Source organism: Bacillus sp. SN1, from assembly GCF_002796895.1.
Classification (GTDB): domain Bacteria; phylum Bacillota; class Bacilli; order Bacillales; family Bacillaceae; genus Bacillus; species Bacillus inaquosorum.
The window spans coordinates 173,015-230,685 of record NZ_PHIE01000004.1 but is presented as its reverse complement, the minus strand read 5'-3'; the positions used below and the strand labels follow the sequence as shown (position 1 = coordinate 230,685).

Genomic DNA, 57,671 nt, shown 5'->3' with positions numbered 1-57,671 from the left:
TTAAAAGGATCTTTGCTGATCCTGCTGTCCGCCTTGTCCTCCGCGATGTACAATACCGCTGCCAGAAAAATGACGCAGCGGTTCAAGCTGACCGAGCTCACCTACATCATGTCAGCGATCGGCTTTGTCGCCTTCAACGCCATCGCCCTTGTGCGCCACGGAGCGGCTGGAACTGCCGGCACTTATTTTCAGCCATTCCGGGAACCCGGCTTTGTTCTCGCCATTGTGTATTTGGGTGTGCTGTCTTCACTCGTCACTTCATTTCTGTCCAACTATACGCTGTCTCGGATTGAGGCGTTTAAAATGAGCGCTTTTAATCATATCTCCACCATCGTGACAATGATTGCAGGAGTCGTGATTCTAAACGAAAGCCTGGCCTGGTATCATCTTGCCGGTGCCCTTTGTATTATTATTGGCGTGCTGGGGAGCAATATGAATCTGCAGAAAAAGAAGAAACATCAAAAAGGAACCATTTCTATGAACAAATGAGAATTTATGTTAGGGTTGAAGGAAAATATATTTGAGGTGCATTGTAAGAATGATTCAACATAGCGTCTTCCTAGAGGGAGCCATTTCATTACGAGATATGAGATATTACTTTATATACCGGCAAAGAAAAGCGGCGGTGATTTGTTATATTTATATTTTTCTCCTATCTGCATTGGTGTATTCCGTATATGGATTTCCGTTTACCGTTTATAACAACGAAACATTAGAATTGATTTATAATGGTATTTTCATAGCAGTTGTATCTCTGATCTTCACACTGCTCTTCACTGCCTTTTTATATCTGCGGCTGCGTACCGGCTATAAGAACAGTGAGCGGTTAAAACGCAAAAGGACATATACCATTAATCAGCAAGGCATTCAAATTCAATCCAAAAACTATGATACCTTGTTTGAATGGAATGAAATAAAGGGAGCGGCAGAATATAGACACTTATTCTCCATAAAAACCTCCAGTCTCCAGCTGATTTTGATACCTCAACGTTTTTTCAAATTCGAAAATGAGCGGAACTCGTTCAGACAGCTTGTGAAAGAACATGTGCCCGCCAAAAAAGTAAAGTTGCAATCTTAAAAAGAGGGGTGTCCCCTCTTTTTTTTATTAAATGTCAATTCTCTCTTTGTGTTGAAAATGAATGTTTTTGAATGGCACCAGCTCCAATAAAGCTGATAAACCGACAAGCACCGCACAAACCACAACAATCAGCAGATAATCATGGGTCATGTCATAAAACAAACCGCCCGCATACACACTGAGAGCACCGGCGATCTGATGGATAAAGAAATTGATGCCTAACAGCGAGCCGATTAATCCTGTTTGATAGCTTTCTGAAATAGACGCCGCGGTCAGCGGGATCACGCCTGTGTAACTGAGTCCGAATAACAGGATAAAACCGAAGTACCAAAGTTCGCTGTGATGGATTCCGAGAATGGGAATGAGCAGGCAAATCAGGCTGAGCAGCCGAATGAAAAATAAGATGGATAGCATCACGCTTCTGCTGCCGAGGAGATCTGACAGCCAGCCCGCCAATAATCCGCCAATGATGATAAACGCCCCGAACGCGGCCATCATTCCGTTGACATGAGAGACATGCGCATCCTTCAGCATCGGAACGAGATGAGCATCAATGATCCCCATTGTAAATCCGCATGTAAACACGCCAAAGTACAGGATATGAATGAGGCGGGACTGCTTTATCACGTTCCAAAATCCCCGCCAGTCATAAGATTTTTTTACAGACTGCGCTTGCGCTTGCGGCGGGTGCTTCATCCCGAAGGCGAGGAGCGGCAGCAGAACAGCCGCCATGACGATGCCCAATATCGTATAGGTGTTTTGCCAGCCGGCATGATACGGAGCTGCTGCCCAAATGGGCGAGAGCAGCAGCAGGCCCGCTGAGTTGGCATTGGTCAAAATAGCGAGCGCCAGGCCTTTGTGCGTGTCGAACCAGCGGCTAATGAAATACTGGGTCGTCACGCCGACCGCACAGGAATAGCCGATTCCGCCGAGCACGCCGTAAATGGCAGAAAACACATGAACATTTGGTGAATACGGAAGCACCAAATAGCTTGCGCTGATACAAACAGCTCCAAGCGCCATAATCTTTCTGACGCTGAACCGGTCAATAAAAAAACCGACAAAAAACTGAACGATGCCCGTTGTAATCATAAAAATGCTGACAGAAACCGAGATCAGCGACCTGTCGGCATGGAAGGTATCCGCCATTGGCAGCATAAAAAATTGAAAGGAATTTCTGAATGAGTTCATTCCGATGGCGAAAACAAACGTAAACAGCAATACAAACCATTTCATCATAGAAGACGCGCGCATGTTTCGACCTGCCTTTGTTTGAGTATTGCGACTATTATATCATGTAAAAATTGCCACTCAACAAAAAAGCGGAACAGCCAGCGCTGTCCGCTTTTGATCACGATTGAATAATCGGATGCTGATTCAATATCGCAAAAATCCGTTCTGCCACTTCTTCCGTATGTGACAGCAAAAACATGTGTCCGCCGGCAAATTCATGGAATGTGATGTCTTTCGCCCACTTCTTCCAGCCTTCCGCATCCCGTATACATTTCTCATCATCAAGCCCGTTAAAGACATGAACAGGCGATTGGATCGGGGTCACATCGTGAAGCTCAAATTGTTCAAGAGCCCGGTAATCTGATCGGAAGGAAGGCAGGAAAAAGGACATGACCTCCTTATTTTCAACGAGCTCCGCGGGCATTCCGCCTAATTGAATAATATGATCGAGAAACTGATCATCAGGCAGATGAGACACTTTCTTCCGCTGAATATGCGGCGGCTGTATCGCAGAAATGATAACTGCCTGCGGAATGATACCTTCACGCTCCAGCTTTTGCGCCAGCCTGAAGGTGATCATTCCGCCCATACTGTGTCCGAACAGCACAAACGGCCGATCAGGACGAAGGTTCAATTCTTGCTTGTACAAATCGGTCAGCTCTTCGAGATCCTCAATGGCTGACGTTTGATTCGTGCCGTGTCCCGGCGGCTCGGCAGCGAGCATCTCACACTCCCCCTGCAAAAAAGCATGGAGAGGGCGAAATGATGCCGAGTAGCCGCCGGCAAATGGAAAACAGATGAGCTGCGTTTTTTCCGACGCATCAAAGGATTTGAAGAGTTGGCTCATGGCCGTCTCCTCCTTTCATTACCTCATTTAAGAAACCGTTACGGTTTGTGTATTAAGAAATTCGAGCAAAATCCCGGCATTCCTATCTAGCGTTTCGCCCTGGAGCATTTCAGCGTGTGTTCCGAAGCCTCTTTTCACACGGTAAGCACCTGTTGTTGCCTCTTCCCACGATGCAAGCCATTCCGGCATGTCAAAATCAACGCCAGAAGTCAGCAAATCAATATCCGCTTTCACCTGGCCTGTGCTGATCAGGTTGACGTAGTATGAATAGAAAGCGTGTGTTTTTTGCTTGAGGCCTTGTTTGACGGCTTCGCTGTTGAGCGCTTCATTGTCCCGGTTGACATTCATCAACGCTTCGACATCGGCCTCAACCGTGCGTCCGTCCAGATCGCTGACACCTTGTTTTTTATAGGAATCCACCATGATGATCCGCTGAACAATGCGTCCCTGTTCCTCAAGCTTTTTGGCAGCTTCAAACGCCAGGCTGCAACCCGCCGAATACCCGAACAGTGTCAGCGGCCCTTCCGGCTGAAGCTTCTGAATCAAATCCGCATAGCGGTCAAGCCGGTTTTCCTCCTCAATGAAATCAAAGGCGCACAGCTTGTATGTCGGCAGGCGGCTGGCCAGGTTTTGGTACATGAGGCCATAGCCCAAGACCGGCGGGAATGCGAAAATGATCTGATCCTGATCGGGATTCATCATCGTTACATCCTGCAATCCATCTGAGCCCCCGTTTTTCAGATACGCTGAAATGCCCGCGATCGTCGGCGCTTCAAACAAAAGCTTCACCGGGAGGTCAATCCCGAGCTCTTTCTTGATGCGGGAAGCGGCGGTCATTGCCTTTAAGGAGTGCCCGCCAAGCGCAAAGAAATCGTCATGAATGCCGACCTGCTGTCTGCCGAGAATCTCGGACCAGATTTGTGCGATTGTTTCTTCTGTCTCGTCGCGGGGTCCGATCCATTCTTCCGTTAGCTGATCCTGATCCGGTTTTGGCAGCAGCCGTTTATTGACCTTCCCGTTTGTCGTTAAAGGAAGCTCGTCCATGAAAGTAAAGGTTTGCGGCACCATGTAAGCAGGAAGCTGTTTTTTCAGGTGTGTCTTTATGTCTGCAGCTGAAAGCTGCGTCCGGTTCACGAGGTAGGCGTTGATTGTCGCATCGCCAGACTCATGGCGGTCTGCAACAACGACCGCATCTTTCACACCCGGATATTCCTGCAGCTGCTTTTCGATTTCTTCAAGCTCAATCCGGTGTCCGCGTATTTTGACCTGGTCGTCAATACGGCCGGCGTATTCAATTGTTCCATCCGGCAGCCAGCGTGCTAAATCCCCTGTGCGGTAAAGCGTTTCTCCCGGCTTGAACGGGTTCGTCATAAACTTTTGCTTCGTCAGGTCATGACGGTTTACATACCCTTTTGACACGCCCATTCCGCTGATGCACAGTTCACCGACCGCTCCGAATGGCTGGAGCTGGTTTTTCTCGTTGAGAATATAAACACTGGCATTGCTGATCGGCTTTCCGATCGGCAATGAGGAGATGGAATCGGGTATATCATGCACGACGTGAGCTGTCGCAAACACCGTGCCCTCAGTAGGCCCATAGCAGTTAATCAGCTTGCCCGGCCCCATGACCCGCAGCGCTTTTCTGACGTGAGGCACAGACGCGCGCTCTCCGCCGAATAACACGCAGCGAAGCCCCTTCATCCAATCCTCTCCCGCATCTGTGAGAAGATTAAATAATGCAGTTGTCGCAAACATGACATTGACATTCTCTTGATGAATCAGATCGGTTAGACGTTCTGTATCAAGCAGCGTATGTTCATCTGCGATAATGAGCCGTGCCGCATTCAGTATTGAAGCGTAGAAATCAAAGGTAAATGCGTCAAAGGCGTAATTCGAAACAGATAAGAACGTATCTTTTTCGGAAAATGCCATGTAGTCTACATGCTTGACCAATCCTTGAATATTGGCATGAGTGGTGATATTGCCTTTCGGCTTTCCGGTTGTACCGGACGTGTACATGATATATGCCGGATCGTCGGGTTCAATCGCGACTGCAGGATCGCTTGCCTGTTCTGCAAACCGTGTTTGATCATCGATGAAGAGCGTTGTTCCTGTATACGGCAACTGAGCCGCTTTTTCTTTCATCTCCTGATGTGTCAGCAGACAGGCTGCGGCGCTGTCAGTCAGCATATACGAGATTCGTTCCTCCGGCAGCTTCGGATCAATCGGCAGATAGGCCGCTCCCGCTTTTAATACACCGAGAATGCCGATCACCAGTTCAAGCGAACGCTTCGTGTACAAAGCTACAACGGAGCCTTTGCCTGCGCCCTGCTTTTGCAAACGGTGTGCAAGGCGGTTCGCTTCCTCATCTAATTCGCGATAGGAAAGAGTCTGTCCGGAATACTTGAGCGCCGGTGCATCAGGATTAACGTTCACCGCTTCCTTGAACCATTCCGTCAGAGGCTTTGCCTCATGAGCTTGAGCCGGCGGGTTTAAGCCGGTTAGCAAAAATTCTCTCTCCCTGTCGTCAACGAGGTTGATCGTGCTGACAGGCTGATCCGGATTCTGGATGAGCTGCTGAATCGCTGTGAGAAGCTGAGATTTCAAGCGCAGGATAAACGCCTCATCAAACACATTCTCATTATAGGCAAGCTTAATCAGCATCTCATCCCCTGGGGAAGCCATTAGATTGAGATCATAATTCGACTTCTCAAAAACATGTACATCCTCCATATCAAAGCCGTTTTCACTGTTTTCTTCATTTTTTGCATCCTGAAGCGGATAATTCTCAAAGACAATGATGTGGTCAATCAGTTTCGGCTGATCGGCTTGGCTTTGGATGTCATAGAGCGGCACATATTGATGCGGCTCAGACTGAAGCGATTGCTCCTGCAGCTGCTTGAGCAAACCGTTAAATGTGATATCCTCAGACAGTTTCACCCGTCTTGGGACAACGTTGATAAACAGCCCGACCATATGTTCAACGCCTTTGATTTCCGCGGGACGCCCGGAAACGACTGTCCCGAAGGTCAAATCGCCAGACTGCTGATAGCGGCTGATCAATACGCTCCAGACTGCCTGGAGCGCCGTACTCAAAGTGGTATGCTGCGATTTTGCAAGCTCGGTAAAGGCCTTTGTTTCCGCCTCCGGCAGTGAGAAGAGCAGCTCTTTCGGCTCGTATTCGCCCTTCTGTTTCTTTCTTTGCTCCGCAAACGTTGTCTGTCCTTCAAAATCCTCTAAGTACTCGCGCCAGTAACGCAGTGATGCTTGTTTATCCTGCTTTTCAAGCCACTTGATGTAGTCTTTATACGGTTTGACAAGGGGCAGACTGTACGGCTTTTGTTCGCGCAGGGCATTGTATACTTTAAACAGATCCTGCACGACGATGCCAAAGCACCAACCGTCCAAGATAATGTGGTGGTAGCTCCACACCCATTCAAAGCTTTCTTCAGCTTTTTTGAAAATGGCTGCCCGCATTGGAATATCCCGCGTCAAATCAAAGCCCTTGATCTTATCTTGTTCTTTGTATTCATTGATTTTGGCTGTTTGCTCGCTGCCCGTTAAGTGTGTCAGATCGATTTCTTCTATATGAAACTGCCTTTTTTTCAATACGACTTGGACAGGTCTTTTTACTTTTTCGTGAATGAACACGGTACGAAATACATCGTACCGGTCCATGATCACATTCATGCTTTCTTCAAGGCATTTGATATTCAAGCTGCCTTTTACTTTCATCGTGATTTGTTCAAGGTAAAAGCTCTGGCCGGGATTCAGGATGGTATGAAACATCATCCCTTCCTGCATCGGCGATAGGTAATACATATCTTGAACCTGATCCTTGCTAAATTGACTCATATGCTTCGCTCCCGCCTTCTGTAATTCCCTTGCGTTTTATTTTAAATTCTCCTCAAGCATGTCAAAGATATCGTCCATCTCGTCCATTTCAAGGTCTTCGGCGCTGAAGTCGCTCGGCGTGAATTCCTTGTCCTCTTTTTCCGTACAATGGCGGATCAGCATCAGGAGGTTTTCTTTAAACCGTTCCATTTGCTCCTCGACCGTAGCTCTTTCAAACTCCTTCTCATTGTAGGAGCAGGAAAGCACAAACCGGCCGTTTCTGATCATGCCGCTGAAGCTTAAAGCGTACAGCGCTTCTGATTCCTCGCTTACTTGGCGCCCCATATCGAAAGCGGACGGCTCAAAGAAGTCGGTTTTTACTTCACTGTCGAATTGGCCCAAATAGTTAAAGCTGATTTCTGGCGTGAAGCCCTTTGTATCCGCTGTTTCTGTGACATAACGGAGAATGCCGTAGCCAACACCTTTATCCGGAATGCGGCGCAGGTTTTCTTTGACTGATTTGATCACGGCTGAGGCATCTGCTTCAGACATGTCGAGCACAACAGGATATTGTGCCGTAAACCAGCCGACCGTTCTGGAGATATTCACATTCGGAATGATGCCCTCCCGTCCGTGTCCCTCCAGATTAATGCCGATTTTGGTACCGTCTGTCCATTCTTTCATTGTTAGACCGAGCGCGCTGAGAAGAATATCATTGATTTCAGTTCCATATGGCTGATGAACATCCGTTAAGAGATGTTTGGTGTCTTCTTCCGTTAATTCACAGAGGACAGATGATGTATGTTTGACCATCCGCTGCACTGTTTCATAATCCTTCGGCACAGGAGAAACCTGTTCAGCGTCAATTTGCGCCCAGTATTCAGCCTGCTGTAAAAGATGCGCTGATTGGCTGAATGCCGCCAGTTCTTCCGCCCAATCCTTGAAGGAATTTGTTTTTTGCGGGAAGACAATGTTCCCTTCTTTCTCAGCCTGCATGTAGCCTGAAGCAAAATCTTCAAGCAAAATCCGCCATGACACGCCGTCGACCACGAGATGGTGTACAGCGATGAGCAGGTGGTCGCCAGCTTCCGTACGGTATTGCTCCGCCTTGAGAAGCGGTCCGTTTTGTAGATCGAGACTGCTTTGCAGCCTGTTCGCGAGAATCTTGATCTGGCTTTTCAGCATGTTTTCATCGGAGCCGTACAGATCCACAATTTCGAAGCTGACTTTGCTTTCGCTGATAGGTTTATACGCTTGAAGGATATTTCCGTTTTCCTCGCGATAGACCATACGGAGTGCGTCATGATGCTCGATCAGCGCCTGCAACCCTTTCTCCACACGTTCAGGATCAAAGCCCTTCTTGGCATGAAGCATCACCGATTGGTTCCAGTGGTGCTTGTTTGTGAAGTTCTTTTCAAAGAACCAGCGCTGAATCGGCGTCAGGATGACTTCGCCCTCCACTGGGCCTTGGTCTGCCTGTTTGCCTTCGGCACGCTCCACGTATTGGGTCAGCTCTTCGATCGTCGGGTGCTGGAAGAGGTCTTTCATTTCCAGCTTCCAGCCGTGCTGGTTCAAGCGGCTCGCCATTTGGATTCCTTTGATAGAATCTCCGCCAAGCGAGAAGAAATTGTCGCTGACACCGATCTCCGGAATGCCTAGCACATCCTGCCAGATGCCGGCAAGCAGCTCTTCCATGTCCGTTGCCGGCGCTTTGTATTCTCCGCTTCCCGCTTCGATGTCCGGCTCAGGCAAGGCTTTGCGGTCTACTTTGCCGTTTGCGGTAACCGGAAGCTCGTTCAGCGTCACCCAGAACGCCGGGATCATGTAGTCCGGCAGGGTTTCTTTAAGCGAAGACTTTAATGCTTCTATGTCAGCTGTTTCCGGTGTGACATACGCCGCGATCGCTGTATGGCCGCCTTTATCTTTGACAGCTGTCACCGCCGCATCCTGTACCTCAGAAAGCTGGGCGAGCTGGACTTCGATTTCTGAGAGCTCGATCCGATAGCCGCGGACCTTGACCTGCTGGTCGATCCGGCCGATGTACTCGATGCCGCCGTTCACCCATTTCACCAAGTCGCCGGTGCGGTACATGCGTTCTCCCGGGACAAACGGATCAGCGACAAACCGCTTCGCGGTTTCGTCTTCTCGATTCAGATAGCCGCGCGCCAGGCCGCGTCCCGCCACACAAAGCTCTCCGGCTACGCCTTCCGGCTGCACCTGATTGCCATCGCCGAGAATGTACACTCTCGTATTGGCGATCGCCTGCCCGATGGAAAGCGAGCCTTCCTCCGGATTGATTTCTGTGCTCGTGGCAACGACTGTATTTTCTGTTGGCCCGTAGTTGTTGACGAGCGTGTACGGCTGTTTGACCGCACGCTTCAGCTTGTCTCCTCCAGTCAAGAGGACACGGAGTGATGTGTTCTCAAGCTCCATGAACTGTTCCGCCAGCTGCGTCGGCAGGAAGGTGATCGTCACGCCGTGCGTTTCAAAATAGTCGTTCAGGCGGACGATATCGAGGCGGATCGCTTCATCAATGACGTGAAGCTCGGCGCCGATTGTCCAAGTCGGGAACATCTCCCAAATGGAGGCATCGAATCCAAAGCCCGCGTATTTCGCACTGCGGTCCTCCTCTGTCATGCTGAACGCGTCGTGGTGCCAGAAGCACAGGTTCACAAGCGCATGGTGCTCGACCATGACCCCCTTCGGCTGTCCGGTCGTTCCAGACGTGTAAATCATATACGCGAGGTTCTCCGCGTTTGCATCCGCCTCTGGATTTTCTTCATCGTTTTCATCTAGCGGCAAGCTTAGAATCGTGCGATTCCCGTCGAGAAGAATGACGTCTCCTGAGAAGCTAGCCGGAACTGAAATGCCTTCCTGTTTCAAGAGAAGCTTCGCGCCGCTGTCTTGTAAAATATAGTCAATCCGCTGATCCGGATAATCAGGATCAATCGGCACAAACGCCGCCCCCGCCTTTAAGACGCCGAGCACCGCAGCGGACATTTCAAGCGACGGCTTCGTGAGAACGCCGACGCGCTCATCCGCGCTGATGCCGCAGTCGATCAGAATCCGTGCAAGACGGTTTGCCTTCGCATTCAGCTCGCCGTACGTCCATGACTGTCCGTTAAATGTGACAGCCGGGCGGTCTTTGTGGCGCTGAGCGGTCTCTTCGAATAACTGATGAACGGTTTTGTCTGTCGGCACAGGCAGCGTTTTGCCCTTCCATGCATCTAGAAGCGTTTGTTTTTCTGTTTCGGTGACAAGTGACAAGCTGGAAAGCGGCTGGTTTGGATTTTCCGCAACAGCCTTTAGTAAACGGAGAACGTATTCGCTCCATTTCTCAGCCGTCTCTCTTGAGAACAGATCAGTCGCATATTCGAGCTGCAGGCCGATGCCGTTTTCATCAGTGAATCCGCCTAATGTCAGATCAAACTTAGACGTTCCCTGATGGGCCTCATAAGGTGAAATACTTAGGTTCTGCAATGTAAGCTGTTCTTTATCAGGATTTTCTGTCGTCACCATTACGTTAAACAATGGATTTCGGCTCATATCCCGAGGAAGATCAAGCTGATTGACCAAGTCCTCAAACGGATATTCCTGATGTTCAAGCGCTGACAGGTTCGTCTGCTTCGCTTTCTCCAGAAGCTCTGCAAAGGTTTGCTGTTCCTCTGCTTCCATTCTTAAGGCAAGCGTATTGACAAACATCCCCGGCATGTCTTGGACATCTGCATTCATCCGGCCGGCAGTGACAGAGCCGATGATGATATCCCGTTGTCCGGAAATTTTGCTTAAAAAGATGTGAAAAACAGCGTGAAGCACCATGTGCAAGGTCGTTCCGGTTTCTCCGAGCAGTTTTTCTACCGCCTTTGCCGTCTCGCTTCCCGTACGGATACGGACCGTGTCCCCTCTAAAGCTTTGCACAGGCGGACGGGCATAATCGAGCGGAAGATCAAGCTCCGGCAGCTCGCCTGAAAGAACCGAGAGCCAGTACGCCTCATGCTCCTTCATCCGTTCCTTTTGCGCAGCTTCATTTTGCCAAACGGCGAAATCCTTATAATGAAGCGCCGGCTCCGAAAGCTGTTCTCCTTTGTAAAGCAGCGCCAATTCTTTTACAAAAATACCTCTTGATACGCCGTCAGCGATGATGTGATGCATATCCAAAAGCAGCAAGTGTTTCTTCGCTTCTATTCGAAGCAAAGCCGCACGAATGAGCGGCGCATTGTTTAGGTCGAATGGCCGGATAAATTCCTTGATCTTTTGTTCCGCTTCATCTTCTTCCGCTTCAAACACATGAAGATCAATCACCGCCTCCTCAATAATGCGCTGAACAGGCTCGCCATTGGCTTCTATAAATGATGTGCGCAATGACTCGTGTCGATTCACAAGCTGATTCAGTGAGTCGCGCAGACGCGAAATATCAAGCTCACCTTCCATCAGAAGGACAGATGGCATGTTGTAGCTGATCGTCTGCCGGTCAAGCTGATTCAGTACATACATCCGTTTCTGCGCGGATGACAATGGGTACATATCCTGTTTGTCAGCCGGTTTGAGCACATGATGGCCGCCTGAAACTGCCGATGCCTCCATATAAGCCGCAAGCTGGCGAACAGTCGGCTTCTCGAACAGCGCTTTAAGCGGTACGGTTTTCTCCAATTCGGCCTGAATGTTGGCGATGAGCATCATTCCTTTTAATGAATGGCCGCCTAAATCGAAGAAATTGTCGTCGATGCCGATCGCTTCTATGCCAAGCGTTTTCTGCCAAATGCGGCATAGGCTCTCTTCAAGCGCTGTTTCCGGTGCGGCTGAGGCCTTGCGTCCGGATTGTGCCTCGTTCGGCTTCGGCAATGCGTTTCTGTCGGTTTTCCCATTTGCCGTCAGCGGAATCGCGTCCACCTGCACAAAGAAAGCAGGAATCATATGAGACGGCAGTGTTTGTGAAAGCTGGTTCCGGAGCGCTGCTTTTTCAATGTCTTGATCCGCCGTATAATACGCGCAAAGCTCTTGAAGTCCGCCCTCGGAAACCGCTAGCACAACCGCTTCATGAATTTCGCTGAGGCTGAGCATAACCGTTTCAATTTCTTTCGGCTCAATGCGGTAGCCGCGGATTTTCACCTGATCATCAGCCCGGCCGATAAATTCAAGCGTACCGTCAGAAAGTCTTCGTACGACATCTCCGGTTTTATACATGAGGCTGCCCGGTGAATATGGATTTTCTACAAATCTCTCGGCTGTCAGCTGAGGCCTGTTGAGATATCCTCTCGCAAGCCCCTGTCCCGTGATATAGAGCTGGCCGCTCGCTCCTTGAGGCACAAGCTGTAACGCCTCATTTAAGACAAGCGCGCCGGCATTCGCAATCGGCTGTCCGATTGTCGGGCGTTTCGCGAATGCGCCCGGTTCAGACAGATCAACCCGTCCGGCGATGGCGCCGATCGTTGCTTCAGTCGGGCCGTAGTGATTGATAAATTCGGTATGCCCATACACCTTGCGGAAGGCGAGAACATCCGCCGGGATGATTTTTTCTCCTCCCAAGACAATCAAGCGCAAAAATTCAAAGTTTGGCTCTTTTGTAAAGCTGGCCGTGTTCACCATCGTATGGAACAGAGACGGTGTCAGTTTGATATATGTGATCCCGTGTTCCTTGATATAACGCCCAATTTCATCCGGTGCCGTATAGGTTTCCTTCGGCACGATGTGGAGCTCGCCCCCTGCCAGAAGAACAGGGAACATGCTCGTATAGCCCAGGTCGAATGCGTAAGACGAAAGCAAAACAGACTTATCGGTTTCCGTCAGGCCCGCCTCATGATTAAACCAAGAAACATAGTTTGTCAGATTGCGATGCTCGATCTGCACCCCCTTCGGCTTCCCGGTCGTACCCGACGTATAAATGACGTATGCAAGATTACGAGATCCGGAAATCGGTGATGGGCGCTCCTTGCTTTCATTTCTCCACGCTGCGTCATCAAGGTTGACGATTGTTCCTTCATATTGCCCAATGGCCGTCATATTTCTTTCGTTCACGACCGCAATTCTCGCTCCGCTGTCCTCTAATGAATAGCGGATTCGTTCTTCAGGCGTATCAGGATCAATCGGAAGGAAAGCCGCACCGGCCTTCATGACACCGAGAATCGATACCATAACCTCAGCTGACCGATCCATGACAATCGCGACGATGTCTTCACTTCCTGCCCCTTGCGCACGAAGATGATGCGCCAGCTGGTTCGCCTGTTCATCAAGCTCGCGATAGGTCAGCAGATTTCCGCCAGATATCACCGCAGGATGATCAGGTGTTTGCTGGGCCTGTTTTTCGAAAAGAGCTGCAAAGGTTGCTTCAGTAATTTGAGTCATATGTCTTTCTTCAAGCAAAGCAGCCGTTTCTGCTGGTGAAAGCAAGTCTACATCAGACAGCCGAACGTTCGGATTAGCCGCGGCCGCTTTGATGATATTGATAAAGTGGCTGCTCCAGCGGCGGATGGTTTCGTCCTTAAACAGAGCGGTCGCATAGTCAAAGCTTAAGCCGATATCCTCTTCACGCTCGACCGCTTCCAAGGAGAGATCGAATTTCGCCACGTGATGAAGCATGGAATACGAAGAAATCTTCAAATCTCCTAATCTCAATGAAGGAATCTCCATGTTCTGCATGTTGAACATCACGCTGAACAGCGGACTTCGGCTTGTGTCCCTTGTAAGCGGAAGTTTTTCAATCAGCTCCTCAAGCGGATAGCTCTGGTGCTCGAATGCTTGAAGGCTGGCTGTTTTGACCTCTTCCAGGAATTGCGCAAAGGTTTTATCTCCCGCAGGAGCCGTTCTTAGTGCCACCGTGTTGACAAACATGCCCGGCACACCTTGCAGATCAGGGTGTGTTCTTCCCGCTGTCGGCGAGCCGACAATGATATCATCCTGTGACGCGTACTTAGAAAGGAGTACATTGAACGCTGCCAGCAAAAACATGTACATTGTCGTATCCGTTTCTGCCAAGAGTGATTTGATTTGAGCCGTGCTTTGCTTATCGAGCCCGAACATTACGCGCTCTCCCGCAAAGCTCCGTTCAGCAGGCCGTTCGAAATCCGCCGGAAGATCAAGAATCGGCAGCTCGCCTTTAAAGGTTTCGAGCCAGTATGCTTCATCTTTTTGATGATCAGCATGTTCTTTGTGCCAAACAGCGTAATCTTTATAGTGAATCTGCGTCAGCTCAAGATCAGCGCCTTGATATATTTTGGCGAGATCACCGATCAGAATGCCTGTTGAACTGCCGTCAGTGATGATATGGTGCATATCAATGAGCAGCAAGTGGCGTTCTTCTTCAAGCTGGACAAGCTTCGAACGGACGAGCGGCGCGCGGTTTAATTCAAACGGCTGAATGAACGCTTTGATCATTTCCTCCGCGTCTTCTTCCCGTCCCTTGGCAGCCTCCAGCTGGAACGATATGTTTTTATGAACGGTTTGTACAACTTCTCCATCGATCATGTCAAACGATGTCCGGAGGATTTCGTGCCGGTTGATTAATTGCTGAATCGCGTTTTCAAGCCGGTCTTTATCTACTTCTCCCTCCAGCAAAAGTACAGCGGGGACGTTGTAGCTTGTGTTTGCTTGTCCAAGCTGATTGAGGATATACATTCTCCGCTGGGCCGGGGATACAGGATAATGCTGCTGATAAGGTGCTTGCTTGATCGGTTCAAACGTCTGCTCCTCCTTGCTTTCGTTCTCTTCCAAATACAGCGCCAGTTCTTGAATGGTCGGCTTTTCAAAAAGCACTTTAATCGGTACTTCCTTATGAAAATGCTCCTGGATTTTCGCCGTCATCATCATCGCTTTCAAAGAATGACCGCCGATCATAAAGAAGTTATCGGTAACGCCTGCTTTGACGCCGAGTATCCCTTCCCAGATCTCCGCTAATTTCTTTTCACTCTCTGTTTCTGGCGCTGCGTACTCCGGCTGCGCGGTTTCTGATTGAGGCGCAGGCAGTTCTTTTTTGTTGATTTTTCCGTTTGGCGTGAGCGGCAGGCTGTCCATCTGAATCAAATGGGCAGGAACCATATAGTCAGGCAAAGATTGAGACAGCGTTTTTCTCAGCCCGCTCACAGACACTTCACGGTCCGCCGTAAAGTATGCGCAAATTTCATTTTCGTCTGCTTTGTTCTTGCGGATGATCACGGCTGCCTCTGTCACATGCTCTGCCATGTTCAGTTTTGTTTCAATTTCGCCAAGCTCAATTCGGAAGCCGCGCACCTTCACTTGATTGTCGATTCTTCCTAAAAACTCGATATTGCCATCCGGCAGCCATCTCGCCAAGTCGCCAGTGCGATAAATCCTTTCACCCGGTCTGAACGGATCTTCGAGAAATTGCTTCTCCGTCAGCTCAGGGAGATTCACATATCCTCGCGCTACACCGATTCCGCCGACGCACAGCTCGCCGGGCGCGCCAATTGGCTGCAGTCGCTGCTGCTCATCCATGATGTAGGCAGTCGAATTTCCGATAGGTTTCCCGATTGGAATAGAGCCGCTATACTCACGGTCGATCAGAAAACTTGTTGAAAACGTCGTGTTTTCAGTCGGGCCGTATCCGTTCCACAATGAAAGCGACGGCGATGCCTGTTTCACTTTGCTGACAATATGCGGCACGAGGGCGTCTCCCCCGATAATTAAATGGCGCAGTGTGCCGAACATGCCGGCATCCTTTGCGGCAAGCTGGTTGAATAAAGGTGATGTCAGCCACATGGCCGTGATTCTCTGTTCGCGCAGGAATGCTGCAAATTGTTTCGCATCAAGCAGTGTCTCTTTTTTGACAGGGTAAAGCGCTGCGCCATTCAGCAGTGCGCCGAATACTTCAAAGGTTCCGGCATCAAAGCTGACAGCTCCCGTTTGCGCCATGCGGTCCTCCTCATGGACAGGAACATACCCGCCATTTTTGACGAGACGAAGAATGCTTTTATGTTCAATCATGACGCCTTTCGGTTTGCCCGTCGAACCAGATGTGTACATAATGTACGCCAAATCAGACGGTGCGGATGGCAGATTGAGATTGTCAGCCGTTTCGCTCTCTTCAAAACCGCTGTCCAGTGTAAGAACCGGCACTTGCAGCTGATGTGCCTGCTCTGTATAAGACTTTCCGGCCAATACCATCCGAATAGAACTGTCCTCCGCCATGAAACGAAGACGATCCTCAGGAAGCGCTGGATCAAGCGGCACATAGGCGGCGCCTGCTTTTAACACAGCCAGCATGCCGACAACGGTTTCTGCCGAGCGGTCGTTCATTATCGCGGCTGTTTCTCCTTTTTGAAGACCTTGTTCGACAAGCTTTCTCGCCAGACGGTTAGCCGCTCTATTCAGCTCACGATACGTCAGCTCGACTCCTTCATATACGACGGCAGTGCTCGCCGGCGTCCGTTGCGCTTGCTCTTCAAACACTTGATGAACAGCCATTCCTTCAGGGAGTTCGGCTATCGTGCGGTTAAAGACCTCGACAATTTGCTGCTGCTCTTCGTCTCCCACAAGCCCGTACTCACGCACAAAAGCGTCCGGCTGATCGACAGCTGCTTCCATCATGCGGGTAAGGTGCTCCGCTGTCCGTTCGATAAAAGCGGAATCAAAGGCAGCTCCGTTATATTTGATTTTGACGGTCCACGTTTTGCCAGGATACACAATCAGGTTGAAATCGAAGCTCGTTTGCTCAAACGCACTTTCTACCTTGATAGAAAATCCGAGGCGGTCTTCCATGCTGCCGTTTTCAAGCTCTTGGTCCAGCGGATAATTTTCAAACGCGACCAGATGGTTCAAGAGATTGCTGTCGAGCGCTGAGCGTTTTTGAATCTCATAGAGCGGCACGTAATCGTAACGCTCCGCCTCTACTGCATGCTGCTGAACAGCTGAGAAAATATCAGCGAAAGCAGCATCTTGATCTACTTTTACCCGCACTGGAATGGTGTTGATAAACAGCCCCGCCATCGTTTCAATCCCGTTGATTTCAGACGGCCGTCCCGATACGACCGTGCCGAAGACAACGTCCTTCGTAAAGTTGTATTTACTGAGAACAATGCCCCAAACAGCCTGAAACAGGTTAGGCCCCGTCACTTGATGGCGGTTTGCGGTTTGCTGAATGCGGGTAACCAGTGTTTCATCCCATGTAAATGAATATTCTTTATTGACGTATTCATCTTTGTTCTCAGGCAGACGGCCCGGGAGCACGCTCGGCTGTTCAAAACCCGCCAAGCGTTCTCTCCAGTAGCTCTCCGCTTCTTCATTGTCCTGTTTTCCAAGCCACTTGATGTAGTCGGAATAAGGCTTGCCCTGACCGTTTGCCGGTGTCCGGCCTGCTCTGAGCGCTTCATAGTTTTGGAACAGGCTTTTCATGAGTACGCCCATGCTCCAGCCGTCCATCATAATATGATGATTGCTCCAGACAAGATACAGCTGTTCTGCATCAAGGCGGAAAACCGCCACCTTGAACAAAATGTCTTTTGCCAGGTTAAAACCTTGGCGCTGCACGTCTTGTTTATAACGCTCGATGTGCTCTTTTTGGCGGTCTCGGTCCGCATGACTGATATCTTCATAGTGCACCTTTGTTTTGCGTTCCGCTAATACAACCTGACGCGGTTTTTGCAGCTGCTGGTGCACAAATACCGTACGGAGAATATCGTATGACCGAATCAGTTCATTGACGCTTTTCTCAAAGATTTCAAGATCAAAAGCACCGTGAATCCCAAGCTCTAATTGTGTGAAGTACGAGGAAGAATGCGGATCAAGCATCGCATGATACAGCATTCCCTCCTGCATCGGTGTCAGTGCGTACACCTTTTGAATCGATTTTTTGCTCATATGCCACCTCTATTAGAAAATTTCCATTAATTTATCCAGCTCATCCAGCGTCAAATCATCATCGCCAAGGTCACTCGGCGTCAGTTCCGTTCCATCTTGAGATAGGCAATGTTCAATGACTCTGACAAGATGGGCTTTAAAGCTGTCGCTGAATGTCTTTATCGTTTTTTCATGAAATTCAAGAGAATGATAGGCCAGTGTCATCGTCAGTTTTCCGTTTTCGATGTATCCGACAACATCGAGCGCGTTCGGTTTTTCTGTTTCCGGGCTTAACGACTGTCCTGACGGCAGCTCTGATCTCGTGAACAAGCCTGCATCCGACATTTCATCGAACTGTCCTAAATAGTTGAAGCTGACATCCGGCTGAATCGAGAACGCCACATCTTCTTTATGTTCCGGCGCCGTCAGATAGCGCAGAATGCCGTATCCGACTCCCTTATTCGGCACATGTCTGATATCTTCTTTCATTTGCTTCAGCTGGTAGCCCAGATCATCCGCATGCTTCATATCGAGCACCATCGGGTACATACTAGTAAACCAGCCGACTGTGCGGGAAATGGTCAGGTCTTCTATGATTTCTTCACGTCCATGCCCCTCTAAATGAACACTTACTTGATCCTGACCTGTCCACTCCTTCATCGCCAATCCGAATGCCGTCAGCAAAATATCATTCATTTCTGTGTGATATGCCTCATGCACCTTTGTGGTAAGCTGTTCTGTCTCTTCAGCAGTCAGCGAAAATTCGATTGTCTTTGTATGTTTCATTCGCTGATCACCAGATTCGCGATCTTTCGGAAGCTTTGCCGCGACAGTCTGTTCTTCAAGCTGTCTCCAATACTCTTTTTCTTTCAAAAAGGCCTTGGAGTTCGCAAAGTCTTGCAATCTCTTCGCATACTCCGCAAATGAATGTGTTTTCTGCGGGAGAACCGGTTCATTGCCTTGCTCAAGCTGTGTATAAACCGCGGCGAAATCCTCCAGTAAAATCCGCCACGACACGCCGTCAACCACTAAATGGTGAATGGCAAGGAGCAAGTGGTCTCCATCTTCTGCTTGGAACAATCCAGCTTTTAACAAGCCGCCTTCCTGCAAGTCGATGCTGCTTTGCAGCCGTTCCGCTTCTCTCTCTATGCGGTCTTCATAATCTTTCGCTTGACCTTCAATCTGAATGATCTCTAATTGAGCTGAAGCAGCATCAAGTCCTCTGTTGTATTGAACGACGTCTTTCGGCTCCTCACGGTAGACCATACGGAGTGCGTCATGGTGCTCGATCAGCACCTGCAATGTTTTCTCCACCCGTTCAGGATCAAAGCCCTTCTCCGCATGAAGCATCACTGATTGGTTCCAGTGGTGCTTGTTCGTGAAGTTCTTTTCAAAGAACCAGCGCTGAATCGGCGTCAGAATGACTTCGCCCTCCACTGGGCCTTGGTCCGCCTGTTTGCCTTCGGCACGTTCCACGTATTGGGTGAGCTCTTCGATCGTCGGGTGCTGGAAGAGGTCTTTCATTTCCAGCTTCCAGCCGTGCTGGTTCAAGCGGCTCGCCATTTGGATTCCTTTGATGGAATCTCCGCCGAGCGAGAAGAAATTGTCGCTGACACCGATCTCCGAAATGCCTAGCACATCCTGCCAGATGCCTGCAAGCAGCTCTTCCATTTCCGTTGTCGGCGCTTTGTATTCTCCGCTTCCCGCTTCGATGTCCGGCTCAGGCAAGGCTTTGCGGTCTACTTTGCCGTTTGCCGTAACCGGAAGCTCGTTCAGCGTCACCCAGAAGGCCGGGATCATGTAGTCCGGCAGGGTTTCTTTCAACGAAGACTTTAACGCTTCTATGTCAGCTGTTTCCGGTGTGACATACGCCGCGATCGCTGTATGGCCGCCTTTATCTTTGACAGCTATCACCGCCGCATCCTGCACCGCAGAAAGCTGGGCGAGCTGGACTTCGATTTCCGAGAGCTCGATCCGATAGCCGCGAACCTTGACCTGCTGGTCGATCCGGCCGATGTATTCGATGCCGCCGTTCACCCACTTCACCAAATCGCCGGTGCGGTACATGCGTTCACCCGACACAAACGGATCAGCGACAAACCGCTTCGCGGTTTCGTCTTCTCGATTCAGATAGCCGCGCGCCAGGCCGCGTCCCGCCACACAAAGCTCTCCGGGTACGCCTTCCGGCTGCACCTGATTGCCCTCGCCGAGAATGTACACTCTCGTATTGGCGATCGCCTGCCCGATGGAAAGCGAGCCTTCCTCCGGATTGATTTCTGTGCTTGTGGCAACGACCGTATTTTCTGTCGGCCCGTAGTTGTTGACGAGCGTGTACGGCTGTTTGACCGCACGCTTCAGCTTGTCTCCTCCGGTCAAGAGGACACGAAGTGACGTGTTTTCAAGGTCCATAAACTGTTCCGCCAGCTGCGTCGGCAGGAAGGTGATCGTCACGCCGTTCGTTTCGAAATAGTCGTTCAGGCGGACGATATCAAGGCGGATTTCTTCATCAATGACGTGAAGCTCGGCGCCGATTGTCCAGGTCGGGAACATCTCCCAAATGGAGGCGTCAAATCCGAAGCCCGCGTACTTCGCACTGCGGTCTTCCTCTGTCATGCTGAACGCGTCGTGGTGCCAGAAGCACAGGTTCACAAGCGCATGGTGCTCGACCATGACCCCCTTCGGCTGTCCGGTCGTTCCAGACGTGTAAATCATGTACGCGAGGTTCTCCGCGTTTGTATCCGCCTCTGGATTTTCTTCATCGTTTTCATCTAGCGGCAGGCTTAGAATCGTGCGATCTCCGTCGAGAAGAATGACGTCTCCTGAGAAGCTATCCGGAACTGAAATGCCTTCCTGTTTCAAGAGAAGCTTCGCGCCGCTGTCTTGTAAAATATAGTCAATCCGCTGATCCGGATAATCAGGATCAATCGGCACAAACGCCGCTCCCGCCTTTAAGACGCCGAGCACCGCAGCGGACATTTCCAGCGACGGCTTCGTGAGAACGCCGACGCGCTCATCCGCGCTGATGCCGCAGTCGATCAGAATCCGGGCAAGACGGTTTGCCTTCGCATTCAGCTCGCCGTACGTCCATGACTGGCCGTTGAATGTGACAGCCGGGCGGTCTTTGTGGCGCTGAGCGGTCTCTTCGAATAGCTGATGAACGGTTTTGTCTGTCGGCACAGGGAGCGTTTTGCCCTTCCATGCATCTAGAAGCGTTTGTTTTTCTGTTTCATTCACAAGTGACAGGCTGGAAAGCGGCTGATTCGGATTGCCTGTGACAGCATCTAGAAGCTGCATCCAGTATTGCTTCCATCGTTCAATCGTTTCCGGTTTAAACAGCGCTGTATTGTATTCGAGTACGAACGTAAGCCCTCCATCGGTTTCGTCAGCTGTCAGTGTAATGTCAAACTTGGCCGTTTTCCGTTCAAACGGATGCGGCTCCAGCTGAATCCCTTTCATCGTTAGATCCTTGATGTTCGCATTTTGCATTGAAAATACTGCATCGAATAACGGATTTCTGCTCGTGTCACGCTGAACCTGTACGTTTCCGATCAAGTCCTCAAGCGGGTAATCCTGCGCATCAAAAGCGCTGAGTGCCGTTTCTTTCACTTCGCTAAGATAGTCAGCAAACGTCTTTTCACCCTTCGGATACGTGCGCAGCGCCAATGTATTGACGAACATTCCGATGACGCGGCTGACGTCCGCTTGAGATCGTCCGGCTACAGGTGAACCGACAATGATATCGTGTTGCCCGCTCAGTTTTGATAAAAACGCACTGTATGAAGCGAGAAGAACCATGTACAGTGTGGAATCCGTTTCTTTTGCAAGTCTGCGCAGGGCATCAACTTTGCCTGCTTCTAATGAAAATGCAATGCGGTCCCCCTCAAATGTTTGAACGGCAGGCCGGCTATAGTCAGTCGGAAGCGTCAGCACCGGCAGCTCTCCTTCCAGCTCCTTCAGCCAATGCTCCTCTTGCTTCTTGTAAAGCTCAGACTGAATGAACTGCTGCTGCCACACAGCATAATCCTTGTATTGAATGCGGAGCGGCTCAAGGGTTTCTCCATCGTACAGCTTTGAAAGCTCCTCAATGAGCACGCCGACAGACGCACCATCAGAAATAATATGATGCATATCGAACAGCAGCACATGCTCAGTGTCTGAATGCTTGATCAGCCCCATTCTGAAGAGCGGAAGCCGATCGATTTTGAAAGGCTTGATAAACTCGGAAACGATCCGCTCTGTCTCTTCTTCTGCGGCTTCGAAATATGCCATCTCACATTCAGCTTCTTCCCAGATTCGCTGCACCGTTTCTCCATCTTTTATTTCAAACGTGGTTCTAAAGGCTTCATGACGCTGCATTAACTGCTTCATGACGCTGTTAAGCCTTTCAACATCAAGCTCACCTGTAAGGCGCAGAACCGCCGGCATGTTATAGCTCGTTTCCGCTCCTTCAAGCTGCTGGAGCACGTACATCCGTTTTTGCGGTGAAGAAACAGGATATGTATCTTGTTTCTTTGCCGGGCTGATGCTGATGACTGTCCCTTTTTCAGCAGAGTCAATCACCTGTGCCAAGCCCTCAACCGTCGGTGACTGGAAGAGATCTTTGAGTGACAGCTCAACGCCCAGTTCCTGATGAACCAAGGCAAGCATCTTCATGCCTGCTAATGAATGTCCGCCGATGTCAAAGAATTGGTCATAAACGCCGACCTGTTCAGCCTGAAGCACATGCGCCCAAATGTCTGCGACTTTTTGTTCCGTTTCATTGCGGGGCGCAACATATGAAACACCTCTTGAGACGTTGGCATCAGGAAGCGGCAGCGCTCTCCGGTCGATTTTTCCGTTCCCGGTCAGCGGCAGCTCGTCCATTTGGATAAACACCGCAGGAACCATATAAGCCGGCAGATCCTTCGCCGCATGCTCTCTCAGCTCATGAGATGAGATTTCTCCCTCTCCGACAAAGTACGCGCAGAGCAGTTTGTCACCCGCGCCTTGATCAACAGCAAGCACAACACTCTCTTGCACGCGGTCGTGGGTTTGCATCTGATGTTCGATTTCTCCAAGCTCGATGCGCTGTCCGCGGATTTTCACCTGGTGGTCGATCCGCCCGATAAATTCGATATCGCCATTCGGCAGCCATCTGGCAAGGTCACCCGTTTTATACATGCGTTCGCCGGATGCAAACGGATGCGGAACGAATTTCTCCTCAGTCAGTTCAGGACGGTTGTAATAGCCTTTCACGAGCCCTTCGCCGCTGACGCATAGCTCCCCGGCGATCCCGGCAGGCTGCACGTGTCCCGCCCGGTCAAGGATGTATACTTCCGTATTGCTGACCGGTTTTCCAATCGGAACAGACAGCGTGTGCTCCTCCAATTCATCAACCGGATGATACGTCGCGAAAACCGTGCTTTCAGACGGCCCGTACATGTGAAGGAGCTTGCCTTTCCCGACAATTTGCAAAGCTTTTCTTACATGCTCAACTGAAGCCCGCTCCCCGCCAAACATAATCTTGCGCAGCGTTGACAAGCACGCCGGATTCAAGTCCACAAGCAGGTGGAACAAAGCGGTTGTAATCATAAGAATGCTGATGTTCTCCCGCTCAATAACGCGAGACAGGCGAGCCATATCCAAAACGGTTTCTTTCGGTATCAGCACAAGCTTGGCACCGTTTAACAAAGAACCGAACATATCAAACATAAACGCGTCAAATACGTAATTGGAAAGTCCGAGAATCGTATCCTGTTCTGTAATGCTGAGATAATTCGTTTCCTTCACCGTGCGCAGAATATTAGCATGTGTCACGATATTTCCCTTCGGTGTTCCTGTCGTTCCGGAAGTATACGTCAGGTTGGCCATCGCCGCAGAATCAAGAGGCAGTGCAAGATTTTGCACATCGTCATGATAGCTTTCTTCCTCATCTGCAAGCACGATAACGCCGCTAAATTCCGCTTCTTCTGCTAAAGCCTTTAATTTTTTCTGAGTGAGAAGCACCTTCGCTCCGCTGTCGCGGAAGAAATGCTGCATCCGCTGAATCGGGTGCTCCGGATCAATCGGAACATAAGCCGAACCTGTCTTTAATACCGCGAGGATCGACACAATCATGTCCATTGACCGCTCGCATAAGACAGCCGCTGTTCTGCCTTCGCCTGCCCCAAAAGAAAGAATGCCGCGCGCTAACCGATTGGCCCGTTCATTCAGCTCACGATAGGTAAGTGATTCGCCTTCATATTGAAGTGCCGGCTGGTCTGGCGTTTTCGCCGCTTGCTCTTCAAACAGCTGAACAATTGTCTTGTCTTTCGGATAAGGTGTTCTTTCCGGGTTGAACTGCTGAATTTGCGAAGCAGCCTCCTCTTCGGAAAGAAGTTTGTACTCAGAAATCTGTTTCTCAGGCTCAGCTGCAGCATCTTCAAGCAAACGCGCAAAATGCGTTAGCAGCCTGTCTGCCGTGCTTTGTTTAAACAGCTTCGTGCTGTAGTCCAAATCAAGCTCAATGCCCTCATCGGTTTCTCTCGCCTGCATCGTCAAATCAAATTTTGCAATCTTGAAGTTAGTCTCATGAACAGACAAAGACAGATCGCCGACAGCCGGAATGCCCTCTGTCGCATTTTGAAGACTGAACATCGTGTCAAACAGCGGATGTCTGCTTACATCACGCGGAATGTTCAAATCTTCAACAAGCCACTCAAACGGATAGTCCTGATGAGAAAAGGCATCCAGCACCTGTGTGCGGACACGCGTGATCAAATCGGTAAACGTCTCATCCTGCTTCACTTCGCTGCGAATCGCGAGCGTATTGACGAACATCCCGACAATGCTCTCTGTATCGGAGTGGTTTCTGCCCGCTGACGGCGTGCCGACAATGATGTCATCCTGCCCTGTATACTTTGACAAAAGCGTATAGTAAGCGGACAGCATCACCATATAAAGCGTGGCGCCGTTTTGTTCAGCCAAACGATTTAAGCGATTCTTCAATCCCTCGTCCAACTTGATTGACACCCGGTCTCCTTCAAAGCTTTGAACAGGCGGTCTCGGGTAATCAGACAGAAGTTGAAGCACCGGAAGCTCGCCCGCAAAGGCTTCCTTCCAATACGCCCGGTCCTTCTGGTACCCTTCAGCAGCCTGTCCGCTTTGCCACACGGCGTAATCCTTATACTGAAGACGAAGCTCAGGAAGCTGTTCGCCTTTATATAACCGTGCTAACTCCTCCAAAATAATGCCGATGGACACACCGTCAGAAATCAAATGGTGCATGTCAAACAGCAGCATATGACGGTTCTCTTCTAACTTCATCAAGCCGATTCTGAACAGCGGCGCTTTCGCCAAATCAAATCTCCGGACGAATGAAGTCATAATTTCCTCATTGGAGCGGCCGCCTCTTTCCATCATCTCGACTTTGAAATCGACACTTTCATGAATGTTCTGTCTCGGCGTGTTGTTTTCAAGAATAAATGACGTTCTCAGAGACTCATGGCGGCGGATTAACCCTTGAAATGCCCGCTCCAGCTTTTGAATCTCTAAAGGCCCTTCCAAAATCGCTGCCGCCGGCATGTTGTATCCGACTCCCGCATCCTCAAACTGGCTGACGATATATGTTCGCTGCTGTGCCAATGAAAGCGGATAATGCTCCTGTTTATCAGCAGGTTCAATTGCTGCAAATGCCCGGCTTTCTCTGTGATCGGCTTCCTCTGCAAGAGCGGCAATTGTCGGATGCTCAAACAAATATTGAAGCGGAATCTCAGCGCCTGTTTCCTTATGAATCCTTGTTAAAAGCGTCATTGCCTTCAATGAATGCCCGCCCGTTTCAAAGAAATTGTCAAAGATCCCCGCTTTTTCAACATTGAGCACATCCTGCCAAATGGCTGCGATTGCTTTTTCCGTCTCATTTCGCGGCGCTGTATAGGCCGTTCCGCTGACCGCCTTCACCTCTAGTGCAAACAGCTTGCGGCGGTCGACTTTGCCGCTTGGCGTGAGCGGAATTTCTGTGATTTCCGTAAAGTAAGCCGGCACCATGTAGTCAGGAAGCTGTCTGGCCGCATGTGCCCGCAGGCTGGCTGGAGCAAATTCGCTTCCAGACTTCTGCACAACATATGCGCTGACCTCGAGATTTCCCTGTTCGTCAGGACGTGCCAAAACAACGGCTTTCGCAACGTCAGACGCCTGCTGAATAACGGCTTCAATTTCCCCGAGCTCAATCCGGTATCCGCGGACTTTGACCTGGTCATCCTCTCTTCCTAAATATTCGATTGTTCCATCTGGAAGCCAACGCACCACGTCTCCGGTCCGGTACATCCGATCGCCTGGTACGAATGGATCTTGTAAAAACTTCTCAGCCGTCAATTCAGGCAGATGTAAATAACCTCGGCCTACACCATCGCCCGCGATATAAAGCTCGCCCGCCACGCCTTCCGGCTGCAGCCGGCCTTTTTGATCCAAAATATATAAGCGGTTGTTCCCCAGCGCTTTCCCGATCGGCACATACGCTGATTGAACAGCATTCTCCGGGATAACCGGATGAACAGATGCGTCCACACATGTTTCGGTCGGCCCGTACACATTGGTCAAACGCGGCGCTATGCCGGCTTCTTTAAACAGCTTCAGCAGCTTGTCCGCAACGACAGACGATAAACCCTCTCCTCCAATCAGCAGGTGCTTCAGCTTTAAGCCTTCAAAATCGCCAGCTGCTATCAGCATTTGCAGATGGGCCGGTGTTCCGTCCGTTGCCTCAATGCAGTGCCTGCGATAATACGCAGCTAGGGCAGATCCGTTCGTCACTGTTTTCTTCGGTACAATATAAAGGGTTTGTCCCAAAAGAAGCGACGCGAAAATCTGCTTCACTGACGCATCGAAGTGGAACGGCGCAAGCAATGCCATCCGCAGTGTTTGACTGCCGCTTTGGTAAATCGTCTGCTGCAAAGACGCAACCAAATGATGAACCTGGCGATGCTCGATCATAACGCCTTTCGGACGTCCGGTTGTTCCCGATGTGTAAATAATGTAGGCAAGGTTCCGTGCGTTTACATCTGCATTCAGGCTTTCGCCAGCACCTTCCCCAATCGCCTGATCAAAATCAATCAATTCAGCATCGGCCGCAGGAGCTTCAATCTGCGATTCAGTCAGGATGAAGTCCGCTCCGCAGTCCTCCAAAATATATTGAATGCGCTCCGCAGGAAAAGCGGGATCAATCGGCACATAGGCTCCGCCGGCTTTTAAAATCCCCATGATAGACGTAATCATCCGTTCAGAGCGTTCAAGCAGAACCGCAACAGGACTGTCAGGGCCAACGCCTTTCTGTTTCAGCACATTGGCGATGCGTGCAGATTGCTCATGTAACGTTCGATAGGACAATGTGCGATCTTCAAATACAACCGCTGGATGATCAGAAAGCAGCTCAGCCTGTTCTTGGAACAGCTCTGGAATCGTCATATCCTTACGATAGCTGACAGATTCACCGCCGGCCCTCACAAGCAGCTTCTCTTTCTCCGCTTCAGGAATCAGCGTTAATTCATCAATGGTATGATCTGGATGCAATAATGCGTTCTCCAGCATCGTAATCATGCGTTCACAAACAATTTTGATTTCTTCACGTGAAAATAAATCAGTGCGGTAATCAAAATCAATGGTGAGTTTCCCAGTATCCCATCGATCCTTTACATGAATCGATACATCATTTAATCCGCTGCCGCTGAAAATCGGTTCAGTCAAAAAGGCAAGATTCTCTTCTTTCTGCCACTGCATCACCTGATATTCAAGAGAAACCGTAAACAGCTTCGTCAGAGAGCTCTTTGTTTCACGCAAATCGTTGATCAGGAGATTATACGGGTACTTTTGGTGACGAAGTGTTTTCATGAGATCCTTCATCCGGTCTTTGACAAAATCTAAGAACGCCTGCCCGCCATCAATGTTCGTCCGCAGCGGAACCGTTGATACAAACATGCCAAGCATCTGCTTCTCTTTCGCATTTGTCCGGTTGCCCATAAAGGTTCCCGTCACGACATCATTCTGGCCGCTGACTCTGTACAAATAGGCGGCGAGCACCGATTGAAACACTGAAAGAACACTGACCTTGTTTTCCTCACAAAACGATAGAAGATGCTGATGTAGCGTTTCAGGCACATCTTTAGAAAACCGCTCAGCCTCTAAACTTCCTCCTGCAGAGACATTCCGTTTCAGGGAAACAAGTTCAGGCAACGTTTCGAATTGCTTGTTCCAAAACGCCTTGTCCTTTTCAAACCTTTTTGATTGAGCATAGTCCTGTTCAGATAAAACATGATCGATAAATGAATGCGAAATGCCCTCTTTTGTTTCTGAGCCGCCGGCTAATTCTAAATAAATGTGCATAATCGCATTTCCGAGAATATTCATGGATATTCCATCAGAAATCACGTGATGAACATTTGCGTAAAACCATACTTCATTTTCCTTTATGGTGAACAAGGAAAAACGGAACAAGTCACAATCGTACAGCGGCAGAGGTTTTTTCGTTTCCTCCCGGCCCCATTGTGAAATAGACTCTATCGCATTCGGATCTCCAGTGGTGTCAGTATGTTTTATATCAACAGGCCGATACTCGCTAATATATTGAACGGGCTCTCCGTTTTCATTGAGACGCAAACGAAGGCGCATGGCGTCATTTCTGCGGATAAACGCTTGAATCGCCTGCTCCACAAGCTTCCAATCAATTTTTTCAGTTGAAACCAGCTTACCAATCCCCGCAAGATTTGAAATACTTGTGTCAGGATAAAATTTTTCTGTATACCAAATTCGTTTTTGTGCATCCGTTAAAGGGTAAAAAGTTATTTCCATATTGTCATACCTCCCCTAATCTTCAATAACCAGTGAACATGTGCAGCATATTTTCCCTTTCTTATCCATATAAGCTTTTAATCCTTATGAACTAACAGCCGAAAAAGCCCAAAGTACTACGTTTAAAAAGCAGTGCATCCAAACAAAAAAACAGATTGCCGCTGTCAAAACAACTGCCATCAATCATCATTGCGGGGTTTAACACAAGCAAATAAAGACCGCAAGATCTCTCATCCAAACACGATACAATTTTGGCTAATTATTCATTGTTTTCAATATTTTTTTACCTTACTACCGTTCACTTTAAATGAAAAAAATGTTTTTATCACCGAAAAATGGGTGAAAAGTTTCATGCGGGATACCGAAAGATTCCAGTTTATTTACTGGGATATTTTTGCGGGATGCCGCAATAATTTCCACTAAACATTATTTACAGAAAAATAAAAATTTTTAAAATGATCCTTTCCGCTTCATCCCATTTATTGTTGAAAGCCATTTACAATCTTTACATCCCATATGTTTACCGCGCAAAAACCGAAAAACAGGCAAAAAAAAAGACACCCTTATTCAAGAGCGCCTTACAATGATTCCTTTATGACATTTTTATCGATGTCAATCAGCTCCATATAGCCTTTCCCCCACTCATACATGGCATCAAGAATAGGCATCAGGCTTTCTCCTTGCGGGGTCAAGGAGTATTCAACCTTCGGCGGGACAACCGGATACACTTCCCTGTGAACAATCATATCCTGCTCAAGCTCTCTCAGCTGATTCACGAGGATCTTCTGCGTAATATCAGGAATCAAAGCTTTTAATTCATTGAACCGTTTCGTGCCTTCTTTTCCTAAATGCCACAAAATGAGCATTTTCCATTTACCGCCGATCACCGCAAGTGTTAATTCCTTCTCACAATTAAACCTTTTGTCGTCCATCCGGCTCAAAAGAAATCCCCCCTTAGTATATTTTTTGTATGTTAGATACGTATCATCACTTACTTACTTTTTTGCAGACTCCTTTTTATTATACTCACTCCTAAAACCAAGCGAAAGAAATCTGATTGCCTCTACTCACAGTATCCTCCAAGTAACTAGTTGACTTCAAAGTGCCTACTTCTCATCAAAAGAGTGAACCTATAGAATGAAAAATAATTCGAAAAAGGGAGTGGATTAACAATGGAATTACAGCTGGCATTAGACCTCGTCAATATCCCGGAAGCCATCGAGCTCGTCAAGGAAGTGGAACAATACATCGACGTGGTTGAGATCGGAACACCGGTTGTCATTAATGAGGGCCTTAGAGCCGTTAAAGAAATAAAAGAAGCATTTCCGCAATTGAAGGTTTTAGCAGACCTGAAAATCATGGATGCCGGCGGATATGAAATCATGAAAGCATCTGAAGCAGGCGCTGACATTATCACCGTTTTAGGGGCTACAGACGATGCAACGATTAAAGGCGCAGTAGAAGAAGCCAAAAAACAGAAGAAGAAAATCTTGGTAGACATGATTAACGTGAAAGATATTGAATCCCGTGCGAAAGAAATTGACGCACTCGGTGTTGACTACATCTGCGTCCACACTGGATATGATCTTCAAGCAGAGGGCAAAAACTCTTTCGAAGAATTAACGACAATCAAAAATACCGTTAAAAACGCAAAAACCGCAATTGCGGGCGGGATCAAACTTGATACACTGCCAGAAGTGGTCAAACAAAATCCTGACCTTGTCATTGTTGGGGGCGGAATTACAAGCGCAGCCGATAAAGCGGAAACAGCTTCAAAAATGAAACAGCTTATTGCCCAAGGATAAATTCATATGAAAACGACTGAATTCGTAACGGAAATTCTAAACGAGTTACACCGTTCAGCGGCTTATATTTCTAATGAAGAAGCTGATCAGCTCGCCGATCACATTCTTTCGTCCCATCAAATTTTCACTGCAGGGGCGGGGCGGTCTGGCCTGATGGCAAAATCCTTCGCGATGAGATTGATGCACATGGGCTTCAACGCTCATATCGCCGGTGAGATTCTCACTCCGCCGCTCCGCGAGGGAGATCTCGTCATTATCGGCTCAGGATCAGGCGAGACAAAGAGCTTAATCCATACAGCAGCAAAAGCAAAAAGCTTATACGGGATCGTTGCCGCTTTAACCATCAATCCGGAATCAAGCATCGGAAAACAAGCGGATCTCATCGTCAAAATGCCCGGGTCCCCTAAAGACCGGTCAAACGGAAGCTATAAAACCATTCAGCCAATGGGTTCCTTATTTGAGCAAACTTTGCTTCTATTCTATGATGCAGTGATTTTAAAACTCATGGAGAAAAAAGGACTCGATTCTGAAACCATGTTCACCCACCACGCAAACCTTGAATAGCGTCACACAACCGGCCTGTAGATCAGGCCGGTTTTATTATTTTCTAAATAAAGCTTTAAACCTAAAAACCCGATAAGTAATATGACCTACAAATCACAAAAAGGAGGAATTATGTTGATAAAACAACTAAAGCTTAAGCTAGGAACAAAAATTCTCTGCATGGTTTTCGTGATTATTCTTTTGTTTTCGGTATCAGTCGGTACTGTAATGCTTAAGGAAATTACAAAAAGCATGAAACAAATGGCGACTGAAAAAGCGAAAGGCGATCTCGCTTTAAGCAGCGCTTATATTGATGATGTCATTTCAGGGGACTGGCAGGTAAAAAACAATAAGCTGTATAAAGGTAAGATCCAAATCAACGGAAATGAAGATATTGTTGATCTGCTTGGTGAAAAAACAGGTGATACGGTTACCATTTTCCAAGGAGATACTCGTGTTGCAACCAATGTCATGAAGAGCGGCGAAAGAGCTGTCGGCACTCAGGCTTCTTCTGAAGTTATTGACGCTGTTTTAAAGAGCGGAAAACGATTCTACGGACAAGCAGACGTGGCAGGCTCCTCTTATCAGACGGCATACATGCCTTTAAAAGATCAAAACGGGGACATCATCGGCATGCTGTATACCGGAGCCAATCAAAGCATTTTAGCATCGCTTACCAAGTCACTCTTCACTCAATTCGCTATCGTTCTTGCTATCGTCATTATTGTATCAGTCATCCTTGTCCTGCTTTTCACCAGAAGAATCAATAAGCGGCTCAACGCTTTAAAATATGCCTTTGAAAGTGCTGGAAACGGAGATATGACAATAGAGGTATCAGACAAATCCGGTGACGAGCTATCAGAACTCAGCGTCTATTACAATAAGATGAGAATGAAACTGAACAATACCATTCAAACCGTGCAGCAATCAGCCCTTCAGCTTGCGTCAGCCTCCCAGCAGCTCTCAGCCGGAGCAGAGGAAACAAATCAAGCTTCAGAAAAGATCACAGAAGCTGTACAGCACATTGCAAATGGAGCCCAGCATCAGATCACCCGAATCGAAAACAGTGAAAGCTCGCTGAAACAAGCTTCAGCAGACATACGAGATATTTCTTCAAATACTGCTGCTATTGCTGACAAAGGACAGCTTGCGCAATCAAAAGCCGACATCGGGCAAAAGGAAATTGCAGATGTACAGGCACAAATGGATGCGATAAACCATTCGATTCAGAAAAGCGGAGAAATCATACAGCAGCTGGACGGCCGCTCTAAACAAATTGAACAAATTTTATCCGTCATCACCCAAATTGCAGATCAGACAAACCTGCTTGCGCTGAATGCAGCGATTGAAGCTGCCAGAGCCGGTGAACATGGCAAAGGCTTTGCTGTTGTTGCCGATGAAGTACGTAAATTAGCGGAAGAGTCTCAACAGTCTGCAGGACAGATTTCAACATTAATTACAGAGATACAAAAAGATATGAACCAATCTGCAAGGTCAGTTGAGCATGTAAAAACAGAGGCTGCCGAAGGTGTCACCATGATCCAGCGCACAAAAGATGCATTTAAGGAAATTGCAGCCGCAACAGGTGAAATCAGTGCCGAGATCAGTGATTTATCAGCATCTGTATCAAACATTTCAGCCAGTGCGCATCAAATAAACGATTCCTTTGCAGCCAATACGGCTGACATTAAAGAATCTACAGAAAATACCCGGCAGGCCGCTGCATTAACAGAAGAGCAATTTGCTGCGATGGAAGAGATTACTGCAGCTTCTGAAACGCTATCTCAATTAGCTGAGGAGCTTACCGGTATCATAAGCCAATTTAAAATGATTGATCAACCTGAAAACGGCCGATGACTTACTATCATTATTGTAAATTGGCAACGGTATTTTACTGAAAACAAATATTTCGACCAGCTAAAATTACGATTTCTGCAATAAACTGAGTGTAAAACATAAAATTTTAACCTTTACACTAAACGCTTTCTGGATTACTCTTGGATCAGTTTTTAAAGTTGCTAATTGCGGGAGGTGAACATCACGATGGACATCATAAAAACGATACTTCTCGTCATCGTCGTCATAGCAGCTGCAGCTGTCAGCCTGATAAAGGGAGACTTTTTCTCAGCTGATCAAAAAACGTCTCAAACGAAAGAATATGACGAAACAATCGCCTTCCCTTCTGACCGTTATCCCGAAACGGCAAAACATATAAAGGATGCGATAAATGAGGGGCACTCAGATGTGTGTACCATCGACAGGGACGGAGCTGAGGAACGCCGTGAGCAATCATTAAAAGACGTACCGCCTAAAACGGGGTATGACAGAGATGAATGGCCAATGGCCATGTGCAAAGAAGGCGGTGAGGGAGCTTCTATAGAATATATTTCTCCCGCTGACAACCGCGGTGCAGGCTCTTGGGTCGGGCATCAGCTTACCGATTACCCTGACGGCACAAAGGTTTTATTCACGATTCAGTAAACAGTTAAAAGAGGAGGAACAGCACATTGATCAAGTCATGGAAGCCGCAAGAACTGTCGATTTCATATCATCAATTTACTGTATTTCAAAAGGATTCCGCACCTCCTGTCATGGATTGGACTGACGAAGCGATTGAAAAAGGATATGCTGCGGCGGACGGAGCAATTTCCTTTGAGGCTCAGAGAAATACAAAGGCATTTATTCTTTTGCGCTTTAACAGTTCAGAAACTGTAAACTCCTACGAAAAAAAAGTGACTGTTCCTTTTCATGTCACAGAAAACGGAATTGAGATTGAAAGCATTATATCTAAAAGGCTGTCCTTTGATCTTCCTAAAGGGGACTATCAATTGACATGCTGGACTGTGCCGGCTGAGAAGTCAGATCTGCACGCCGACACTTATATTATTGATGCTGTTTCTGTGTAATGAAAAAGCCCTGAGAGAGTGACTCTCAGGGACTCTTTATAAACTTTCTCCATTCGTCTTGATTACATCCTGATACCAATAAAAGCTTTTTTTCTTCAAACGTTTTAAATCATGTGTATTTTCTTCATCGCGATTGACATATACAAATCCGTATCTTTTTTGGTAGCCATTCAGCCAGCTTAACAGATCAGTAAACGACCAGCTGCAATAGCCTATCAAATCTACACCGTCGCTGATGGCTTGTCTGCATTGCTCAAGATGCGAACGCAAATAATCAATTCGATAATCATCCTGTACAGTGCCGTCTTCAACCTTATCAAACTCACCCAAACCGTTTTCTGTGATAAACACTGGAAGCTGATAGCGGCTTGTAATTCGTCGAAGGCCGATACGCAATCCAATTGGGTCAATTGTCCAATCCCAGTTGCTCGTTGTCAGATGCGGATTTTTTTTCGTTTTAAATACTCCGGGTATCCCTGTTTCCTGGTTGGTCCCCTTTTGGCCTGTTGTATTCATTTTTCCTTCTGACACACCATCAAGCGGATTTCGTTCGTAGGTGATGGTCTGATAATAATTGACACCTACAAAATCAGGCTTCCCTTTGGCAAGCAGGTCCATATCTCCCGCTTCGATTGTCGGCGCCCAGCCCTGTTTTTCTAAATAGCGGAAAGGAATTTGCGGGTAGGTTCCCCAGCAATACATGTCAAGCCACCAATTGTTCATAAACTCTTCAGCATTTTCAAAAGCCAGTATGTCTTCTGGATGGCTAGATAAAGGATATGCCGGAGAATAAGCAAAGCTTGGACCTATTTTGCCTTCAGGCACATATTCCCTAAAAGATTCAATGGCCTTCGCATTAGTCAGGAACGCTATATGGTTTGCTTCATAAAATCGTTTTCTGTCTTTCACTCCAGGCGGATGCATGGCTGTAATAAATCCGTGATTAAAATTGTAGTTTTGTTCGTTTAATGTAACCCAATATTTTACTCTGTATCCAAAACGTTTATAAAGAGTAATACAATAGTTATTAAAATCCTCGATGATATTTCTTGATTCAAAGCCGCCATACTCGTCCATAAGCGCCTGAGGCAAATCCCAGTGATATAAAGTCAGAACAGGCTCGATGTTATGAGAAAGCAATTCATCAATCAGGTTATCGTAAAACGCAAGGCCTGCTTCATTGACCTCCCCTTTTCCTTTTGGAAAAATCCGCGGCCAGCTGACGGAAAATCGATACGCTTTTAAGCCCATTTCAGCCATTAAAGCGACATCTTCTTTATAACGGTGATAATGGTCAACCGCAATATCGCCATTAGTTCCTTTGAACGTTTTGCCCGGTATTTTCGTAAACACGTCCCATACAGAAGGGCCTTTGCCATCTTCGTTCCAAGCGCCTTCAATCTGGTACGCTGCCGAAGCAGAGCCCCACAAAAAATGTTTCGGAAAAGATTCTGGATGCTGGTGGATCATAGTGTTTATCACTCCTGAACTATTGATAAACCTATCATAGGCTATGAAACGCGTTTCAGATCAACTCGATATTAGTCGCGGAACAGCTCAGCCAATATTTTCATTTACAAAAAACTCAAAAGCACCCAATTTCCATTGGATGCTTACCGTCTTAATGCCTTTTTTCAAATTTATGCGCATGAGGATGGGGCTTTGGAACAAAGCCGTTTTGTTTCATCATTTCAAAGTGTTTGTCCATGTGATTTTTGATGTGTTCTCCTCTTGCTTTAGGCAGGACGCCGTATTGCACATACTTTGAGATCACGTCTTTGCGCTTTTTTAGTATGTCTGCTTCCAGCTGTTCAATTTCTTTCTTTTGCTGATCTGTCAGTGAAACATTTGCGGGAGGCTGCTGCTGTTTTTCAGCGGCTTCAGCTGTGCCGGTCAGAGAAATGACAGCCGCGGCTATGAACATTGTGATGATATTGATTTTTATTCGTTTCATCCAATTTATTCCTCCAATCCTATTTTTCATATGTTTTGCTGCATTGCATTTTTTATGCATACAAAATAAAAAGAGCGATCTTTCTGATCTGTTCGTCATTTTCAAGTTCTTCTTCACCCGGTGACGCGTAAGTGACATACGTTCCCGCGATTAAATCATGCAGTGTTCGTTTGTCTTCTCGCACGCCGATCAGAATCAGGCTGGCGATCAAGCCGAGTCCGAAGGTGATGCCGTAACCAGGCCGGCAACAATAACCCGCAACAACATCGTTAACAGGCTGACCTGTGATCAATTTTTTTTTACGATTCTGATTCCGCGGATTCTTTTTCCGATAAGGTAGCCGTTCCAAAACACCGGCAGCAAAATAGAGTACAGCAGAACAATCAAACTAATGAACATGCTGTCATTCGGGTCTTTTCCTGTAATTAGCCAATAGATCAGCAAAAGAGGCACCGAGACAATAATGTAATCCAGCAATGAAGCTCCCAGTCTGATCCAGAATCCGGCTGGTTTGTAAATATTCATTTGACTCCCCCATTATGTTTTCAATATAGCTTTGATGGTTTCCATTTTCTTTCTTATCGAATATATCATATGCCTTAGGGACATCAGCAAGACTTAAATTATGCAGAAGATCAACTACATGCTTCTTCACCATTTTATACAGCATTGGCTAATTTCGGGGCCTGCTACATCCATCCCTTTCACTTGCTCTTTCCCTTGGTGTGTCAGTGCTTACATCCCTGGACAACTCCTTTTATCACTCCTTCCCTTCATAGCAGCTTTTAAACCGCCACACGCTTTTGTACACACAATTCGAACTTTTTGAAAACGTCATCAACATATTGCAACCCCTTATGTTCAATGCTATCTTTTTAGTTGATTAACAGATTGGGGGAAACAAAGGTGAAATCATTCATGCAATCCAAAGCCGTTATATTCAGTTTTACAATGGCTTTCTTTCTTATATTGGCAGCCTGTTCCGGCAAAAATGAAGCCGATTCCAAGGATACAGGCTGGGAACAGATCAAAGACAAAGGGAAAATCGTTGTCGCTACATCCGGCACGCTTTATCCTACTTCTTACCACGATACCGATTCTGGTTCCGATAAGCTGACAGGCTACGAGGTTGAAGTCGTTCGTGAAGCGGCAAAACGCCTGGGGTTGAAGGTTGAGTTCAAGGAGATGGGTATTGACGGGATGCTGACAGCGGTGAACAGCGGCCAGGTTGACGCAGCCGCAAATGACATCGATGTGACAAAGGACCGCGAGAAGAAGTTCGCATTTTCCACTCCATATAAATATTCATACGGCACAGCAATCGTCCGAAAAGACGATTTATCAGGGATTAAAACGCTTAAAGATTTAAAAGGGAAGAAAGCGGCTGGCGCGGCAACGACAGTTTACATGGATGTTGCGAGAAAATACGGCGCCAAAGAAGTGATTTATGATAATGCGACCAACGAACAGTATTTAAAAGATGTCGCCAACGGACGCACTGATGTCATTTTAAACGACTATTACCTGCAGACACTTGCGCTCGCAGCATTCCCGGATCTCAACATTACGATCCACCCTGACATCAAGTACATGCCGAACAAACAGGCACTTGTCATGAAAAAAAGCAATGCAGCACTTCAGAAAAAGATGAACGAAACACTGAAAGAAATGAGCAAGGATGGCACTTTGACTAAGCTGTCGAAACAATTCTTCAATAAAGCAGATGTATCAAAGAAACTGGATGTCGACGTTCAGGACGTTGATTTGTAATCGGACGCCATGATAAATAGCATTCAGTGGGAATATATTTTCAACACAAAGCTGGCAATTGAATCGTTTCCTTATGTCATAAGAGGCATTGGGTATACGCTGCTCATCTCTTTTGTGAGCATGTTTGCGGGAACGGTGATCGGCCTGTTCATATCACTCGCCAGAATGTCTCAGCTTGCCTTGTTAAGATGGCCGGCGAAGCTCTATATTTCATTTATGCGGGGCGTTCCGATTTTGGTGATCTTGTTTATCCTTTATTTCGGATTTCCTTACATCGGCATTGAATTTTCCGCCGTCACGGCCGCTTTAATCGGCTTTAGCCTTAACAGCGCCGCCTACATTGCGGAAATTAACCGTTCAGCCATTTCATCCGTTGAAAAAGGACAGTGGGAAGCCGCATCCTCGCTCGGCCTTTCCTATTGGCAGACGATGAGGGGCATCATTTTGCCGCAGTCGATCCGTATTGCGCTGCCTCCGCTTGCCAATGTATTGCTCGACTTAATCAAAGCGTCCTCTCTCGCTGCGATGATTACAGTGCCGGAATTGCTCCAGCATGCGAAAATCATCGGAGGCAGAGAGTTTGATTACATGACCATGTATATTCTGACCGCTCTCATTTATTGGGCCATTTGCTCAATTGCCGCGGCTTTTCAGAATATCCTTGAGAAAAAATACGCTCATTATGTTTAAACAAACGTTTCATTAAAAAAAGCCGCTCCGCAGGAGACGGCTTTTTTTCTATTGATTCAGCTTCCATTTAAACGGGTCCTCAAACAGCGACCAGTCGGAATCAAATTCATACTCAGTCAGCAGGCATTGATCAAGCTCTTTCGTGATTGCGTCTTCATCCAAGTCTGTTCCGATAAACACCAGCTGTGTCAGGCGGTCGCCGAATTCTGGATCCCAGTCCTCCAAAATTTCCGGTTCCTGCTGTTTGACTTGCTCCTGCTCAAGCTTAGGCAGCGCCGCCACCCAATAGGATACAGGCTCAATCGTAACCGACGGCCCGGCTTGCGACATCAGCAAAGCGAGGTTGTTATGAGATGCGCACCAGACGATTCCTTTTGCGCGAACCACGTTCTTTGGCATTTGATCCATCCAGCGATAAAACCGTGTAGAATGAAACGGCAAACGTCTCTTATACACAAATGAAGAGATGCCGTATTCTTCTGTTTCCGGGGTGTGTTCCGCATGGCCTGCGGTCAGTTCTTGAATCCAGCCGGCAGATCCACTCGCTTCCTCGAAGTTAAATAACCCTGTATGTAAAATCTCCTGGGGTTTTACATTTCCTTTGACCGAACGAATGAATTTGGCCCTTGGCTGCAGTGTGCGAAGCACTTTTTCAAGCTGTTCGAGCTCTTGCTCGCTGACCAAATCACATTTATTTAAGATCAGAACATCGCAAAACTCGATTTGATCGATCAAGAGGTCGGCAATTTCTCTTTCATCCCCTTCCCCCAGTGCTTCTTTGCGGTCCAGAAGGCTATCGCCTGACTGATAATCATGCCAAAAACGGTTGGCATCAACCACTGTCACCATCGTATCCAACTGACAGAATTTTGTAAGGTCGATTCCCATCTCTTCATCGATATAAGAAAAAGTCTGGGCCACCGGAATCGGTTCGCTGATTCCCGTTGATTCGATTACGATATAATCAAACCGTCCTTCTTTTGCCAGCTTCTCGACTTCAATTAATAAATCTTCACGAAGCGTACAGCAAATACAGCCGTTTGACATTTCCACAAGCTTTTCATCTGTTCTGGAAAGGCCTCCTTCCTGCTTAACCAAGCCCGCGTCAATGTTCACCTCGCTCATATCGTTGACGATGACTGCTATTTTTAAGCCTTCGCGATTTTGCAAAATGCTGTTCAGCAATGTTGTTTTTCCCGCTCCAAGATAACCGCTCAGTACGGTAACCGGAATTTTTTTCATGGTAATGTCCTCCTTATAAAATAGAATGATTACGATTTAAATTGTATGCCTCGCCGTATGTGCAATGGTGTAAGCAGCTTTTCGCGCTCCAGAAATATTTCTCGCTGTCGGCCCGATTTCTAATTCAGCAAAGGCTCCCATTACGTATAATCCTTTTCCCCATTGCAAATCCTGGCCGACAATCGGAAAACCGCAGCCTGCATAAGGCAGTTGCTCGGCTTGCGCTGCTCTCTGTACCCACTCGAACCGGCTGATGTCAGAGGTAAAACCTGTTGCCAGTGCGATACGCTCATATTCGTATGGCGATTCGCTGTTCTTACCGTGTATCTGTATCTTGCCGTCAACTGTTTTTTGGCAAGAATCAATGCCATCCTGAATAACTTTTACTCTGCCCTCTTCCCTATAGACAGCAAGCGTTCTTGAAATGTCCTTTGGAAAAGAGCCGCGATGTCTCGCGCTTGTGATCCATTGCCTTCTCTTTTGATAGTCTGACGTTTTACTGAATGCTTTCATATATTTCGGGCCAAGCCAGCCCGGATCACTATCAAAGTCATAGATTCGGAACGGATGCCTCACTAGCATCGTGACATCATGGCCGTCATCTGCGAGTTTTATGGCGTAATGAGCCGCCGTTATCCCCCCGCCTACAACTGCCATTTGCACACTTTCATTCCTTACATCGTCCACATCTCTATCAAACACATGATAAATGCCGTCATTCTGAAATGGTTTTGCCCACTCCGGCCATGAAGGCTGATGAGAAAAACTCATGGCTAAAACCACTCGTTCACCCGTAATTGTTCCGGCGGCATCTGTCTCCGCTTCCCACAACCCGTTTGTCCTTCTCAAATCTGTCACTGTGCCTGTTTTCCATGCTTGCTCAATATGTATCTCATCCAGCACAGCCTCGCAGTGCTGATTGAAGAGCGACAGCGAGGGTCTCTTATACCTTCCAAAGAACACTTCCGGCCATTGGCTTTTATCCGCATACATTTGCAGACTGAACGGCTCTGTGTCCACGTGATGAACCGATGGAGAGCGCAAGTATTTCATCTGAATGCGGCCAGTGTTTCGTTTCCAGCATTCAAGAGGCCGTTCATGGGGATCAATGACAGCAAGATCCTTAATCGATGCCTTTCTGCTTTTCACCAGATGCACAGCCAAGGTTGTGCCTTGGATGCCGCCGCCAATGATCAGCCATTTATACATGGGAGAATCTCCTCTCTACAAAACGTAATTGTTACGATTTAAATCGTATGTTCTTTTTTCCTTTTTGTCAACCGCTTTTTAGTTCAGCTGATCACAACTTTTGTATGTTCAGGGATGTTTTCATATATCCATTTTGCATCTGGTATGGTCAGCCTGATACATCCGTGAGATGCCTTCCCCCCAAGTTTTTGTGCCTCTTTTTCGATGACTTTTTTATCCTTTGTCATCGGCACACTGTGAAATAGAAATTCGCCATGGTTTTTCCATGAAACCCAGTATTCCGCTCCTTCCTGATATCCTTCGGAGAAAAACCATTCTCCCCGTTCAGGCTCTATATAAAAGGTGCCCTTTGGCGTAGCGTCGTCCTTTGTTTGATCAAGTCCTGACGAGACGATCATTGTATAGATGGTTTTGCTTCCTTCTTTGATGTAAGCCTTCTGTTCCTTCACGTCCACATCAATCCAGACATGCTTCTCCTTAATATCCGGGTATTCACCGCCTGAAGGCTTTGTCCAATCAATGCTTGTTTTTTCTGGTTTTCGGGCGGCCGTTATGTGCTCGTCCGTTTTCTTCGTATTTGAACTTGCGTGTTCTTCCGTATGATAAGAACACGCTGACAGCAGGCTGGCCGGCACAAGAACTGCAACAATTAATAATGAGCGTTTCATATTCTATCCACCTGTTTCGAAAATCGCAGCTTCGCGCAGGCATCGTGGAGATGAATCGATTCTTCATTGCGGCATTCAATCTCAAAGGCTGACACCCATTCAAGCTCATACAAATCCGCGGCAATCAGCCGGGCGAGATCCTCAACAAATCTCGGGTTTTCATATGCCGTTTCCGTCACGGCTTTTTCATCAGGGCGCTTCAGCACCGGATGCAGTTTCGCAGAGGCATTTGATTCTGCGGCGTGAAGCAAATCGGCTTTAAAATCGCTTGGCAGCGATGCGGCCGGATGAATATCAGCCCAAATGCTGACCGTTCCCCTCTGATTATGGGCACTGTATTCACTGATTTCCTTGGAGCAAGGGCACAGAGTCGTTACTTTCGCTGAAATGCCTGCACGCTGTTCAAACGGCTGATCTTCGCGATAGGTGACAGACATCAATATGTCAGCATGCATCAGACCCGCTTTCTCAAGCTTCGGGCTTTTCCGTTCGAAAAACCATGGAAACCGCACTTCGACTGAAGCAGAGGACTGGCCCATGTTTTCCGCAAGCTCTTTCGTAAATTGCTGAAGTGAGGAAAATGAGAGAATCCAGCCGTTTTGATGATAGACTTGCAGAAGCTCTGTTAACCGGCTCATGTTAATCCCCTTCTGATTTCTCCGCAAATCACAAGTCATTGTAAATTTTGCAGCCGTTGTTTGCTCAGCAGGTGTCATAGCAGAAGTGATTGTGACCGGATGGGATACATTAGCGACACCTACATGCTGAATGTCAAAAAAATAATCCTTCCTGATATTTTGCAGATCCTTCATTTTCTCTTTTTCTACAGGTTTCTCGCCTTTTATCGGACTGACCGACCCAAAGTATTGAAGACGTTCCGGTTTTCCCGGGAGCGGCGTGTGTTGATTCAATCAGAAAACTCCTCTCATTAACAAATCGTAATAATTACTATTTATTTTGATCGCTTCACCGATTAAAATCAAGAGAAAATAAAAAAGACACGCACAAATGCGTGTCCGTCAAAACCTAAGCATCAGCGGGGCTGCTTTCCGTGCTCCAGCTTTTTCTCCAGTAATAGCCTGCGGCAAGCACGAGCGCAAACGCCAGCAGCGCGATACAGGAAAACGTGATAAAACCGATAGCATATGTGCCTGTCATCTGTTTTAGCGATCCTAAGATGTTCGGCAGGAAAAATCCTCCTATGCCGCCAGCCGCGCCGACGATTCCCGTCACCATGCCGATTTCTTTGCGGAAGCGCTGCGGTACGAGCTGAAATACGGCTCCGTTCCCCATTCCGAGCCCCATCATTCCGACAAACAAAAGAACGATGACCATTGAAAGAGACGGCAGGCTGCTGACTCCGGCCATACACAGGGCCACGATGACAAACAATACAGAAAGAACTTTCGTGCCGCCGACACGATCCGAAATCCAGCCCCCGACAGGCCGGAAAAAGCTCCCCGCCGCCACACATAATGTAACGAAATCACCAGCGTGAATTTTTGATAGCTGGTATTGATCGACAAAGAAAATAGATAAAAAGCTTGATAGCCCGACAAATCCTCCGAATGTGACACTGTACAGCAGGCAGAAAAACCATGTTTCCTTTTGTCTGAACACAAGGAGATAGTTTTTGAGCGGCTGCGGCGCCGGCTGTGCAGGTGAATCCTTTGCCATGGATACAAAAAGAACAAAGACGATCAATAAAGGAATAAGCGCAATTCCCATGACAATATGCCAGCCGAACTGCTCTGCAAGACGCGGGCCAAACAGGGTTGCAAACAAGGTGCCGCTGTTCCCCGCGCCGGCGATCCCCATCGCAAGCCCCTGCAGATGTGGCGGATACCAACGGCTTGCCATAGGCAGCGCAACGGCAAAGCTTGCCCCCGCCACGCCAAGCAGAATTCCGATGGCATACAGCTCGGGCAGCGACCGGCCGCCAAATGTCCCCCAAAACAGCGGAATCATTGTCACCAGCATCCCGATCACCGCCGTTTTTTTCGGTCCAATTCTGTCCGTTAATATTCCTAAAATGATACGAAACACAGATCCTGATAAAATCGGCACAGCCACGATAAGCCCTTTCTCAAAAGGAGACAGGCCAAAATCCTGAGAAATATAAACACCCAGCGCCCCAAGCATAACCCATATCATAAAACTCACATCAAAGTATAAAAAGGAACAGAGCAAAGTGAGTGGATGACCGCTAGTTTTCAGTTCCGACAGCTTCATAAGTTTCCCCTTTCTTGACCCTTAATTATTTTAAATTTTCTGAATTAAGAATATATGACCATTTTTTTCTGGAAAAGACATGTGTAAGTTTTTGTGACACGTTTAATGCGTTAACAATGCGTTGTGACATAATTTTTAATAGGAGAATCAAAGGAGGTCTGGCACATGAAGAAACAAAGATTGGTGTTAGCAGGGAACGGAATGGCCGGAATCCGCTGTATTGAAGAAGTATTAAAGCTAAATCGCCAAATGTTCGAGATTGTCATTTTCGGAAGCGAACCGCATCCCAACTATAATCGCATTCTCTTATCCTCTGTATTGCAGGGTGAGGCGTCACTCAATGATATTACATTAAACAGCCAGGATTGGTACGCCAAGCATGGGATTATCCTTTACACAGGCGAAACGGTTGTCCAAATTGATACAGATCAGCAGCTGGTCATCACGGATCGGAAGCGCACGCTGTCTTATGACAAATTAATTGTGGCAACAGGCTCCTCCCCCCATATTCTCCCCATCCCCGGGGCAGACAAAGAAGGCGTCTACGGATTTCGAACAATAGAAGACTGCCAGGCGTTGATGAGCATGGCTGAATACTATCAAAAGGCAGCGGTGATCGGAGCCGGCTTATTAGGACTGGAAGCTGCTGTCGGTTTACATCATCTCGGCATGGATGTCAACGTCATTCACCACTCCGCCGGCATCATGCAAAAACAGCTCGATCAAACGGCGTCGCGGCTGCTGCAAACGGAGCTGGAACGAAAAGGCTTAACCTTTCTTTTAGAGAAAGACACCGTATCCATTTCTGGCACCTCGCGGGCAGACGGAATCCGTTTTAAAGACGGATCTTCACTGAAAGCAGACTTGATTGTGATGGCGGCTGGCGTGAGGCCGAATATTGAATTGGCTGTATCAGCCGGAATTGCAGTAAACCGCGGGATCATCGTGAATAACTACATGCAGACGAGCGAACCGAATGTGTATGCCGTCGGGGAATGCGCCGAGCATAACGGGATGGTGTATGGTTTGGCAGCCCCGCTTTATGAGCAGGGAAAAGTTCTCGCCAAACATATTTGCGGCGTTCCATGTGAGGGATATCAAGGCTCAGCACCATCTGCAGCTTTAAAAATAGCTGGAATTGATGTGTGGTCAGCCGGAAAGATTCACGAAGATGAACGCACGACGAGCATCAACATCTACGATGAACAAGCCGGTATTTATAAAAAAGCACTCTTTGAGGATGACAAACTGGCCGGCGTTATTTTATTCGGAGACACACGTGACAAGCAACGATTTCTCGACAGCCTGCTTAAACAAAGAGACATCTCCATTGTCAAAAAGCAGATCATCGAACCGGAGAAAACCGGCACATTATTTGAATCTATGCCCTCCAGTGAAACGATTTGCCAATGCAACTCAGTGACAAAAGGCGGGATTGAAGAAGCGGTGAACACGAAAGGCTTAACAACTGTTGAGGAAGTCAAGCACTGCACCAAAGCATCCGGCTCCTGCGGAGGATGCAAGCCGCTCGTTGAAGATCTTTTGAAGCACATGACCAGCGGCGAATATACAGAGCCCGCCCGCACACCTGCGTTTTGCGGCTGCACCGATTTTACGGAAGACGACATTATTGCTGAGCTTCAGCGCAGACCATTCACTGATCCGGCAGAAGCGATGAGCCAGCTTGGCTGGAAAACGAAAAACGGATGCAGCAAGTGTGTCCCGGCGATTCAATACTACCTGGAAATGCTGCACCCTGGTTTTGTTCAGCCTGAATCAGCCGCCGAAGATACATACACCTTGGTTCCGCAAATGTACGGCGGGCTAACGAACGCGGAGCAGCTAAGAAATATCGCTGACATCATCGAGGCATACAGCATCCCTGACGTATCCATCACTCACGGCCAAAGACTGAAGCTTTCCGGGATCAAACCTGCGGATCTCCCGAACATCAAAAAAGACCTGAAAGTGCCCGTTCGCTCCAATGAACACCGCCGCGCACTGCAAAGTGTCAAAGCATGCACATGCGGACAAAACCGATCGATTCAGCAGCTGGCAGCCCAGATCGAGAGACATCTTGTGATGCTTTCCATGCCCGCCTATATTTCTATCAGCTTATCATGTGAAACAGACTGCACCGATGCCGCCATACAAGATTTCGGAGCGATTCGGACGAAAGCTGGCTGGGACATTTACATCGCCGGTGTCCGGGGAACTCATGCCCGTACCGGAGCCCTGTTTTGCGTGACAGACAACGCAGACAGCACTGCCGGCATGATCAAAGGACTGATCCAGTATTATCGTGAAACGGCTCATTACGAGGAAGCCGTACATCAGTGGATGGACCGTCTCGGGATCGTGCATATCAGAGAAGTGCTATTTGAAGAGGATCTAAGGACACAGCTGCTGGAAAGCCTCCAAACAGACCTGTCACTGATTCAAAACCCGCCTATAGAGGCAGGCGCACATAAGAAAGGATGAGGCATTTTGACTGAACGACTGCTTAGATATTTCCGCGAGAAACAGCAAGACATCCAATCAGAAAAAACGTATGACACCCAATGCCCGTTTTGCAGCATGCAGTGCAAAATGCAGCTCGTGGAACAAACCATCGTTACACGGAAAAAGTACACAGCAATCGGGATTGATAATCCTACGACACAGGGCCGGTTATGCATGAAGGGCATGAACGCCCACCAGCATGCCCTGAACTCTTCCCGCATCACCCGGCCGCTGCTGAAGAAAAACGGCGAGTTTATGCCTGTTTCCTGGGAAGAAGCACTGAATCATATCAAAGACCAAGTGACAATGGTCCAAACTGAACACGGACATGACGCCATGGCTGTATACGGAAGCGCCTCGATTACGAATGAAGAGGCGTACTTGTTAGGGAAGTTCGCGCGGGTAGGCTTACAGACAAAATACATCGACTACAACGGGAGACTTTGTATGTCCGCAGCAGCCACAGCAGCCAACCAAACTTTCGGCGCGGACAGAGGCTTAACGAATCCCTTATCAGACATTCCCCACACCCGTGTGATCATTCTGGCCGGCACCAATATTGCGGAATGCCAGCCTACGATTATGCCGTATTTTGAAAAAGCGAAAGAAAACGGAGCTTACATCATTGCCATTGATCCCCGTGAAACAGCGACAACGAAAATCGCCGATCTTCATTTGAAAATCAAACCCGGCACAGACGCCGCTCTTGCCAACGGTCTCGTCAAAATCATCATCGACGAACAGCTAGCAAACGAAGATTTTATTCAATCACGAACAAATGGATTCGAGGAGCTGAAGCAGCATACTGATGCGTTGAACCTGAATGATATCGCCGAACAGACGAGTGTTCCGCTGGCGCACATGCGAAAAGCCGCCGTGAAGTTTGCCAAGGAGACGTCCGGCATGCTGTTTACAGCCCGCGGGATCGAACAGCAAACCGATGGAACAGCGGCTGTGAAAGGCTTCTTAAACATGGTGCTGATCACAGGAAAAATCGGCAAACCTTACTCGGGCTACGGGGCGATTACCGGACAAGGCAACGGGCAAGGCGCTAGAGAGCATGGCCAAAAGGCCGATCAGCTTCCAGGCTACCGTTCTATCGAAAACGAAGAACACCGGGCGCATATTGCGAAAGTGTGGGGTATCCATCAGGATGAACTCCCGCGCAAAGGTGTCTCAGCCTATGAAATGATGGAAAAAATCAATGACGGTGACATCAAAGGACTGTTCCTCATGTGCTCCAACCCTGCTGTTTCCAGCCCAAATGCAAATCTCGTGAAAAAAGCTTTAAGAAAACTGACTTTCTTTGTCGCAATCGATTTGTTTATTTCTGAAACTGCAACATACGCAGATGTGATTTTGCCCGCCTCCTCTTACTTAGAAGATGAGGGCACCATGACAAATGTCGAAGGCCGCGTGACATTAAGAGAAGCAAGCCGGCCGTGCCCCGGAGAAGCAAAGCATGATTGGCAGATCATTTGTAAGATCGCATCCGCTCTCGGGAAAGGCCGTTACTTTTCTTACACGTCAGCAGAGGATATTTTTAATGAATTAAGAGAAGCAAGCCGAGGCGGGATTGCCGATTATTCAGGCATCACATATGACAGGCTCAGACGTGAAGGCGGCATTCACTGGCCGTGTCCGGAACCTGATCACCCCGGAACAGGGCGCTTGTTTGCGGACTCATTTGCACATCCGGACCAAAAAGCGGCATTAAGTGTGATTCCAAACGAACCGGCTGTTCCAAAAGAGAAGCCGACAGCCGATTATCCGCTGTATTTAACGACAGGCAGGGTCATGTCTCACTACTTAACAGGCGTCCAAACGAGAAAAAGCGCCGCCCTTGCCGCGAGACATTTTGAATCATTTATGGAAATCCATCCGCAAACAGCGGCGTCCTTCCATATTGAAGACCGTGTTCTCGTAAAAATAGAATCCCCGAGGGGAAGCATCACTGTCCGCAGCAAATTATCGGAACAAATCAGAAAAGACACCGTTTTTGTTCCCATCCATTGGGCAGATGCTCAAAACGTGAATGATTTAATCGGAGAAGCCTTAGATCCCGCCTGTAAAATGCCCGGTTTTAAGATATGCGCGGTCCGAATCAAACCTATTTAATTTTTCATAAAATTTTTAGAACTTTTCGTATATTTTGTTACATTTTATAACATGTATCTTAAATATTCCTTTTTGCTGTGCTACGCTGAAAAAAACATTGATAAGGAGCGGATCATCTGATGGGAAAAAAACAGCTAGTCCTTGTTGGAAATGGAATGGCCGGGGTAAGGGCCATTGAAGAGATATTGAGTGTTGCAAAAGATGAATTTCAGATCACAATTTTCGGTTCCGAACCGCATCCCAACTACAACCGAATCCTATTGTCAAAAGTGCTTCAAGGCGATACCGACATCAAAGATATTACGTTAAATGATTGGGACTGGTACGAAGAAAACAATATTCAATTGTATACAAATGAAACAGTCATCAAAGTGGACACAGAAAACAAAACGGTCATCACAGACGCAGACCGAATCCAGCCTTACGACGAATTGATCCTGGCGACAGGCTCTGTCCCTTTTATCCTTCCGATTCCGGGCGCAGACAAAAAAGGCGTCACGGCTTTCCGGGACATCAAAGATACAGACACGATGCTCGCCGCGTCAAAACAATATAAAAAAGCAGCCGTCATCGGCGGAGGCCTGCTCGGTTTGGAAGCCGCTCGCGGATTGCTGAATCTCGGCATGGAGGTATCCGTCATCCATCTCGCGCCATTCCTGATGGAACGCCAGCTTGATGCAACAGCAGGACGCCTGCTGCAAAACGAGTTAGAAAAACAAGGAATGACCTTTTTACTTGAAAAGCAAACCGAAGAAATTGTCGGTGATGACCGTGTCGAAGGCGTCCGATTCAAAGACGGCACAAGCATTGAAGCTGATTTAGTTGTCATGGCTGTCGGCATCCGCCCGAATACAGCACTTGGAGCCGAAAGCGGCATTCCGGTTAACCGCGGAATCATTGTCAACGATTATATGCAAACTGAAATCCCGCACATTTATGCAGTCGGTGAATGTGCTGAGCACCGGGGAATCGCATACGGGCTCGTGGCGCCGCTCTATGAACAGGCCAAAGTGCTGGCGAAGCATATGTGCGGCATCGAAACAAAACCGTATGAAGGATCCGTTCTCTCCACTCAGTTAAAAGTATCAGGTGTCGAGGTCTTCTCTGCCGGTGACTTTGATGAATCAGAGGACAAAAAAGCGATTAAAGTATTCGATGAGCAGGACGGCATCTATAAAAAAATCGTCCTGAGAGGCAACCAAATTGTCGGTGCTGTTTTATTCGGCGACAGCAGCGAGGGCAACCGCCTGTTTTCTATGATTCAAAAAGAAGCCGATATCTCTGAAACCTCTAAAATATCAATCTTACAGCCTCTCAACCAAGAAGCAGGCACAAGCATTACCGCAGCGATGAGCGACGATGAAATCATCTGCGGCTGCAACGGCGTGTCAAAAGGCGACATTATTCAAGCCATACAGGAAAAGGGCTGCTCGTCAACGGACGAGATCAAAGCATGCACCGGTGCATCCCGCTCATGCGGAGGCTGTAAGCCGCTCGTAGAAGAAATCCTCCAGCATACGCTCGGATCAGACTTTGATGCGTCAGCGCAAAAAGAAGCGATTTGCGGCTGCACCACATTGTCAAGAGATGAAGTCGTAGAAGAAATCAAAGCCAAAGGGCTGTCACATACAAGAGAAATCATGAATGTGCTCGGCTGGAAAACGCCAGAAGGCTGTTCCAAATGCCGGCCGGCTCTGAACTACTACCTAGGCATGATCAATCCAACCAAATACGAGGATGAACGGACATCCCGCTTTGTTAATGAACGAATGCACGCCAATATTCAAAAAGACGGAACATACTCAGTCGTTCCTCGGATGTACGGCGGCGTGACCAACTCCACAGATTTGCGCAAGATCGCAGATGTCGTCGACAAATATGAGATCCCGCTCGTGAAAATGACCGGCGGCCAGCGAATTGATCTCATCGGCGTGAAAAAAGAAGACCTTCCGAAGGTATGGGAAGATCTTGATATGCCATCAGGCTACGCGTACGGAAAGACACTCCGCACAGTAAAAACGTGCGTAGGCGAGCAATTCTGCCGTTTCGGCACACAAGACTCCATGGCACTGGGCATTGCGCTTGAGAAAAAATTCGAAGGGCTGAACACGCCTCATAAAGTCAAAATGGCCGTGTCTGCCTGCCCGCGGAACTGTGCGGAATCCGGCATTAAGGACCTTGGCGTTGTCGGCATTGACGGAGGCTGGGAGCTTTACGTCGGCGGGAACGGCGGAACCCATTTGCGCGCCGGTGATTTGCTGATGAAGGTGAAAACAAATGAAGAAGTCTTAGAATACGCAGGCGCTTACCTGCAATATTACCGGGAAACCGCAAACTATCTGGAGCGTACTTCCGCATGGCTTGAGCGCGTCGGTTTATCCCATGTCCAATCCGTGTTAAACGATCCGGAAAAACGGCAGGAGCTGAACGACCGAATGAATGAAACACTCTCTGTCCACAAGGATCCTTGGAAGAATTTCCTGGAAAACAAACAAACCTCTAAAGAATTATTTGAAAATGTCGTGACGACATCATAATGACAAAAAAACATTGAGGAGGAACGGACATGGTGAACAAAGACGTAACAAAAGTATGTATCGGAAAAATTGGAGAATTGCCTGAACAATTAGGCAAAACAGTGTATATTGAAGATAAGGAGCTTGCAGTCTTCAAGCTTTCAAATGGAAGCATCCGCGCCATCGAAAACCGCTGTCCGCATAAGGGCGGCGTTCTGGCAGAAGGCATCGTGAGCGGCGAATATGTTTTCTGCCCGATGCACGACTGGAAAATCTCCTTAGAAGACGGAATTGTCCAAGAACCTGATCACGGATGCGTCAAAACATACGAAACGCTGATCGAAGGAGAACATGTTTATCTTGTATATTGATTAAAAGACCGGATCACTTTTCAAGTGATCCTTCATTTTTTACAGTGACGGAAGGATGACATGATCATGAAGAACGGAATCGTATATTTCGTGGGAGCCGGCCCCGGCGATCCAGGGCTGCTCACCATCAAAGGAAAACAGGCGCTGGAGGAAGCAGATGTCATTTTATATGATCGGCTCGCCAACCCGAAGCTGCTCGAATTTGCATCACCGGACTGCGAGTTTATTTATTGCGGAAAACTGCCAGACCGCCATTTTATGAAACAAAGAGAAATTAACGCCCTGCTGGTTCAAAAAGCATTAAAGGGGTTAACCGTCGTCCGTTTAAAAGGCGGAGATCCGAGCGTATTCGGAAGAGTCGGCGAGGAAGCAGATGCTCTCCATGAGCACGGCATCCGCTATGAAATGGTGCCGGGGATCACCTCTGGAATTGCAGCGCCGCTATATGCGGGCATCCCTGTCACGCACCGGGATTTCGCATCGTCTTTTGCCATGATTACGGCGCATGATAAATCATTAAAAGGCACGCCGAATCTTGACTGGGAAGGGCTTGCCCGGAGCGTTCAAACCCTTGTCTTTTACATGGGCGTCAAGAATTTACCTTATATTTGCCAGCAGCTCATTGCGTACGGAAAATCTCCTTCCGTCCCTGTCATTGTGGTCCAATGGGGAACGTGGGGCCGACAGCGGAGTGTGAAAGGATCGCTCGAGAACATTCAGCAAAAAGTTCAGGAACACCAGATCACAAACCCTGCGATTATCGTCATCGGAGATATCGTCAACTTCCAAACACACAGCTGGTTTGAAAGCAAACCACTCATCGGCCAGCACATGATGGTTGTCACTCATGGCGAAGATGAAGACCCGCTTGCAGACAAACTGCGCGATTCCGGTGCCGATGTCATCGAATGGCCGAAATGGCGGACAGAGAACATGCCTGTCAATGAAGAGATTCTTCAAAAGATCGGCACCTTTGAAGACATTTTTTTCACATCGCGCCGCGCGGTTTGTGAATTTTTGCAAACACTTGCTTCCAAGAAAATCGACATCCGCCAGCTGACAGCCGGACTGAGTGCGGCATCTGAACATGCAGAGACAGAGCTTGAAAAACGAGGTTTTCGCGTCTCCGCCAGTCAGCCTGAATCTGAAAAACGTCTTGTTGTCGGGAGCCGCCATGCAGTGGAAAACATCCAGAAGCATGAGTCATGTTCGTTTTATATCACCCATGAAAACGTCATAGATGACCGGTTTACCCACATGATTCAGCGAACCATCAGTGAATCACCGCTTCACATGATCATTTGTCCGAGCAAACCATCCGTTCAGCAATTGATCAGCGCAGGAGAACAAATTGGCATCTCGCCGGAACCGTCAGCAAGCCGACCTCCCATCGTCTGCATAGGCGATGACTCAGCTGCCGGCGCTTATGGATTCACAGCTGTCCAAGAACAGGAGGAATTGTTTGCTCTCATTCAGAATCAACAGGCGAAAAAAAAGCTCCTTCACAGCTGATTGCAAGCAGCCCTTTTCTCAAGGGCTGTTTTATTTATGCACCAATTTTTTGTGATGGGTTGAATACATCGCCATATTCTCGGCCTTAGGGTCCAAATAAGCCTTTGCGCTGTTGACCGCTGTCGGGCCTTCCGTAAAGCCGCCGGCAATCAATCTCAGCTTGCTTTCATAAAAAGCCGCATCACCCGCTACAAACACGCCCGGAAGATTCGTCCGCATATGTCTGTCAGCTTTCACCCTGCCTTCTTCAATCTCCAGCCCCCACTCCTTCATCGGCCCGAGATCAATTTTGAACCCATGATTAATGATCAACTCATCAACCTCTACGTCTTCCCTCTGGCCAGACTCAGTATGACAAATCGTCACGCTTTGGATTCGCTCATCATTGCCGCTCAGCTGCTCCAGCCTATAGGGAGTAAGCACCCGTACCGATGATTGTTTCATTTTTGTCACGCTGCTTTCCATTCCGCCAAATTCCTCGCGCCGGTGAACGACAGTCACAGACGCCGCAATCGGTTCCAGCTCATTGGCCCAATCAACCGCAGTATCTCCGCCGCCTGATATTACGACCCGCTTGCCTTTAAACGCATCAAGCTTCTCCACCCCGTAATGAAGATTTTTGCCCGCGTACCGGGTCGCATCCTCACTGTCAAACTCATTGACCTCAAGTGTCCCCATGCCACAAGCCAAAATCACCGTTTTTGTATAGTGCTTTTCGCCTTCAGAACCTGTCAGCACAATGGTGCCGTCATTCAGGCGTTCAAAGCCGCTCACACGCTGATTCAGCACGATGTCAGGGTCAAACGTCGCCGCCTGCTCCTTCAGCTGCTCGATCAGCTGCTTTCCCGCAATCCCCGGTATTCCGCCGATATCGCGAATGATTTTCTCAGGAAAGAATAAAGACACCTTCCCTCCAAGCCGCGGCAAAAATTCGATTACTTTTGTTTTCAGCTCCCGCATCCCGCAGTAAAAAGCCGTAAACAGCCCGATCGGCCCTCCGCCTATAATCGTAACGTCATATACCTCTTGATTCTCAGCCATCCGTCCTGCCTCCCGTACACATCTATATCAAATCATTTTAATTGAGAATGAATATCAATAAAAAGTATATCATATTTTACGTGCCTTTGTTTATTCATTTCTTCTTCTTGTGGTAAATTGTTGAAAACCCTATAATAGGCAGAAAACACATGGGAGAAACAGATGAAAAGACGAGTCGGAACGATCACTTTCGATGGACATACACTAGAATATTCTGTGACAGGCAAGGGAGCCCACATTATTGTCATGCATGGCGGGCATTCAAATTGTTACGAGGAATTCGGGTACACGTCGCTGGTCGAGCATGGGTACTCCATCATCACGCCTTCAAGGCCCGGCTACGGACGAACATCAAAAGAGATTGGAAAAAGTCTTGCCGACGCCTGCCGTTTCTATGTGAAGCTATTAGATCATTTACAAATCGACAGCGTCCATGTGATTGCCATCTCAGCAGGCGGCCCGAGCGGCATATACTTTGCCTCACATTATCCAGAAAGGACAAACACTCTGACCCTGCAATCCGCGGTCACCAAAGAATGGCTCACCCCTCAAGAAACGGAATACAAAGTTGGGAGAATCCTCTTCCGCCCGCCGGTGGAAAAGTGGCTGTGGAAGCTGACTTCTTCTCTGAATAATGCCTTCCCGCGTTTGATGTTTCGAGCCATGAGTCCGCAATTCAGCACGCTTTCGTTTCAGCGAATCAAGTCCATGATGGATGAAAAAGACATAGAAGCATTTCGAAAAATGAACAGCAGGCAGCGCTCAGGTGAAGGATTTCTGCTCGACTTGCCACAAACCTCCGCTGTCTCTTCAAAAGAGCTGCAGGCCATTACATGCCCCGTACTGATTATGCAAAGCGTTTACGATGGATTTGTCGACTCGTCACATGCACATCATGCAAAAGAACACATTCCTGACGCCGCTCTCTGTTTGATTCACTCATGGGGGCACTTGATTTGGCTTGGGAAAGAAGCTGCTGAAACAGACAGAATCATACTCGAATTTTTGGAATCCTAAACAAGGTGAAACAATCCTTTCCCCTCCTCCGTCAAACAAACAGTGCCTTTTTTCTGCTAACATAAGAGGCAGCTTAACATGAGCGGAGGTTTTATTGTGACAGCACAATCATCTTTTCTTCAGCTGAATTCTATTTTTATCAGCATTTTAATAGAAGCCATTCCGTTTATTCTGATTGGCGTCATACTTTCCGGAATCATTCAAATGTTTGTTTCTGAAGAAATGATTGCGAGAATCATGCCGAAAAACCGCTTTCTCGCCGTTTTATTCGGTGCGCTGGCCGGCGTTTTGTTTCCCGCCTGCGAATGCGGCATCATCCCGATTACGAGGCGGCTCCTGTTAAAGGGGGTTCCTCTGCATGCGGGCGTCGCTTTCATGCTGACCGCGCCTATCATTAACCCTATCGTTTTATTTTCCACTTATATTGCGTTTGGGAATAGATGGAGCGTTGTCTTTTACCGAGGCGGACTGGCGCTCGCCGTTTCGGTGATCATTGGGATCATCTTATCCTATCAATTTAAGGATAATCAGCTTTTAAAGCCTGATGAACCCGGGCATCACCATCATCATCATCACACCCTGCTTCAAAAGCTGGGAGGGACCTTACGTCACGCCATTGATGAATTTTTCTCCGTTGGGAAATATTTAATTATCGGCGCCTTTATCGCTGCTGCTATGCAGACGTATGTCAAAACATCCACTCTGCTTGCGATCGGGCAGAATGATGTATCCTCTTCCCTCGTGATGATGGGACTGGCGTTTGTCTTGTCGCTTTGTTCAGAGGTCGATGCGTTCATTGCATCTTCCTTCAGCAGCACATTTTCATTAGGATCGTTAATCGCCTTTCTCGTCTTTGGCGCGATGGTGGATATTAAGAATCTATTGATGATGCTTGCAGCCTTCAAAAAACGATTTGTTTTCCTGCTGATTACGTACATTGTCGTGATTGTCTTAGTGGGATCACTACTGGTAAAGGGGTGATTGGATGTTTCGTCTATTGGTGCTGATGGGATTTACGTTTTTCTTTTATCATCTGCATGCCTCAGGAAATCTAACAAAATATATCAATATGAAATATGCCTATCTTTCCTTTATTGCGATCTTCCTGCTGGCTATTCTGACAGTCGTTCAAGCATATGTATTTATCAAGTCGCCTGAAAAAGGCGGGCATCACCATGATCATGATTGCGGGTGCGGCCATGATCACGAACATGAACAAAACAAGCCATTTTATCAGCGTTATTTGATTTATCTTGTTTTTCTTTTTCCTTTGGTGTCGGGCATCTTCTTCCCGATTGCGACGCTTGACTCATCCATTGTTAAAACAAAAGGGTTCTCGTTTAAAGCGATGGAGAGCGGGGATCATTACTCCCAAACACAGTATTTGCGGCCTGATGCCAGCCTTTATTACGCGCAAGACAGCTATGACAAACAGATGAAACAGCTGTTTAATAAGTATTCCAGCAAGAAAGAGATTTCTCTGACCGATGATGATTTTCTAAAAGGAATGGAAACGATATATAACTATCCGGGTGAATTTCTCGGACGGACGATTGAATTTCATGGATTTGCGTACAAAGGAAACGCGATTAACAAAAATCAGCTTTTCGTATTGAGGTTTGGCATCATTCACTGTATCGCTGATTCCGGCGTGTACGGGATGCTTGTGGAGTTTCCGAAGGACATGAACATCAAGGATGATGAATGGATTCAAATTAAGGGCACGCTGGCCTCAGAATATTATCAGCCATTCAAATCAACGCTCCCTGTTGTGAAAGTGACTGACTGGAGCACCATTAAAAAGCCTGATGATCCGTACGTTTACAGAGGATTTTAAGTGAAGACGAAACCAGTACAAGTACTGGTTTCTTTTTTATTTCTTTTTCATCAGCATCAAATCAAGATAGAGCTGGCATCGCGTTCTGAAATCGCTTAAATCAATCGATGTCATTTCAGTAATCTGTTTGATGCGGTAATTCAATGTATTTTGGTGAATAAACAGCTGTTCTGCTGCTGGTTTTGTTTTGCAGTTGTTGAGGAGATAGACTTCCAGCGTTTTTAGGAGCTCGGTGCTGCTTTCTTGGTCCTTTGCTTTTAATAAAGCCAAATCCTTATTCTCGTATTCTAAAAACTCATTTTTCTGTTCAATGCTTTCTAAATAGCGGTAAATGCCGAGTTTGGCATATTCATATGGAATGTTTTCCTGGTTGCCGGTGATTTCTGCGGCTTTGATGACTTCAAGTGCTTCTGTGTAGCTCTTGCCGAGTTTTAAAAGGTGATCATATTCGTTTCCGATACCGATATAAATAGGGGTAGGTATTTTTTGAAAGTGAAAATGTGTTAACAGCTTGTTAATAAATTCTGAAGCTGCCGAGGAGACGGAGCTTTTTTGGGAAAAACTCGCTACGACGATGACAATATTTGATTCGATCGTTAAGACATGACTGACTTTATCCCGTAAATTCAGGTACGACCTGATATTTTCCTTTAAATCCTCAACCGCTTCCCCATCCCCATTCGCGGCGTGCAGGATGACTACTGAAAACATCGAAGGCAGCACGGTGTTGATTCTTTCGGCTTCCCGTCTAAGTTCCTTCTCAGAGATGAATTGCTGATAGATGGCCCTTTTGATGAGATCTTCTGCTTTTTCTTCCTTTTCCTGTTTCAGCTTGTTCGTTTTATAAATGATTTTCCCGACATGAAAGGAGGTCTCATACAAAAAGTCGAGTTCTTCTTTCGTCAGATTTTGGTCCAGCTCCTGAATCCAGATGTAGCCCATGACTTCCCCTTTGTGCTTCGCACTCACGACCACCCTCTGGTTTAACCCAATGCTTTCAATTTTATTGACGCGAAAAGGCTCAGGTTCTGTTTTCAGTTTTTCAATGATTCCGTCCTTCAGAAACCTCTCAAAAATCTGAACCGGACATTTTTTTGAAAAAATAGTCTGCTGGTTGGCAGAATCAAAATGGTTAATATAGTAAGAATTATAGGCTAACAA

Annotated in this window: 32 protein-coding genes and 1 pseudogene (2 of these 33 running past the window's edge); 17 read left to right on the top strand and 16 right to left on the bottom strand. The window is 47.6% G+C overall.

Features of this window, described 5'->3' with window-relative positions; genetic code table 11:
- Window positions 1–489: the 3' portion of a DMT family transporter gene (locus CVV77_RS15260; RefSeq protein WP_100275811.1), read on the top strand. 456 nt of this gene lie to the left of the window's left edge; 489 of the gene's 945 nt are visible here — the last part of the coding sequence; the start codon falls outside the window, past its left edge; the stop codon is at window positions 487–489.
- Window positions 490–538: 49 nt separating this feature from the next.
- On the top strand, window positions 539–1,078 hold the full coding sequence (locus tag CVV77_RS15255) for a YcxB family protein (RefSeq protein WP_100275810.1): 540 nt from the start codon (window positions 539–541) through the stop codon (window positions 1,076–1,078).
- Between the two features lie 27 nt (window positions 1,079–1,105).
- Here CVV77_RS15255 and CVV77_RS15250 read toward each other — a convergent pair whose 3' ends face one another.
- The 6 genes from CVV77_RS15250 to hxlR form a co-directional block, all read right to left on the bottom strand.
- Complete coding sequence (locus tag CVV77_RS15250) at window positions 1,106–2,332, bottom strand: MFS transporter (RefSeq protein WP_100275809.1); 1,227 nt, start codon at window positions 2,330–2,332, stop codon at window positions 1,106–1,108.
- A gap of 97 nt (window positions 2,333–2,429) precedes the next feature.
- Entirely contained in the window at window positions 2,430–3,158 is a 729-nt protein-coding gene (srfAD, locus tag CVV77_RS15245; RefSeq protein WP_003240143.1) for a surfactin biosynthesis thioesterase SrfAD, read from the bottom strand.
- A gap of 27 nt (window positions 3,159–3,185) precedes the next feature.
- Window positions 3,186–7,013 carry a surfactin non-ribosomal peptide synthetase SrfAC gene (gene srfAC, locus CVV77_RS15240; RefSeq protein WP_100275808.1) on the bottom strand — a complete coding sequence of 1,276 codons (3,828 nt, stop codon included), beginning with the start codon at window positions 7,011–7,013 and terminating at the stop codon, window positions 3,186–3,188.
- 36 nt (window positions 7,014–7,049) lie between these two features.
- Window positions 7,050–17,801: a surfactin non-ribosomal peptide synthetase SrfAB gene (gene srfAB, locus CVV77_RS22485; protein WP_100275807.1), complete on the bottom strand. Its 10,752-nt coding sequence runs from the start codon at window positions 17,799–17,801 to the stop codon at window positions 7,050–7,052.
- 12 nt (window positions 17,802–17,813) lie between these two features.
- Window positions 17,814–28,577 (bottom strand): surfactin non-ribosomal peptide synthetase SrfAA, encoded by a 10,764-nt coding sequence (srfAA, locus tag CVV77_RS15230; RefSeq protein WP_100275806.1) that lies wholly within the window; start codon window positions 28,575–28,577, stop codon window positions 17,814–17,816.
- 578 nt (window positions 28,578–29,155) lie between these two features.
- Complete coding sequence (gene hxlR / locus CVV77_RS15225) at window positions 29,156–29,518, bottom strand: transcriptional activator HxlR (protein WP_003241118.1); 363 nt, start codon at window positions 29,516–29,518, stop codon at window positions 29,156–29,158.
- Between the two features lie 231 nt (window positions 29,519–29,749).
- On the opposite strand from hxlR, the gene hxlA reads away from it, so the two are divergent.
- The 5 genes from hxlA (at window position 29,750) to nin (ending at window position 33,831) form a co-directional block, all read left to right on the top strand.
- Complete coding sequence (hxlA, locus tag CVV77_RS15220; RefSeq protein WP_100275805.1) at window positions 29,750–30,382, top strand: 3-hexulose-6-phosphate synthase; 633 nt, start codon at window positions 29,750–29,752, stop codon at window positions 30,380–30,382.
- Window positions 30,383–30,388: 6 nt separating this feature from the next.
- Entirely contained in the window at window positions 30,389–30,946 is a 558-nt protein-coding gene (hxlB, locus tag CVV77_RS15215; RefSeq protein ID WP_100275804.1) for a 6-phospho-3-hexuloisomerase, read from the top strand.
- 111 nt (window positions 30,947–31,057) lie between these two features.
- Window positions 31,058–32,782: a methyl-accepting chemotaxis protein TlpC gene (gene tlpC / locus CVV77_RS15210; RefSeq protein WP_100275803.1), complete on the top strand. Its 1,725-nt coding sequence runs from the start codon at window positions 31,058–31,060 to the stop codon at window positions 32,780–32,782.
- A 174-nt stretch (window positions 32,783–32,956) separates the two neighbouring features.
- A complete protein-coding gene (gene nucA, locus CVV77_RS15205) occupies window positions 32,957–33,406 on the top strand; it encodes a DNA-entry nuclease (RefSeq protein WP_142397320.1) in 450 nt (149 codons plus the stop codon).
- 26 nt (window positions 33,407–33,432) lie between these two features.
- Window positions 33,433–33,831, top strand: a complete 399-nt coding sequence (gene nin, locus CVV77_RS15200) for a DNA-entry nuclease inhibitor (protein ID WP_100275802.1) — start codon at window positions 33,433–33,435, stop codon at window positions 33,829–33,831.
- A 36-nt stretch (window positions 33,832–33,867) separates the two neighbouring features.
- Here nin and bglC read toward each other — a convergent pair whose 3' ends face one another.
- From bglC to CVV77_RS15185, 3 genes and pseudogenes are all read right to left on the bottom strand, one after another.
- Window positions 33,868–35,301: a 6-phospho-beta-glucosidase gene (gene bglC / locus CVV77_RS15195; protein WP_100275801.1), complete on the bottom strand. Its 1,434-nt coding sequence runs from the start codon at window positions 35,299–35,301 to the stop codon at window positions 33,868–33,870.
- Between the two features lie 151 nt (window positions 35,302–35,452).
- Window positions 35,453–35,785 (bottom strand): YckD family protein, encoded by a 333-nt coding sequence (locus tag CVV77_RS15190; RefSeq protein ID WP_019257436.1) that lies wholly within the window; start codon window positions 35,783–35,785, stop codon window positions 35,453–35,455.
- A 52-nt stretch (window positions 35,786–35,837) separates the two neighbouring features.
- Window positions 35,838–36,310 (bottom strand): annotated as a pseudogene (locus CVV77_RS15185) (RDD family protein).
- A gap of 381 nt (window positions 36,311–36,691) precedes the next feature.
- Between CVV77_RS15185 and CVV77_RS15180 the strand changes: the two are divergent.
- Both CVV77_RS15180 and CVV77_RS15175 read left to right on the top strand, forming a co-directional pair.
- Window positions 36,692–37,555 (top strand): transporter substrate-binding domain-containing protein, encoded by an 864-nt coding sequence (locus CVV77_RS15180; RefSeq protein ID WP_100275800.1) that lies wholly within the window; start codon window positions 36,692–36,694, stop codon window positions 37,553–37,555.
- Window positions 37,556–37,564: 9 nt separating this feature from the next.
- Complete coding sequence (locus CVV77_RS15175; protein WP_019257432.1) at window positions 37,565–38,245, top strand: amino acid ABC transporter permease; 681 nt, start codon at window positions 37,565–37,567, stop codon at window positions 38,243–38,245.
- A gap of 48 nt (window positions 38,246–38,293) precedes the next feature.
- Here the strand turns inward: CVV77_RS15175 and zinU are convergent, their stop codons facing one another.
- The 5 genes from zinU to CVV77_RS15150 form a co-directional block, all read right to left on the bottom strand.
- The gene (gene zinU, locus CVV77_RS15170; protein WP_019257431.1) at window positions 38,294–39,487 is read right to left on the bottom strand and encodes a zinc metallochaperone ZinU; all 1,194 of its coding nucleotides are present in this window, start codon (window positions 39,485–39,487) and stop codon (window positions 38,294–38,296) included.
- 36 nt (window positions 39,488–39,523) lie between these two features.
- Window positions 39,524–40,696 carry an NAD(P)-binding domain-containing protein gene (locus tag CVV77_RS15165; RefSeq protein ID WP_100275799.1) on the bottom strand — a complete coding sequence of 391 codons (1,173 nt, stop codon included), beginning with the start codon at window positions 40,694–40,696 and terminating at the stop codon, window positions 39,524–39,526.
- An 83-nt stretch (window positions 40,697–40,779) separates the two neighbouring features.
- A complete protein-coding gene (locus CVV77_RS15160; protein WP_088111569.1) occupies window positions 40,780–41,364 on the bottom strand; it encodes a L,D-transpeptidase in 585 nt (194 codons plus the stop codon).
- Window positions 41,361–42,275 (bottom strand): GTP cyclohydrolase FolE2, encoded by a 915-nt coding sequence (gene folE2 / locus CVV77_RS15155; RefSeq protein WP_100275798.1) that lies wholly within the window; start codon window positions 42,273–42,275, stop codon window positions 41,361–41,363. The genes CVV77_RS15160 and folE2 overlap by 4 nt, the downstream gene beginning before the upstream one ends.
- 115 nt (window positions 42,276–42,390) lie before the next feature.
- On the bottom strand, window positions 42,391–43,596 hold the full coding sequence (locus CVV77_RS15150) for an MFS transporter (protein WP_100275797.1): 1,206 nt from the start codon (window positions 43,594–43,596) through the stop codon (window positions 42,391–42,393).
- Between the two features lie 165 nt (window positions 43,597–43,761).
- Between CVV77_RS15150 and nirB the strand changes: the two genes are divergently transcribed.
- The 5 genes from nirB (at window position 43,762) to cobA (ending at window position 52,615) form a co-directional block, all read left to right on the top strand.
- Window positions 43,762–46,077 carry a nitrite reductase large subunit NirB gene (nirB, locus tag CVV77_RS15145; protein ID WP_100275796.1) on the top strand — a complete coding sequence of 772 codons (2,316 nt, stop codon included), beginning with the start codon at window positions 43,762–43,764 and terminating at the stop codon, window positions 46,075–46,077.
- Between the two features lie 6 nt (window positions 46,078–46,083).
- Window positions 46,084–48,216, top strand: a complete 2,133-nt coding sequence (nasC, locus tag CVV77_RS15140) for an assimilatory nitrate reductase catalytic subunit NasC (RefSeq protein ID WP_100275795.1) — start codon at window positions 46,084–46,086, stop codon at window positions 48,214–48,216.
- Window positions 48,217–48,335: 119 nt separating this feature from the next.
- The gene (nasD, locus tag CVV77_RS15135; RefSeq protein WP_019257424.1) at window positions 48,336–50,753 is read left to right on the top strand and encodes an NADPH-nitrite reductase; all 2,418 of its coding nucleotides are present in this window, start codon (window positions 48,336–48,338) and stop codon (window positions 50,751–50,753) included.
- A 29-nt stretch (window positions 50,754–50,782) separates the two neighbouring features.
- Window positions 50,783–51,103 carry a nitrite reductase small subunit NirD gene (gene nirD / locus CVV77_RS15130; protein WP_014662717.1) on the top strand — a complete coding sequence of 107 codons (321 nt, stop codon included), beginning with the start codon at window positions 50,783–50,785 and terminating at the stop codon, window positions 51,101–51,103.
- A gap of 60 nt (window positions 51,104–51,163) precedes the next feature.
- Window positions 51,164–52,615 (top strand): uroporphyrinogen-III C-methyltransferase, encoded by a 1,452-nt coding sequence (gene cobA / locus CVV77_RS15125; RefSeq protein ID WP_100275794.1) that lies wholly within the window; start codon window positions 51,164–51,166, stop codon window positions 52,613–52,615.
- 30 nt (window positions 52,616–52,645) lie between these two features.
- Here the strand turns inward: cobA and ffoR are convergent, their stop codons facing one another.
- Window positions 52,646–53,656, bottom strand: coding sequence for a ferredoxin--NADP(+) reductase (gene ffoR, locus CVV77_RS15120; RefSeq protein ID WP_100275793.1), 1,011 nt, complete (start codon window positions 53,654–53,656; stop codon window positions 52,646–52,648).
- Between the two features lie 162 nt (window positions 53,657–53,818).
- Between ffoR and CVV77_RS15115 the strand changes: the two genes are divergently transcribed.
- From CVV77_RS15115 to CVV77_RS15105, 3 genes are all read left to right on the top strand, one after another.
- Window positions 53,819–54,673 carry an alpha/beta fold hydrolase gene (locus tag CVV77_RS15115; RefSeq protein WP_100275792.1) on the top strand — a complete coding sequence of 285 codons (855 nt, stop codon included), beginning with the start codon at window positions 53,819–53,821 and terminating at the stop codon, window positions 54,671–54,673.
- Between the two features lie 96 nt (window positions 54,674–54,769).
- Window positions 54,770–55,654, top strand: coding sequence for a permease (locus CVV77_RS15110; protein WP_100275947.1), 885 nt, complete (start codon window positions 54,770–54,772; stop codon window positions 55,652–55,654).
- 4 nt (window positions 55,655–55,658) lie between these two features.
- On the top strand, window positions 55,659–56,510 hold the full coding sequence (locus CVV77_RS15105; RefSeq protein ID WP_019257419.1) for a TIGR03943 family putative permease subunit: 852 nt from the start codon (window positions 55,659–55,661) through the stop codon (window positions 56,508–56,510).
- A gap of 36 nt (window positions 56,511–56,546) precedes the next feature.
- Here the strand turns inward: CVV77_RS15105 and putR are convergent, their stop codons facing one another.
- A protein-coding gene (putR, locus tag CVV77_RS15100) for a proline utilization transcriptional regulator PutR (protein WP_100275791.1) crosses the window boundary here: on the bottom strand, window positions 56,547–57,671 show its 3' portion. It continues 111 nt past the right edge of the window; 1,125 of the gene's 1,236 nt are visible here — the last part of the coding sequence; the start codon falls outside the window, past its right edge; the stop codon is at window positions 56,547–56,549.

Excerpts from the sequence above, each read along its gene's own strand:
- CVV77_RS15160 (WP_088111569.1), bottom strand. The coding sequence starts at position 41,364 with ATGAAACGCTCATTATTAATTGTTGCAGTTCTTGTGCCGGCCAGCCTG.
- nasD (WP_019257424.1), top strand. The coding sequence starts at position 48,336 with ATGGGAAAAAAACAGCTAGTCCTTGTTGGAAATGGAATGGCCGGGGTA.
- ffoR (WP_100275793.1), bottom strand. The coding sequence starts at position 53,656 with ATGGCTGAGAATCAAGAGGTATATGACGTTACGATTATAGGCGGAGGG.
- zinU (WP_019257431.1), bottom strand. The coding sequence starts at position 39,487 with ATGAAAAAAATTCCGGTTACCGTACTGAGCGGTTATCTTGGAGCGGGA.
- bglC (WP_100275801.1), bottom strand. The coding sequence starts at position 35,301 with ATGATCCACCAGCATCCAGAATCTTTTCCGAAACATTTTTTGTGGGGC.
- CVV77_RS15175 (WP_019257432.1), top strand. The coding sequence starts at position 37,565 with ATGATAAATAGCATTCAGTGGGAATATATTTTCAACACAAAGCTGGCA.
- CVV77_RS15255 (WP_100275810.1), top strand. The coding sequence starts at position 539 with ATGATTCAACATAGCGTCTTCCTAGAGGGAGCCATTTCATTACGAGAT.
- CVV77_RS15115 (WP_100275792.1), top strand. The coding sequence starts at position 53,819 with ATGAAAAGACGAGTCGGAACGATCACTTTCGATGGACATACACTAGAA.
- srfAB (WP_100275807.1), bottom strand. The coding sequence starts at position 17,801 with ATGAGCAAAAAATCGATTCAAAAGGTGTACGCACTGACACCGATGCAG.
- srfAA (WP_100275806.1), bottom strand. The coding sequence starts at position 28,577 with ATGGAAATAACTTTTTACCCTTTAACGGATGCACAAAAACGAATTTGG.
- cobA (WP_100275794.1), top strand. The coding sequence starts at position 51,164 with ATGATCATGAAGAACGGAATCGTATATTTCGTGGGAGCCGGCCCCGGC.
- CVV77_RS15250 (WP_100275809.1), bottom strand. The coding sequence starts at position 2,332 with ATGCGCGCGTCTTCTATGATGAAATGGTTTGTATTGCTGTTTACGTTT.
- CVV77_RS15165 (WP_100275799.1), bottom strand. The coding sequence starts at position 40,696 with ATGTATAAATGGCTGATCATTGGCGGCGGCATCCAAGGCACAACCTTG.
- nirB (WP_100275796.1), top strand. The coding sequence starts at position 43,762 with ATGAAGAAACAAAGATTGGTGTTAGCAGGGAACGGAATGGCCGGAATC.
- hxlB (WP_100275804.1), top strand. The coding sequence starts at position 30,389 with ATGAAAACGACTGAATTCGTAACGGAAATTCTAAACGAGTTACACCGT.
- hxlA (WP_100275805.1), top strand. The coding sequence starts at position 29,750 with ATGGAATTACAGCTGGCATTAGACCTCGTCAATATCCCGGAAGCCATC.
- nirD (WP_014662717.1), top strand. The coding sequence starts at position 50,783 with ATGGTGAACAAAGACGTAACAAAAGTATGTATCGGAAAAATTGGAGAA.
- srfAD (WP_003240143.1), bottom strand. The coding sequence starts at position 3,158 with ATGAGCCAACTCTTCAAATCCTTTGATGCGTCGGAAAAAACGCAGCTC.
- CVV77_RS15190 (WP_019257436.1), bottom strand. The coding sequence starts at position 35,785 with ATGAAACGAATAAAAATCAATATCATCACAATGTTCATAGCCGCGGCT.
- CVV77_RS15105 (WP_019257419.1), top strand. The coding sequence starts at position 55,659 with ATGTTTCGTCTATTGGTGCTGATGGGATTTACGTTTTTCTTTTATCAT.
- srfAC (WP_100275808.1), bottom strand. The coding sequence starts at position 7,013 with ATGAGTCAATTTAGCAAGGATCAGGTTCAAGATATGTATTACCTATCG.
- CVV77_RS15150 (WP_100275797.1), bottom strand. The coding sequence starts at position 43,596 with ATGAAGCTGTCGGAACTGAAAACTAGCGGTCATCCACTCACTTTGCTC.
- tlpC (WP_100275803.1), top strand. The coding sequence starts at position 31,058 with ATGTTGATAAAACAACTAAAGCTTAAGCTAGGAACAAAAATTCTCTGC.